Annotated in this window: 47 protein-coding genes (1 of these 47 cut by a window edge); 24 read left to right on the forward strand and 23 right to left on the reverse strand. The window is 69.7% G+C overall.

Annotation, left to right across the window (positions count from 1 at the left end):
* The 3 genes in view from ACTHK2_RS12230 to ACTHK2_RS12240 are tightly spaced (each overlapping or abutting the next) and all read left to right on the forward strand, a layout consistent with a single transcriptional unit that may run on beyond the window.
* Positions 1-236: the 3' portion of an RNA polymerase sigma factor gene (locus ACTHK2_RS12230; RefSeq protein WP_440245994.1), read on the forward strand. The gene continues 358 nt to the left of window position 1, outside the view; the window shows 236 of its 594 coding nt (coding positions 359-594); the start codon falls outside the window, past its left edge; its stop codon occupies positions 234-236.
* Positions 233-601: a hypothetical protein gene (locus tag ACTHK2_RS12235; protein ID WP_440245995.1), complete on the forward strand. Its 369-nt coding sequence runs from the start codon at positions 233-235 to the stop codon at positions 599-601. The genes ACTHK2_RS12230 and ACTHK2_RS12235 overlap by 4 nt, the downstream gene beginning before the upstream one ends.
* Positions 573-1,307, forward strand: coding sequence for a DUF3106 domain-containing protein (locus ACTHK2_RS12240; protein WP_440245996.1), 735 nt, complete (start codon positions 573-575; stop codon positions 1,305-1,307). Before ACTHK2_RS12235 ends, ACTHK2_RS12240 begins: the two co-directional genes overlap by 29 nt.
* A 236-nt stretch (positions 1,308-1,543) precedes the next feature.
* Here ACTHK2_RS12240 and ACTHK2_RS12245 read toward each other — a convergent pair whose 3' ends face one another.
* Positions 1,544-2,761, reverse strand: a complete 1,218-nt coding sequence (locus ACTHK2_RS12245; RefSeq protein WP_440245997.1) for a DUF3667 domain-containing protein — start codon at positions 2,759-2,761, stop codon at positions 1,544-1,546.
* A 97-nt stretch (positions 2,762-2,858) separates the two neighbouring features.
* On the opposite strand from ACTHK2_RS12245, the gene ACTHK2_RS12250 reads away from it, so the two are divergent.
* Together ACTHK2_RS12250 and sppA are read left to right on the forward strand one after the other, a co-directional pair.
* Complete coding sequence (locus ACTHK2_RS12250) at positions 2,859-4,259, forward strand: MATE family efflux transporter (RefSeq protein ID WP_440245998.1); 1,401 nt, start codon at positions 2,859-2,861, stop codon at positions 4,257-4,259.
* A 149-nt stretch (positions 4,260-4,408) separates the two neighbouring features.
* Positions 4,409-6,253 carry a signal peptide peptidase SppA gene (gene sppA / locus ACTHK2_RS12255; protein ID WP_440245999.1) on the forward strand — a complete coding sequence of 615 codons (1,845 nt, stop codon included), beginning with the start codon at positions 4,409-4,411 and terminating at the stop codon, positions 6,251-6,253.
* A gap of 180 nt (positions 6,254-6,433) precedes the next feature.
* Here the strand turns inward: sppA and ACTHK2_RS12260 are convergent, their stop codons facing one another.
* The 8 genes from ACTHK2_RS12260 to ACTHK2_RS12295 all read right to left on the reverse strand — a co-directional run bounded on the left by ACTHK2_RS12260 (position 6,434) and on the right by ACTHK2_RS12295 (position 13,208).
* Positions 6,434-6,736, reverse strand: coding sequence for a hypothetical protein (locus ACTHK2_RS12260; protein WP_440246000.1), 303 nt, complete (start codon positions 6,734-6,736; stop codon positions 6,434-6,436).
* A 3-nt stretch (positions 6,737-6,739) separates the two neighbouring features.
* Positions 6,740-7,795, reverse strand: coding sequence for a 2-oxoacid:ferredoxin oxidoreductase subunit beta (locus ACTHK2_RS12265; protein ID WP_440246002.1), 1,056 nt, complete (start codon positions 7,793-7,795; stop codon positions 6,740-6,742).
* Positions 7,792-8,295, reverse strand: coding sequence for a hypothetical protein (locus tag ACTHK2_RS12270; RefSeq protein ID WP_440246003.1), 504 nt, complete (start codon positions 8,293-8,295; stop codon positions 7,792-7,794). The genes ACTHK2_RS12265 and ACTHK2_RS12270 overlap by 4 nt, the downstream gene beginning before the upstream one ends.
* The gene (locus ACTHK2_RS12275; RefSeq protein ID WP_440246004.1) at positions 8,288-8,797 is read right to left on the reverse strand and encodes a hypothetical protein; all 510 of its coding nucleotides are present in this window, start codon (positions 8,795-8,797) and stop codon (positions 8,288-8,290) included. Before ACTHK2_RS12275 ends, ACTHK2_RS12270 begins: the two co-directional genes overlap by 8 nt.
* A gap of 2 nt (positions 8,798-8,799) precedes the next feature.
* Positions 8,800-9,078 carry a hypothetical protein gene (locus ACTHK2_RS12280; protein ID WP_440246005.1) on the reverse strand — a complete coding sequence of 93 codons (279 nt, stop codon included), beginning with the start codon at positions 9,076-9,078 and terminating at the stop codon, positions 8,800-8,802.
* Positions 9,079-11,025: a 2-oxoacid:acceptor oxidoreductase subunit alpha gene (locus ACTHK2_RS12285; RefSeq protein ID WP_440246006.1), complete on the reverse strand. Its 1,947-nt coding sequence runs from the start codon at positions 11,023-11,025 to the stop codon at positions 9,079-9,081.
* Positions 11,022-12,851 carry an FAD-dependent oxidoreductase gene (locus ACTHK2_RS12290; RefSeq protein WP_440246007.1) on the reverse strand — a complete coding sequence of 610 codons (1,830 nt, stop codon included), beginning with the start codon at positions 12,849-12,851 and terminating at the stop codon, positions 11,022-11,024. Before ACTHK2_RS12290 ends, ACTHK2_RS12285 begins: the two co-directional genes overlap by 4 nt.
* A gap of 129 nt (positions 12,852-12,980) precedes the next feature.
* On the reverse strand, positions 12,981-13,208 hold the full coding sequence (locus ACTHK2_RS12295; protein ID WP_440246008.1) for a hypothetical protein: 228 nt from the start codon (positions 13,206-13,208) through the stop codon (positions 12,981-12,983).
* Between the two features lie 75 nt (positions 13,209-13,283).
* Between ACTHK2_RS12295 and ACTHK2_RS12300 the strand changes: the two genes are divergently transcribed.
* The 3 genes from ACTHK2_RS12300 (at position 13,284) to ACTHK2_RS12310 (ending at position 16,414) form a co-directional block, all read left to right on the forward strand.
* The gene (locus tag ACTHK2_RS12300; RefSeq protein ID WP_440246009.1) at positions 13,284-14,063 is read left to right on the forward strand and encodes an SDR family oxidoreductase; all 780 of its coding nucleotides are present in this window, start codon (positions 13,284-13,286) and stop codon (positions 14,061-14,063) included.
* A gap of 184 nt (positions 14,064-14,247) precedes the next feature.
* Complete coding sequence (locus tag ACTHK2_RS12305; protein WP_440246010.1) at positions 14,248-15,708, forward strand: AlkA N-terminal domain-containing protein; 1,461 nt, start codon at positions 14,248-14,250, stop codon at positions 15,706-15,708.
* 202 nt (positions 15,709-15,910) lie between these two features.
* Positions 15,911-16,414, forward strand: coding sequence for a methylated-DNA--[protein]-cysteine S-methyltransferase (locus tag ACTHK2_RS12310; protein WP_440246011.1), 504 nt, complete (start codon positions 15,911-15,913; stop codon positions 16,412-16,414).
* 170 nt (positions 16,415-16,584) lie between these two features.
* On the opposite strand, the gene ACTHK2_RS12315 is transcribed toward ACTHK2_RS12310, so the two are convergent.
* Positions 16,585-17,214, reverse strand: coding sequence for a DUF4124 domain-containing protein (locus ACTHK2_RS12315; protein WP_440246012.1), 630 nt, complete (start codon positions 17,212-17,214; stop codon positions 16,585-16,587).
* A 101-nt stretch (positions 17,215-17,315) separates the two neighbouring features.
* Between ACTHK2_RS12315 and ACTHK2_RS12320 the strand changes: the two genes are divergently transcribed.
* Both ACTHK2_RS12320 and ACTHK2_RS12325 read left to right on the forward strand, forming a co-directional pair.
* Positions 17,316-18,362, forward strand: coding sequence for a threonine aldolase family protein (locus ACTHK2_RS12320; protein WP_440246013.1), 1,047 nt, complete (start codon positions 17,316-17,318; stop codon positions 18,360-18,362).
* A 111-nt stretch (positions 18,363-18,473) separates the two neighbouring features.
* On the forward strand, positions 18,474-20,165 hold the full coding sequence (locus ACTHK2_RS12325) for a sensor domain-containing diguanylate cyclase (RefSeq protein ID WP_440246014.1): 1,692 nt from the start codon (positions 18,474-18,476) through the stop codon (positions 20,163-20,165).
* A gap of 53 nt (positions 20,166-20,218) precedes the next feature.
* Here ACTHK2_RS12325 and ACTHK2_RS12330 read toward each other — a convergent pair whose 3' ends face one another.
* Positions 20,219-20,884, reverse strand: a complete 666-nt coding sequence (locus tag ACTHK2_RS12330; protein WP_440246015.1) for a 2-hydroxychromene-2-carboxylate isomerase — start codon at positions 20,882-20,884, stop codon at positions 20,219-20,221.
* Position 20,885: 1 nt separating this feature from the next.
* A complete protein-coding gene (locus ACTHK2_RS12335; protein WP_440246016.1) occupies positions 20,886-23,306 on the reverse strand; it encodes an acyl-CoA dehydrogenase in 2,421 nt (806 codons plus the stop codon).
* A 98-nt stretch (positions 23,307-23,404) separates the two neighbouring features.
* Between ACTHK2_RS12335 and ACTHK2_RS12340 the strand changes: the two genes are divergently transcribed.
* The 4 genes from ACTHK2_RS12340 (at position 23,405) to ACTHK2_RS12355 (ending at position 26,463) form a co-directional block, all read left to right on the forward strand.
* Positions 23,405-24,040 carry a hypothetical protein gene (locus ACTHK2_RS12340; protein WP_440246017.1) on the forward strand — a complete coding sequence of 212 codons (636 nt, stop codon included), beginning with the start codon at positions 23,405-23,407 and terminating at the stop codon, positions 24,038-24,040.
* 207 nt (positions 24,041-24,247) lie between these two features.
* The gene (locus tag ACTHK2_RS12345) at positions 24,248-24,772 is read left to right on the forward strand and encodes a hypothetical protein (RefSeq protein ID WP_440246018.1); all 525 of its coding nucleotides are present in this window, start codon (positions 24,248-24,250) and stop codon (positions 24,770-24,772) included.
* Positions 24,773-24,920: 148 nt separating this feature from the next.
* On the forward strand, positions 24,921-25,709 hold the full coding sequence (locus ACTHK2_RS12350) for an AMP nucleosidase (protein WP_440246019.1): 789 nt from the start codon (positions 24,921-24,923) through the stop codon (positions 25,707-25,709).
* A 43-nt stretch (positions 25,710-25,752) separates the two neighbouring features.
* Entirely contained in the window at positions 25,753-26,463 is a 711-nt protein-coding gene (locus ACTHK2_RS12355) for a VIT1/CCC1 transporter family protein (RefSeq protein ID WP_440246020.1), read from the forward strand.
* A gap of 200 nt (positions 26,464-26,663) precedes the next feature.
* On the opposite strand, the gene ACTHK2_RS12360 is transcribed toward ACTHK2_RS12355, so the two are convergent.
* On the reverse strand, positions 26,664-27,182 hold the full coding sequence (locus tag ACTHK2_RS12360; RefSeq protein WP_440246021.1) for an adenine phosphoribosyltransferase: 519 nt from the start codon (positions 27,180-27,182) through the stop codon (positions 26,664-26,666).
* Between the two features lie 119 nt (positions 27,183-27,301).
* A complete protein-coding gene (grxD, locus tag ACTHK2_RS12365; protein WP_440246022.1) occupies positions 27,302-28,225 on the reverse strand; it encodes a Grx4 family monothiol glutaredoxin in 924 nt (307 codons plus the stop codon).
* A gap of 248 nt (positions 28,226-28,473) precedes the next feature.
* On the opposite strand from grxD, the gene ACTHK2_RS12370 reads away from it, so the two are divergent.
* Positions 28,474-30,510 carry an Ig-like domain-containing protein gene (locus tag ACTHK2_RS12370; RefSeq protein WP_440246023.1) on the forward strand — a complete coding sequence of 679 codons (2,037 nt, stop codon included), beginning with the start codon at positions 28,474-28,476 and terminating at the stop codon, positions 30,508-30,510.
* 97 nt (positions 30,511-30,607) lie between these two features.
* Here the strand turns inward: ACTHK2_RS12370 and ACTHK2_RS12375 are convergent, their stop codons facing one another.
* On the reverse strand, positions 30,608-31,408 hold the full coding sequence (locus ACTHK2_RS12375; protein WP_440246025.1) for a UDP-2,3-diacylglucosamine diphosphatase: 801 nt from the start codon (positions 31,406-31,408) through the stop codon (positions 30,608-30,610).
* A gap of 173 nt (positions 31,409-31,581) precedes the next feature.
* On the opposite strand from ACTHK2_RS12375, the gene ACTHK2_RS12380 reads away from it, so the two are divergent.
* Both ACTHK2_RS12380 and ACTHK2_RS12385 read left to right on the forward strand, forming a co-directional pair.
* On the forward strand, positions 31,582-32,775 hold the full coding sequence (locus ACTHK2_RS12380) for a DUF3419 family protein (protein WP_440246026.1): 1,194 nt from the start codon (positions 31,582-31,584) through the stop codon (positions 32,773-32,775).
* Positions 32,762-33,523 (forward strand): class I SAM-dependent methyltransferase, encoded by a 762-nt coding sequence (locus ACTHK2_RS12385; RefSeq protein ID WP_440246027.1) that lies wholly within the window; start codon positions 32,762-32,764, stop codon positions 33,521-33,523. The genes ACTHK2_RS12380 and ACTHK2_RS12385 overlap by 14 nt, the downstream gene beginning before the upstream one ends.
* Positions 33,524-33,532: 9 nt before the next feature.
* On the opposite strand, the gene ACTHK2_RS12390 is transcribed toward ACTHK2_RS12385, so the two are convergent.
* The 4 genes from ACTHK2_RS12390 to ACTHK2_RS12405 form a co-directional block, all read right to left on the reverse strand.
* Entirely contained in the window at positions 33,533-34,474 is a 942-nt protein-coding gene (locus tag ACTHK2_RS12390) for an aldo/keto reductase (protein ID WP_440246028.1), read from the reverse strand.
* A 116-nt stretch (positions 34,475-34,590) separates the two neighbouring features.
* The gene (locus ACTHK2_RS12395; RefSeq protein ID WP_440246029.1) at positions 34,591-35,205 is read right to left on the reverse strand and encodes a C40 family peptidase; all 615 of its coding nucleotides are present in this window, start codon (positions 35,203-35,205) and stop codon (positions 34,591-34,593) included.
* 180 nt (positions 35,206-35,385) lie between these two features.
* Positions 35,386-36,021, reverse strand: coding sequence for an SGNH/GDSL hydrolase family protein (locus ACTHK2_RS12400; protein WP_440246030.1), 636 nt, complete (start codon positions 36,019-36,021; stop codon positions 35,386-35,388).
* A 159-nt stretch (positions 36,022-36,180) separates the two neighbouring features.
* Positions 36,181-37,419 (reverse strand): aminotransferase class I/II-fold pyridoxal phosphate-dependent enzyme, encoded by a 1,239-nt coding sequence (locus ACTHK2_RS12405; RefSeq protein WP_440246031.1) that lies wholly within the window; start codon positions 37,417-37,419, stop codon positions 36,181-36,183.
* Positions 37,420-37,585: 166 nt separating this feature from the next.
* On the opposite strand from ACTHK2_RS12405, the gene rsgA reads away from it, so the two are divergent.
* Positions 37,586-38,656: a ribosome small subunit-dependent GTPase A gene (rsgA, locus tag ACTHK2_RS12410; protein ID WP_440246032.1), complete on the forward strand. Its 1,071-nt coding sequence runs from the start codon at positions 37,586-37,588 to the stop codon at positions 38,654-38,656.
* 206 nt (positions 38,657-38,862) lie between these two features.
* On the opposite strand, the gene ACTHK2_RS12415 is transcribed toward rsgA, so the two are convergent.
* On the reverse strand, positions 38,863-41,019 hold the full coding sequence (locus tag ACTHK2_RS12415; RefSeq protein ID WP_440246033.1) for a choice-of-anchor Q domain-containing protein: 2,157 nt from the start codon (positions 41,017-41,019) through the stop codon (positions 38,863-38,865).
* Positions 41,020-41,116: 97 nt separating this feature from the next.
* On the opposite strand from ACTHK2_RS12415, the gene ACTHK2_RS12420 reads away from it, so the two are divergent.
* The 5 genes from ACTHK2_RS12420 to ACTHK2_RS12440 all read left to right on the forward strand — a co-directional run bounded on the left by ACTHK2_RS12420 (position 41,117) and on the right by ACTHK2_RS12440 (position 48,078).
* A complete protein-coding gene (locus ACTHK2_RS12420) occupies positions 41,117-42,373 on the forward strand; it encodes a flavohemoglobin expression-modulating QEGLA motif protein (RefSeq protein ID WP_440246034.1) in 1,257 nt (418 codons plus the stop codon).
* Positions 42,374-42,448: 75 nt separating this feature from the next.
* Entirely contained in the window at positions 42,449-43,762 is a 1,314-nt protein-coding gene (locus tag ACTHK2_RS12425; RefSeq protein ID WP_440246035.1) for an amidohydrolase, read from the forward strand.
* A 128-nt stretch (positions 43,763-43,890) separates the two neighbouring features.
* A complete protein-coding gene (locus ACTHK2_RS12430; RefSeq protein WP_440246036.1) occupies positions 43,891-46,182 on the forward strand; it encodes an NADP-dependent malic enzyme in 2,292 nt (763 codons plus the stop codon).
* Between the two features lie 279 nt (positions 46,183-46,461).
* Complete coding sequence (locus ACTHK2_RS12435) at positions 46,462-47,472, forward strand: choice-of-anchor Q domain-containing protein (RefSeq protein ID WP_440246037.1); 1,011 nt, start codon at positions 46,462-46,464, stop codon at positions 47,470-47,472.
* Between the two features lie 78 nt (positions 47,473-47,550).
* Entirely contained in the window at positions 47,551-48,078 is a 528-nt protein-coding gene (locus tag ACTHK2_RS12440) for an ECF-type sigma factor (RefSeq protein ID WP_440246038.1), read from the forward strand.
* Between the two features lie 15 nt (positions 48,079-48,093).
* Here ACTHK2_RS12440 and ACTHK2_RS12445 read toward each other — a convergent pair whose 3' ends face one another.
* The 3 genes from ACTHK2_RS12445 to ACTHK2_RS12455 form a co-directional block, all read right to left on the reverse strand.
* Positions 48,094-50,979, reverse strand: a complete 2,886-nt coding sequence (locus ACTHK2_RS12445; RefSeq protein WP_440246039.1) for a protein kinase domain-containing protein — start codon at positions 50,977-50,979, stop codon at positions 48,094-48,096.
* Positions 50,980-51,148: 169 nt separating this feature from the next.
* On the reverse strand, positions 51,149-52,087 hold the full coding sequence (locus ACTHK2_RS12450; RefSeq protein WP_440246040.1) for a glutaminase: 939 nt from the start codon (positions 52,085-52,087) through the stop codon (positions 51,149-51,151).
* 237 nt (positions 52,088-52,324) lie between these two features.
* Positions 52,325-53,503, reverse strand: a complete 1,179-nt coding sequence (locus tag ACTHK2_RS12455) for a glycoside hydrolase family 18 protein (protein ID WP_440246041.1) — start codon at positions 53,501-53,503, stop codon at positions 52,325-52,327.
* Between the two features lie 206 nt (positions 53,504-53,709).
* Here ACTHK2_RS12455 and aceE point away from each other — a divergent pair.
* The coding region (gene aceE, locus ACTHK2_RS12460; protein ID WP_440246042.1) for a pyruvate dehydrogenase (acetyl-transferring), homodimeric type at positions 53,710-56,109 on the forward strand (2,400 nt) is incomplete at its 3' end.

Here is a 56,109-nt window from a genome sequence, read left to right on the forward strand (position 1 = left end):
ATGCGCGCGAGCCTGGCCCGCTCGCCCGTCTGGCCGACGGCGAGGCGGCGCTCGCCCTAGCCGCCGCGTTGCAGGCGTTGCCGTTGCGCCAGCGCCAGGCGTTCCTGCTGCGCCTGTGGGAGGGGCTCGACGTCGCCGCCACCGCGAGCGCGATGCGCTGCAGCGAAGGCAGCGTCAAGACCCATCTGTCGCGCGCACTCGCCAACCTGCGCAACCGCCTGGAGCCGCACCGATGAACACACCGCCGCGCGACCCTTGGCTCGAGCGCTCGCTCGCCTTGCTCGACCAATCGGCCGAGTCGCTCGATGCGGCGACGCTGTCGCGTCTCAACCGTGCGCGCCACGCCGCGCTCGCGCAGCCGCATCGGCGCCACTGGCGCGTCGGTCTCGCGCTCGCCATCACGGGCGCGCTCGTACTCGCGCTCGGCGTCGGCCATCGCCGCGGCTCCGCGCCCGCACCGCAGCTGCCAGCGGAGCATGCCTCCGTGTCCGCTGGCGGTACGCTGGACGTGCTGGCCGCCGACGACGACAGTCTCGAACTCACCGAGGATCTGGACTTCTATGCCTGGCTCGATGCCCAGCAACACGACGTCGACGGCTGACGCGCGCCCGCTGCTGCGCCTGCTGCTCGCCGCGGTGCTCGCGTGCGGCAGCGTGAGCGCCGCCGAGCCGCCCGCGACGGTGCCGGCGGAGCCGGCGCGCACCGAGTGGTCGCAGCTCGACGCCACCGAGCAGCGCGTGCTCGCGCCGATGCAGGCGCAGTGGACCGCGCTGGCGCCACGCTCGCAGCAGCGTCTGCGCGACGTTGCCGCGCGCTGGCAGGCGGCTACGGCGCTCCGGCGCGCGGTGATCGAGCGGCGCATCGCGCGGTGGGCGTCGCTCACGCCCGAGCAGCGCAGCGATCTCGCCGAGCGCTACGAAAAATTCAAACGACTGCCGCCCGACCAGCAGCAGGAGCTGCGCGAGGCGTTTCGCCGCTTCCGCGCGCTGCCGCCGGAACGGCGTGCCGCGCTGCGCGAGCGCTACGAGGCGATGTCGCCGGCCGAGCGGAGTGCCTTCGTCGCCGGCGCGCAGGCCGAACGCCGCGCCGATGGCTGGCGCCGCCTGCTCGCCGACGTGCCGCCCGCACAGCGCCCGGCACTGCGCGCGATGTGGCAGTCGCTCACGCTCGACCAGCGCCATACCTTGCGGCGCCATGCGCAGTCGCTGTCGGTCGACGCGCGCGCCGACTTGCGCCGGCGCCTGCTCGCGATGACCCCGGCGCAACGCAGCGACTTCATCGCGGCGCTGCCGTCGTCACCGCCGTAAGGCGGGACGCAGGCGGGGCACACGACCGCGCGTCCCACCGCGCACCGCAGGCCGCTCCGCTCGAACCCGATGGGACTTGCGGTCGCGCGAATACGTGACGTGCATTCGCGCCGCTGCGTCCGACCCCTGCCGGTCCCCGCGGCGCGCGTGCGTGCAGGGCGATGCGCGCATCGCGCGCGCCGCGGCTCGGGCCGCGGTACTCCGGCGGGACTCGCCGCTGCGCGGCTCGACCCGCCCTATACGATCGTGAGGCTTGCGATCGCGGCGCCGGCGAGGCCGAAGCCGAGCAGGAACAGGTAGCAGAAGCCCACCAGGCAGAACTTGAAGGTCGTCATGAACCAACCCTGGTGGTAGACGCGCCTGGCCATCAGGAACAGGTAGATCGGCAGCCACGTCCACGCGGCAGCGCGCAGCAGGTTCAACACCGGCACCGCCCACGTCGCGCCGGTCGTGGCCCAGCCGCTCAGCAGGTGCAGCGTCACGATGACGAGCAGCGACATGAAGATGAAGGCGTGGCTGTGCAGCGCGACCATGAGGTGTTCCATGTACAGCCGCCGCTTGAAGATGTAAGCGATCTTCAGCAGCAACGCGAACAGCGGCATCAGCACGAACAGCGTCTGCGGCAGTACCGAAAACAGGCGCCCGACCGCCTCGCTCGGATGCTTGCGCGCGGCGTTGATGTTGTCCTTCGCGTGCTGCGCCATCGAGTTGAGCTTGGCGTTGGCGAACGCCGGCAGCCATCCGATCGCGATCGGATGTTCGACTGGATCCCACGGCGTGCCGTCGATCGACAGCGTGCCGATGTCCTCGTCATCCACGTCGGGGTCCGGCGGCGCTGCGCGGCCGGCGGCGACGGCGTCGTCGCGACGCTTGAGCCAGCTACGCCGCTGCTCGGCCTTGCGCCTGACGTCTGCTTCGGCCCGGTCGAGCTTGGCAACGGCCTTGGCGCGGTTGCCGGTGGCTGCCCGCGAGGTCGCGAGGCCCTCCAGCGCGGCCTGCAGGCGCGTGTCCACCTCGGCCGCCGACTGGGCGCGCTCGATGCCGCCGGTGGTGCCTTCGCCGACGAAATTGAACGTGCTGTCGTCGAGGTCGAGGCTGAACTGGATCGCGAAGAACGAAATCACGCAGAGGAAGAAGAATAGCCGGAACGGCGTCACGTAGCGCGTGCGCCGGCCCGCGAAATACTCGTTGGTGAGGAAGCCCGGCCGGAAGTACAGCGGCAGGATGCTGCGGAAGATGCGCGAATCGACGTTGAAGATCGTGTCTGCGACGTCGGCCATCACGCTCGCGAGGTGGCGGATCATGCCCTTCTCGGGCTGGCCACAGGCGTAGCAGAACGGGCCATGCATCGGCGCGCCGCAATTGCCGCAGTGCTTGGCCGGCGCGGCCGGCGTCGATGGCGTGCTGACGGCCGGCTGCGCGGCGGCCGTCGGGGTGGCTTCTTCCTCGTTCATGCGTCGCGCGGGCTCCGTCGTTCGAAGGGGCGGCGCCGCGTCGCGCGGCGGGCGGAGTCGCACGCGCTCGGCTAAGATGCCGCGCACAGGTTCCCCGATGCCGACCATTTTACATCGCCACCGGCCGCGTCTCGCGCGCGAGCTGAAAGATACGCTGCGCCTCGCGGTGCCGCTCGTGCTCGGCCAGTTGTCCGCGATCGGCATGAACCTCATCGACGCGCTGCTCGCCGGTCACCTCGACGCGCATACGCTCGGTTCGGTCGCGGTCGGCGCAAGCGTCTGGACACTCGCCATCGTCGCCGCGATCGGCGTGATGATGGCATTGCCGCCGTCGGTCGCGCAGCTCGCCGGCGCCGGCCGGCGCGAAGCGATCGGACCGCTGTTCCGCCAAGCGGTGTGGCTCGCGCTCGCGCTCGGCCTGGTCCTCGGCGTCGCCGTGCATGAGGGCGGCGCCGTGCTCGTCGCGCGCATCGGCATCGACGCCGAGCTCGTGCCCGACGTGATCCGTTTCCTGCACGCGGTCGCGTGGGGCGCGCCCGCGCTTGCCCTGTTCTTCACCTTGCGCGGGCTCGGCGAAGGCATCGGCCTGACCCGTCCGACGATGTATTTCAGTGGCCTCGGCCTGCTCCTGCTCGGGCCGATCGGGTACGTCCTGATGTACGGCCGCCTGGGCGTGCCTTCGCTCGGCGCGCAGGGCAGCGACATGGCGACCGCGCTCGTGCTCTGGCTCGAGATGCTCGCGTTCGCCACCTACGTCATGCGCAGCCGCCATTACCGAGATCTGCAACTATTCGCGCGCTGGGAACCGCCGAACCGCTGCGCCCTCGCCGAATTGCTGCGCATCGGCGTGCCGATGGGCGTGTCCCTGTTCATGGAGGCGAGCCTGTTCGTCGCAGTCGCCCTCGTGATCGGCACGCTCGGCACCGAGGTCGTCGCCGGCCATCAGGTCGCGCTGAACGTCGCTTCGGTGACCTTCATGGTGCCGCTCGGGCTTGCGATGGCGACGACCGTGCGCGTCGGCCACGCGGTCGGCCGCGGCGACGCGCAGGGCGTGCGCGATGCCGGCCTCGTCGGCATCGGCCTCACCCTGGTCGCGCAAACCGTGTCGGCCGGCGCGATGCTGCTGCTGCCGCGCCCGATCGCGATGCTCTACACCGAGGACGCCGCGGTGATCGCGCTCGCCGCGCAACTGCTCGTGCTGGCCGGCCTGTTCCAGTTTTCCGACGGCATCCAGGTCGCGGCGAACGGCGCGCTGCGAGGGCTCAAGGATACGCGCATCCCGATGTTCATCACGACATTCGCCTATTGGGGTGTCGGCATGCCGGTCGGCTGGTGGCTCGCATTCCCGCACGGACTCGGCGCGCGCGGCATGTGGATGGGCCTGATCGCGGGACTCAGCATGGCCGCGCTGCTGTTGTCGTGGCGCTTCTGGAAACTCGCGCGCGGACCGCTGCCCGGGATGTCCGGCGGCACGTCACTGCCGCGGGCGTTCCACTGACCAGCGGCGCGGGCTACGCATCGCCATGCGCCGCGGCGACGCTGCCGGGCGCCGATCCGCCCATGCGGCAGTGACGCAGGCGCCATGCCGCAGCGGATGCGGTAGGCTGGCGCCATGCCTGTCGAGTCGCTCGACATCGAGGAATCGCAATGCCCAGCCAGCCCGGCGTGATCCGCCGCTTCTTCCGCGGACTCTGGGACGCGCTCAACTTCACGCGCCGTCTCGTCTTCAACCTGATCTTCCTCGCCCTGCTGCTCGCGTTCTTCGGCGCGTTCTTCGCATCGCGCCCGCTGCTCGCGCCGCGCACCGCGCTCGTGCTCGACCCGAGCGGCGCGATCGTCGAGCAGTATTCGACCGATCCGACCCAGCGCGCGCTGTCGAGCATCGCCGGCAACGAGTCGCCCGAGGTGCAACTGCGCGACCTGCTGCGCGCAATCGACGCCGCGGCGAAGGACGCGCGCATCGAACGCATCGTGCTCATCCCGGACGAGATCACCGGGCTCGGCCTCGCCACCGCGCGCGAACTCGGCGCCGCGCTCGATCGCTTCAAGGCGAGCGGCAAGGAGGTCATCGCGGTGTCCGGCGGCATGGGGCAGAACGAATACCTGCTTGCCGCGCACGCGAACCGCATCCTGCTCGATCCGGAAGGCGCGGTGCTGCTCGAAGGTTTCGCGAACTACCGCAGCTACTACAAGGACGCACTCGACAAGCTCGGCGTCGAGGTGCACCTGATCAAGGTCGGCACGTTCAAGTCGGCAGCCGAACCGTACGTGATGAACCAGGCGTCCGACGCGGCGAAGGAGGCCGATGCGTACTGGATGGGCGGCATCTGGCAGGAGTACCTCGACGAGGTCGCCGCGCTGCGCAAGATCGACGCGGCGGCGATCGCGGACGACATCGCGCACTACGACGCGCGCGTCGCCGCGAGCGGGGGCGACCTCGCCAGGCTCGCGCTCGAGCAGAAGCTCGTCGACCAGCTCGCGACGCGTGCCGAAGCGCGCGAACAGTTGCGTTCGCTCGGCGCCGCCGAAGGTGAGGAGGGATTCCGCCAGGTCGGCTTCCGCCAGTATCTGGCGACGCTCGCGCCGTCGAACCTGCCGCACGTCGCCAGCGACGTCGCGGTCATCGTCGCGCAGGGCGAGATCGTCCCGGGCGAACGGCCGCCGGGCATGGTCGGCGGCAAGTCGACCGCGCAGCTCGTGCGCGCGGCGCGCGAGGACGACGGCGTCAAGGCGATCGTGCTGCGCGTGAACTCGCCGGGAGGCGATGCCTATTCGTCCGAGCTGATCCGGCGCGAACTCGCGCAGGCGCGCGAAGCCGGCAAGCCGGTCGTCGTGTCGATGGGCGACGTCGCCGCGAGCGGCGGTTACTGGATCTCGATGGCGAGCGACGAGATCTGGGCCGAGCCGAACACGATCACGGGTTCGATCGGCATCTTCGGCCTCGTCGTGACCGTACCGGACACGCTCGCCAAGCTCGGCATCCACACGGACGGCGTCGGCACGACGCCGCTGGCGGGGACGCTCGACATCCGCCGGCCGCTGTCGCCGCAGCTCGAAGCGATCATCACGAGCGTGATCCGGCGCGGCTACGGCGAATTCATCGGCAAGGTCGCGCAGGCGCGCGGCAAGACGCCCGAAGAGATCGATGCGATCGCGCAGGGGCGCGTGTGGAGCGGCGCGCAGGCGAAGGAACGCGGCCTCGTCGACAAGCTCGGCGGCCTCGACGACGCGATCGCGGCGGCGGCATCGCGCGCGAAGCTCGGCAGCAATTACCAGGTGCGTTACATCGAGCGCCAAATGAGCACGTGGGAGCGTCTCGCGCTGAGTTTCAGCGACAGCGAAGCGATGGTGCGCGTCGCGCGCTGGACCGGCGTCCGCCTGCCCGTCGGCATGTTCGACCGCACTGAACTCCAGCAGGCCGCGGCGACGATCGAGTCGCTGCGTGGCAAGCGATATGGCGCGTTCGCGCACTGCTTCTGTGAATTGCGCTGAGCACATGCGTCGCGCGCATTGGCTGTTGGAGAGGGTGGCCGTACGCCGGATCGACCGTGCCGTGGCAGATGACGGAGCACCCTGTCCTGCGCCCCTCCGGGCCTGGCTTGGCCATTCGCGCCGCTCCTGCGGCGCAGTCGGCGCGGTGCGCCTTGATCCGCCCTGCTTGCGGCCGGCCGCCTACCACGGATCTTCGTCCGCCAGCGCAACCACTTCATCGGGACGCACGCTGAACCAGGGTGCGCCATCGCCGAAGCATACGTGCCCATACGCATCGAAGCCGAGAATGGGTAGTGGCTTGCCCTCGAGCGCGCGAAGACGTGCGACGTCGTCCTCCGGCAGGTCCTTCAGCAGGCCGGCCGGCATCATCTCGATGCGAACGCGTTGGCCTGCACGCAGCGCGCGACCGTTCGCGTCGATCGCCTCCAGCGGGTAACCATCGGGCCAGTACGCCGGCGCGGCGAAGTACGCCGAGAGGTCCATCGCTCAGCGCAGCGAAGCGTTGATCTTGTCGAGCGTAATCACGCCGGGACACAGCGCCTTCGCGTCGAGCGTGTTGAACGGCGTCGCGACGGTATTGAGGTGTCCGTGCAGGTCGTGCGCGGTGCTGTCGACGTACAGCAGGCCGGTCACCACTTCACCCTTCGCCTGGTGCGCATTGATGTAGTCCATCGCGGCGACGCGGTCGGTCGGGTCGTGGCTCGCGTCGAGCTTGCGCAGGCGCAGCACGCTGCCGTCGTGCTGCTCGACTTCGACGACGTCGCCGGGCGCGACCGCAGTGACGATCTCGGCGCGCGGTTCGATGAAGTCGAGGCGGTTGACCGCGTCGTTGTGCTCTCGCACGTACTCGTAGCTCTTGGTGCTGCCCGCGTGGTTGTTGAACGCGACGCACGGGCTGATCACGTCGATGAAGGCGGCGCCGCGGTGTGCGATCGCGGCCTTGATGATCGGCACGAGCTGCTGCTTGTCGCCGGAGAAGCCGCGCGCGACGAAGCTCGCGCCGAGCTGCATCGCGAGGCCGACGAGATCGATCGGTGAATCGGTGTTGGCAACGCCCTTCTTCGACACCGAACCCTGGTCCGCGGTCGCCGAGAACTGGCCCTTGGTGAGGCCGTACACGCCGTTGTTCTCGACGATGTACACCATGTTCACGCCGCGGCGGATCGCGTGCACGAACTGGCCCATGCCGATCGAGGCGGAGTCGCCGTCGCCGGACACGCCGAGGTAGATGAGGTCGCGGTTGGCGAGGTTCGCGCCGGTCAGCACCGACGGCATGCGCCCGTGCACGGTGTTGAAACCGTGCGACTGGCCGAGGAAATAGTCGGGCGTCTTAGAGCTGCAGCCGATGCCGCTGAGCTTGGCCACGCGATGCGGTTCGATCGCGAGTTCCCAGCATGCATGGATGATCGCGGCCGAGATCGAGTCGTGGCCGCAGCCCGCGCACAGGGTCGAGATCTTGCCTTCGTAGTCGCGGCGCGTGAAGCCGATCGCATTGCAGCCGAGGGCGGGGTGGTGCAGCGTGGGTTTGGCGATCCAGGTCACGGCGTCTTCCTCGGCGACGTCGCGTGAGCGGCGTCGCGGTGCAGGCGATAGATCACGTTGTCGAGTGCGAACAGCAGTTCGTCGTCGCCGGTCGCATGGAAATCGATCGCGCCGTCGCAACCGGTATCGAGCGTGGCGATCGGTCGGCCCGCGAAACCGATCTGCGTCGCGAGCGCGTCGGCGCCGAGCGCCGGATCGCCGTACTCGGCGAGCCCGCCCTGGAACAGTCCCTCGGTGGGCACGTGCTTCACGACGTAGTGCGGCGCCGTGCAGCCGAGTGGAACGGGGCCGCGGATGCGTTTTGCCTCGAACGTCACGTGCTGGCCGACGAGGCGTTTCACTTCGGCGGGATCGACCGCGCCTTCGGCGCCGACCCATGGTGCAGGATCGCCGCGTGCGATCGTCCAGCGGCCCGCGTAGCGGTCCTGCGCGAATGCGCACGTCGCGAGCAGGCCCGCGACGAGGAGCCATGCCGAAGCCGGACGTCGACGTTCACTCACAATCGTCCTCCGGGGCGGCATAGCCGTCGACGAAGCGCTGGCCGTAACCGATCTCGAACGAGCGCGTGTCACGCTTGTAGTCGAGGCCGTCGACGTCGTGGTTCACGGCGCGGAACGCGTAAGCCTGGCCCGGCCTGCCGTCCACGGGCTTCTCGAAATACACCTCGATGCTCGCCGCGTGTTGCGGATCCTTCTTCGGCACGATCGTCGCGCCGCCGCACCAGTTCGAGCCTGCGTCGATGGGGTTGTCCGGGTTGGCGAGCACGCAGGCACCGCCGCGCCAGGTGATCCTTGCGCTGTCGCCGACCGCATCGTCGAGCCAGCCCTCGACGGTGCGCTCGTCGCCGCATTGGCCTCGCGCGTAGTCGACGTCGGCGATGCGTGCCGAGCGCGCGGCGGCGGCGAGCGCCGCGTCGGTGACGCCGCGCTTCGTCGCGGCGAACGCCACGGGTGCAAGCAGCGCGATCGTCAGGCCGACAGAAGCGGGGCGAAGGCGAGGCATGCTCAGCGCTTCCCGTTCACTTCGATCGCATAGCCGAGCAGGCCGATCGCGAACACGAGGGCCGACAGGGTCCACGCCGAGAACATCAGCGGTGCGGACTGCATGAGCTCGGGCAGCACGATCAGCGCGACGCGGAACAGCAGGCCGACCACTTCAGCGCCGATCGCGACGATCAGCCAGCCCGAGCGGTCGCGCCGCCAGAGCAGCACGAGTGCGGCGAGCACCAGGACCGGGATGACGACGGAGAACAACGACTGCAACGACGGCGACAGGGTATTCACTCAGGCCACCTTGTCCGCCTCGCGCGGCCGCTGCGCGCCGATCTGCCGTTCGATCGCGCGCGGGATGAAGCGTGCGGTGATCGGCGTGCCGTCGTAGTGCAGTACCGGCACGAGCCGCGCGGGATCAATGCCGAATTCGTTGACGAGCATCGAACGCAGCTGCGCATCGCGGTTCTGCTCGACGACGAACACGCGCTCGTGGGCCGCGACGAACTCGGCGACCGCGTCGGCGAACGGGAACGCGCGCACGCGCAGCGTGTCGAGGTGCACGCCGTTGCGCTCGAGCGCGACGATCGCCTCGTCCATCGCCGGCGCGGTCGAACCGAAATGGATCGCACCAAGCGTGGTCGGCCGCGCCGCCTTGCGCAGCACGGGCTGCGGCACGAGCGACTTCGCGGTCTCGAACTTCTTCAGCAGGCGCTCCATGTTGTACACGTAGTCGGGGCCGCGCTCGGAATAGCGCGCGTACGGGTCGCGCGACGTGCCGCGGGTGAAATACGCGCCCTTGTCGGGGTGCGTGCCCGGGTATGTGCGGTACGGAATACCGTCGCCGTCGACGTCCTTGTAGCGGCCGAAGTCCTTGCCCGACTCGAGTTCGGCCGCGGTCATCACCTTGCCGCGGTCGTAACTGCGCGCATCGTCCCAGGCGAATGGCGCGCACAACCGCTGGTTCATGCCGATGTCGAGATCGGTCATCACGAACACCGGCGTCTGCAGGCGGTCGGCGAAGTCGAGCGCGTCGGCGCTGAACGCGAAGCACTCGGTCGGGTCGCACGGGAACAGCAGCACGTGCTTGGTATCGCCATGCGAAGCGTACGCGCAGGCAAGGATGTCGGCCTGTTGCGTTCGCGTCGGCATGCCCGTGGACGGCCCGCCGCGCTGCACGTCGATGATCGTGACCGGGATTTCGGCGAAGTAGGCGAGGCCGATGAACTCGGTCATCAGCGAGACGCCGGGGCCCGAGGTCGCGGTGAACGCGCGCGCGCCATTCCAGCCCGCGCCGACGACCATGCCGATCGAGGCGATCTCGTCTTCGGCCTGCACGATCGCGAAGCGGTTCGCGCCGGTGTCGGGATCGACGCGGTACTTCATGCAGTACTTCTGGAACGCCTCGGCGAGCGAGGACGACGGCGTGATCGGATACCACGCGCAGACGGTCGCGCCGCCGTACACGCAGCCGAGCGCGGCGGCGCTGTTGCCGTCGATGAAGATGCGGTCGCCGACGCCGTCCGCGTGCTGCACGCGCAACCCGAACTGAGCCCTGTTGAAAAGTCCGGCCATGGATGGCCGGTTCCTCGCGGAGGGATCCGCATGAGAATCCACTGGTCCGGCCATGGATGGCCGGTCTGTCGCGGACGGATCCGCAGGAAGGAAATAATCGCGGCCGAGGTGAAGCGCCTGCCTGTTCGCGTCGAGCAGCTTCTCCTTGCCCTTGTACTGCTCGCCGAGCAGGCGCTCGATGATCGCGACGTCGATGTCGAGCAGCACCGACAGCGCACCGACGTACATGATGTTCTTGAACAGCTGGCGCTGGCGCGGATCGGTCCAGGCGCGGTTGCAGATGTCGGTGAGCGGGATTCCGATCACATGGACGTCGTCGCGGAACTTCGACTTCGGCAGCGCGCGCGTCGAGTCGTAGAGGAGATAGCCGCCCGGTTCGATCTCCCTGACGTCGGCGTCCCAGGTCTGCGGGTTCATCGCGACCATGAGGTCGACACCGCCGCGCCGGCCGAGCCAGCCGTCGCCGCTCACGCGCACCTCGTACCAGGTCGGCAGGCCCTGGATGTTGGACGGGAAGATGTTGCGCGGGCTGACCGGCACGCCCATGCGCAGGATCGCCTTCGCGAACAGTTCGTTGGCGGATGCGGAACCGGAGCCGTTGACGTTGGCGAACTTGACGACGAAGTCGTTGACCGCAGTCATCGGGTCAGGAGGCCGTGGCGTCATGCCGCCTTCTCCTTCGGCGCACCGGAGCGGCAACCCTCGCCCGCGTGCGTGATGCCGAGCAGGAACTTCTGCATGTCCCACGCTCCCGTCGGGCAGCGCTCGGCGCACAGGCCGCAGTGCAGGCAGACGTCCTCGTCCTTGACCATCACGCGGCCGGTCTTGAGCGGCGTCGACACGTAGAGGTCCTGCGACGTGTTGAGCGCGGGCGCGGACAGGCGCCTGCGCAGTTCGTCCTCGACGCCATCCTGCGTGAACGTGATGCAGTCCATCGGGCAGATGTCGACGCAGGCGTCGCATTCGATGCAGACGCGCTCGCTGAACACGGTCTGCACGTCGCAGTTGAGGCAGCGCTGCGTCTCCTTCCACGCGGTTTCGGCATCGAAGCCGAGTTCGACCTCGAGCTGGATGCTCTTGAGCGTACGGTCCGCGTCAGCCCACGGCACCTTGTAGCGCTCGTCCGGCGAAACGTCGTTGTCGTAGCTCCACTCGTGGATGCCCATCTTCTGCGAGATCATCTCGACCGCGGGCGCGGGTCGCTCGCGCACGTCCTCGCCCGACAGCAGCTTGTCGATGGACACTGCCGCCTCGTGGCCGTGCGCGACCGCCCAGATGATGTTCTTCGGGCCGAATGCGGCATCGCCGCCGAAGAATACGTGCGGCAGGCTCGATTGCATCGTCGCGGCGTCGACGACCGGCATGTCCCAACGCGGGTCGAACGCGATGCCGATGTCGCGCTCGATCCACGGGAATGCGTTCTCCTGGCCGACTGCGATCAGCACTTCGTCGCATTCGAACAGCTCGTCGGGGTCCCCGGTCGGCACGAGTGTGCGGCGGCCGTTCGTGTCGCGCTCCGCGCGCACCTTTTCGAACGTCATCCCGGTGAGGCGGTCGCCGTCGTGCACGAACGCCTTCGGCACGCGGTAGTCGAGGATCGGGATGCCTTCGTGCATCGCGTCCTCCTTCTCCCACGGGCTCGCCTTCATCTCGTCGAAGCCCGAACGCACGATCACCTTGACGTCGTCGCCGCCGAGTCGGCGCGCCGAGCGGCAGCAATCCATCGCGGTGTTGCCGCCGCCGAGCACGATCACGCGCCGGCCGACCTTCTCGACGTGGCCGAAGTAGACCGAGGCGAGCCAGTCGATGCCGACATGGATGTGCGCGGCCGCTTCGCGCCGGCCGGGCAGGTCGAGGTCGCGCCCGCGTGGTGCGCCGCAGCCGACGAACACCGCGTCGTGGCCTTCGGCGAGCAGGGCCTTGAGCGATTCGATGCGCCGGCTGCCGACGAAGTCGACGCCGAGGTCGAGGATGTAGCCGGTCTCTTCGTCGATGACGCGTTCGGGCAAGCGGAAGCGCGGCACCTGCGTGCGCATGAAGCCACCCGCCTTCGCGTCGGCCTCGAACACGGTCACGTGGTAGCCGAGCGGCGCGAGATCCCGCGCGACGGTGAGCGAGGCGGGGCCTGCGCCGATGCAGGCGACGCGCTTGCCGTTGCGGCGAGCGGCGGGTTTGGGCAAGCGTGCGCGGATGTCGTCCTTGAAGTCGGCCGCGACGCGCTTGAGGCGGCAGATGGCGACCGGCTCCGGCGTGCCGCCCGCGCTCGCCTCGACGCGGCCGCGCCGGCAAGCGGGCTCGCAGGGCCGGTCGCAGGTGCGCCCGAGGATCCCGGGGAACACGTTCGACTTCCAGTTGACGAGGTAGGCGTCGGAGTAGCGTCCGGCCGCGATCAGGCGGATGTACTCGGGGACCGGCGTATGGGCCGGGCAGGCCCACTGGCAATCGACGACCTTGTGGAAATAGGCAGGGTCACGCGTATCGGTCGGCTGCACTACGGTCCCCTCTGGAAACGCACAGTGTTGCTGTCGCCGAGACTAGACCTTGTGCCGGCGTGGTGCAAAGCGCAGCGCACCAAACGCGCGATGGGGAGCGCGCGTACGAGGCGAGGCGGGCCCCGACGCTCAGCCGCCGTTCGCCTCGATGTCCTTGTCGTGCTGTTCCTTTTCGTCCTGCAGTTGCTGCTCGACGGCCTTCGCCTTCTCCAGCGCCTTGAGCTGGTCGTCGAGCACGGTCTTCTGCTTCGCCGCGGCGGGCGCCGCCGACTCGGCCTTCGGCGCCTCCGGATCGGTCTTGCCGCCGCAGGCGCAGAGGGCGAGCATCAGGCTCGCGAGCAGGACGGTGCGGTTCATGGCGGACTCCCGGCAGCGGTATCCGCTAGAGTCTGCATCGCGGCCGGCGCCGGCCACAAGAAGGAGGACCCACGCATGACGACGGCGTCACGCTGGCGGCTCGACGGCCGCACCGCGCTCGTGACCGGCGCGAGCCAGGGCATCGGCTTTGCGTGCGCGCGCGAACTCGCCGCGCTCGGCGCGGACGTGCTGCTCGTCGCGCGCGACGAAGTGCGCCTCGAACAGGCGCGCGCGGACCTCGCCGAGGAATTCGTGGACAGTGAATTCTTCGCGTGCGACGCCGATGTCGCCGTCGAGGAGCAGCGCCTCGAGGTATTCGACTGGATCGCCGACCTCGACGTCGAGCTGTCGCTGCTCGTCAACAACGTCGGCGGCAACGAATCGAAGCCCGCGCTCGATTACACGCTCGACGAGGTGCGCGCGCTGGTCGACCTCAACGTGCTCAGCGCGTTCGAACTGTGTCGCCTCGCGCACCCGCACCTCGCCGAACACGGCAATGCTGCGATCGTCAATGTCGGTTCCGTATCGGGCCTCGTGCATGTGCGCACGGGTGCGCCGTACGGCCTGACCAAGGCTGCGCTGCACCAGCTCACGCGCAACCTCGCCTGCGAATGGGCCGAGGACGGCATCCGCGTCAACGCTGTCGCCCCGTGGTACATCCGCACGCGCCGCACCGAGGGCAAGCTCGCCGATCCCGACTATCTCGACGACGTGCTGCTGCGCACGCCGATGGGTCGTATCGGCGAACCGGAGGAGGTTGCGGGGGCAGTCGCGTTCCTGTGCCTGCCGGCGTCGAGTTACGTGACCGGCGAGTGCATCGCGGTGGATGGAGGGTTCCTGCGATACGGGTTTTGAGCGCACCCTGTGCGCGACCGAGGCGCGCCGGCGCATTGCGACGCTGCGGTCGGCCACAAGGTGGATTCCATATCAGTTCGCCCTGAGCGCAGGCCGCAGGCCGGAGTCGAAGGACCATTCGGGTGACGGCAACCACAGCCGAAAACGGCGAGTCGGATCCGACCGCCTGCGTTAGCATCGTCGCATGCAAGCCGCCGCCGTCCCCACCACCTCCCTCGATCAGCGCGTCTGCGACCAGGCGCGCCTCACGCGCGATGCGCGTTTCGATGGCCTGTTCTACATCGCGGTGACATCGACGGGCATCTATTGTCGGCCGGTCTGCCCGGCGCCGTCGCCCCGTGCGCGAAACATCCGCTACTACGACAGCGCGGCGGCCGCGTCCGCGGCGGGCTTCCGCCCATGCCTGCGCTGCCGGCCGGAAGCAGCGCCAGGTTCGCCGTTGCACCGTGCGAAGAGCGAACTCGTCGCGGGTGCGCTGCGGTTGATCGAGCAGGGTGCACTCGACGAGGGTTCGCTGCCCGAACTCGCCGCCCGCGTCGGCGTCGGCGAGCGCCATCTGCGCCGCGTGTTCGCCGAGGAGCTCGGCGCGAGCCCGCTCGACGTCGCGGCGACGCGCCGCCTGCTGTTCGCCAAGCAACTGCTCACCGAAACCGCGATGCCGATCGCGCGCATCGCCGAAGCATCCGGCTATGCGAGTCTGCGTCGTTTCAATGCGGCGTTCGTCGCGACGTACGGCAAGCCGCCACGAGACTTCCGCCGCGGCCGCGCGCCCGCGGGCGCGGACGAGCTCGTGCTGCGCCTGCCGTATCGCGCGCCGTACGATGTCGAACACCTGCTCGGCTTCTACGGTCGCCGCACGATTCCCGGCGTCGAGGCGGTCGACGAACGCAGCTATCGTCGCAGCGTCGTCATCGACGGTGTACCCGGCTGGTTCGACGTCTCCGCACTCCCCGGCGACGACGCGCTCGCGTTGCGCGTGCACCATCCATCGAGCAGCGCGGTCGGCACGATCGTCGCGCGCGTCAAGCGCATGTTCGACATCGATGCCGACCCGCGCGCGCTCGAACTCGCGCTGCGCGGCAGCGCGCTGCTGAAGCCGTTGGTCCGGTGCTGGCCCGGCCAACGCCTGCCGGGCGCATGGGACGGCTTCGAACTCGCCGTACGCGCCGTGCTCGGCCAGCAGGTGAGCGTCGCCGCCGCGCGCACGTTCGCGGCGCGCGTCGCGGCGACGTACGGCTCGCCGTACACGGACGGCGAGGCGCACGGCGTCGGCGTGCTGTTCCCGACACCGGATCGCCTCGTCGATGCGCCGCTCGAAGAACAAGGTATCATCCGCGCGCGCGCGTCGACGATCCGCGGCATCGCACGCGCGGTACTGGATGGCCGACTCGCGTTCCGCGCCGAGCAGCCGCTCGCCGCGTTCGAACGCGACCTCGTCGCCTTGCCCGGCATCGGCGCGTGGACCGCGCACTACATCGCGATGCGCGCGCTCGCTCAGCCGGATGCATTCCCTGCCGCCGACCTCATCCTGCGCCGTGCGGCGGGGCAGGGCCGCACGTTGTCGACGCGCGAACTCGAGCGCCTCAGCGAGGAATGGCGGCCGTGGCGCGCGTATGCGGTGATGCTGTTGTGGCGCAGCAGCTAGCAGGCTGTTGAAAACAGCCTGCGGACGCGATCCAGGGATGGATCGCTCGCGAGTCGACGACGCACGGCGTTGAATCGCGGAACCGAGTCCGGACGTGCGCCGGACTCGCTGAGTTGAAAAAAAGCGCTGGATAGCGCCTTTTTCAACATCCTGCCAGCGCTCTTGCGCGCGGAAAGCGATCGAATCCTCGGAGTCGAATGCAATGTCCATCAGTTACGACTATCTCGACACGCCCATCGGCCGCCTCCTGCTCGCCGCCGACGACGCCGGCCTGCGCTGCATCCAGTTCGAACGTGCGGGCCAGGGCGATCGCATCGCACCGTCATGGCGGCGCGGCCGCCACGGCCTCGAAAACGCGATCGCGCAACTCGACGCGTACTTCGCCGGCGAGCTGCATGCATTCGATTTGCCGCTCGCCGCCGAAGGCACGCGCTTCCGCCAGTCGGTCTGGAATGCACTCGCGCGCATCCCGTATGGCGAAACGATCAGCTACGGCGAACTCGCACGCCGCATCGGCGACCCGTCCGCGAGCCGAGCGGTGGGCGCCGCCAACGGGGCCAACCCGTTGCCGATCGTCGTGCCGTGCCACCGCGTGATCGGCGCGAACGGCAAGCTCACCGGTTTCGGTGGCGGCCTCCCCGTCAAGCATTGGCTGCTCGAACACGAACGCCGCCACGCACCACGCGCGCCGTTCGCGCTGTCGTAGATCGCGGCTGAGCCGGGTCGATAGCGAAGCCTGTGGAGCAAGACAGAAGACTCAAAGCTTGAAACACGGAGTACACGGAGCACACGAAGAAGCAGGACGAAGTGAAAAGCTTTTCCTTGGTGTGCTCTGTGTGCTTCCTGTTTCAGGCTTTGTCACTGCTTGTGGTCGTCTCAGCACCCGCGCAGGCGTTCGCGCAGTTGCGCCTGTTCCTGCTCGAGTTGCGCTTCGGTGTCGCTGAAGGCGCGGCGCAGTTGACCGGTGACCTTGTCGAGTTCATTGCGCAGGTAGGCGCAGGCCTCGACCCGATCCGCGTGGTGGCATTCGTCGACGACCCAGACATAACCCGCGTCGAGCGGATCCGCGCGCGCCGGTGTCGACGGCGGATGCTGCAGTTCCGGAGCGGAAACGCCGGCACCGCCCGGGCCGTAGGTCTGCGCAAGGCTCTTGCCCGATCCCGCGACCATCGCGTACGGCACCCAGCTGCGCCGGCCGACGCCGTCTTCGCTCACGTAGCGACTGCCGTCGGTCGCGGTGCACAGGTAGAGCGTGGGCGGCGCTACCGCGGGCGGTGGCGGTGCCGGCGCTTCCACCGCGGGTGCTGCGACCTCGACCGCGACCGGTGCCGGTGTTTCGGCCGTGGGCGGCGGCCGTGGGTCGGCGAGATGGAGGACCGACTGTTCGGTGGCGTCAGCGCACGGCTTGTCCTGGAAACTCACGCCCTCGACGCCCGCGCAGCGGTACACCTCGGTCGCGGCGGCGGTGAGCGGCAGGAGGGCGAGCAGGGCGATCGCGCGAATCATGCGCGCATCGTAAACCCGTGCGCCGGCGCGGGACGAATGACGCGTGCGCCTGCCCGCGGAAACGGACTACGATGCGCGCCTGCGTCCTGTCGGAGCCCTGGATGACCGCCGATTTCATCGATCTGGCCAGCGACACGAAAACGCGGCCGACCGCGGCGATGCGCGCCGCGATGGCCGCGGCCGAGGTCGGCGACGAGCGCGCGCACGAGGACCCGAGCGTCAACCGCCCGCTTGCGCGGTGCGCCGCGTTGCTCGGCAAGGAGTCGGCGGTGTTCCTGCCGTCGGGCACGATGGCGAACGAGATCGCGCTCGCGGTGCACTGCCGGCCCGGCGACGCAGTGCTGTGCGATGCGACGTCGCACCTGATCGGCTTCGAGGGCGGCGGTCCGGCGGCGCTCGCGGGCGTGATGATCGAGCCGAGCGGCGGCCGTCGCGGCATCTTCGACGCGGCCGCGCTGCGCGCGGCGACCCGCGCCGACACGCCCTATGCGCCACGCCAGCGGCTCGTCGTGGTCGAGCAGACGTCGAACCTCGGCGGCGGTGCGATATGGCCGCAGGCGACACTCGACGACGTCGCCGCGACGGCGCGCGCGGCGGGGCTCGCGACGCACATGGACGGTGCGCGCCTGCTCAATGCCTGCATCGCGAGCCGCGCCGACGCCGCGCGGCAGGCGTGCGGATACGACTCGGTCTGGATCGATTTCAGCAAAGGCCTCGGCGCGCCCGGCGGTGCGGTGCTCGCCGGCAGCCGCGCGTTCTGCGACGAGGCATTCCGCATCAAGCTGCGCTGGGGCGGCGCGATGCGGCAGAGCGGCATCATCGCCGCCGCGTGCGAATACGCGCTCGACCATCACGTCGAGCGCCTCGCCGAAGACCACGCGAATGCGCGCCGCTTCGCCGACGCACTCGCCGGCGCGCCGGGCATCGCGATCACGCCGGCCGAGGTCGAGACGAACCTCGTCTACTTCGACGTCGCGGCGGCCGGCGGCGCGCGCGCGTTCGTCGCAGCGCTCGAGGCGCGCGGCGTGCGCATGGTCGCGATGGGCGCCTCGCGCGTGCGCGCGGTAACCCACCTGGACGTCGATTCGGTGGCGGTCGATCGCGCCGCGGCCCTCGTCCGGGAATTCTGCGGGGAAATGCGCCGGTAGAAGGCATACAAGGACTGGATTGGCCCGCGACTTGCTTGCCTGGGAGAGACGGCGAAGAAGGGGCATTTCTTGGACGATCGAGCGCGAGGACGGCGGTGGCTCGGGCGGGCAATGGCGCTCGTGCTGCTGTGCTCGGGCATCGGCGCCGCGGCGCACGAGGCGCCGATGCATGTCGAACGGCGCGAGCCGGACCTGCCGCGCAGCAGCGCCGCGCGCATCGTCGCCGGCGCAGAAGAGGCCCGTTTCGTCGCTGAATCGTACGCGGCGATTACGCCGTCGCGCGAACATGGACAGTGGTACCGGATCCGCCTCGCGAGCGACTGGATGGACGCGCGCCCGCCGGTGCTGACGATCTCCGACCCGCAAGGCCTCGCCGTCGTCGCCTACCTGCCGCCGGCCTACGCGGGGGTCGAACGCAGCGTCTATCGTGCCGACGGAGGCGGGGAATTCACGCGCCACGCGATTTCGATCGTGCTGCCCGACGACCTGCGCGCCGACCAACCGGTCTACCTCTGGATCGATCCGGCGAGCAGCGTGCCGCGCCGGCTCATGATCAGCGACATGGCGCAGGCGCGCACGCGCGACATCGTCAATGCGCGGCTCGACATCCTGTTCCCGGCGATCCAGCTCGCGACCCTGCTGGTCATGCTGAGCTTCTTCATCGTGCTGCGCGAGCGCATGTATGCGTACTTCGTCGGCCAGATGCTGTTCATCGTGCTGTTCGAGTTCTACGAGTTCGGCGTGGGCTTCGAGTATCCGCCGCTCGCTTGGCTCGCGCCGTTCGGCATCCGCGCGACCTGGCTCATGTCCCTGCTCGCCGCGATGCTGTCGATCGACTTCACGCGCCAGTTCCTCGATCTTGCGCATGCGGCGCCGCGCATCGACCGCGTGCTCGCGCGCGCGAGCTGGCCGCTGCTCGCGTTGGCGCTGATCGTGCTCGCGCCCTGGACGGGACCGGCCGGTTGGCTCGAAGACGTGCTCGCGTTCGCCTTCCTGCTGCTCGCGCCGCTGCTGCTCGTCTCGGGCCTCGCCGCCTGGCAGCAGGGCGGCCACCGTGGCGGCTATTACCTCTGCGCGTGGGTGCCGGGCCTCTTGTTCGTCATCGTGCGCTCGCTGCAGCTCGCGCTGCACTGGCCGGAACCGGTCTGGCTCGAGTTCGCGCTGCCGGCCGCGTTTGCATTCGCGGGGATCGTGCTCGCGTTCGGCCTCGCGGACCACATCGTGTCGATCCGCGACGAACGCGACCTCGCCCACCGGCTCGCCGAGCACGACATGCTCACCGGCGTGCTCAACCGCCGCGCGATCCTCGCGCGACTGCGCAGCGCATTCCTCGCCGCGCGCGAGAAGGAGCGGCCGCTCGCGGTGCTGTTCCTCGACCTCGACCACTTCAAGCGCGTCAACGACAGCTACGGCCATCGCGCCGGCGACCAGTGCCTGCGCGCGGTGATCGCGCCGATCGCGACCGAGCTGCGCCAGGGCGATGCGCTCGGCCGCTACGGCGGCGAGGAGTTCCTCGTCGTGCTGCCGGGCGCGACGGTCGCGAACGCCGAGGGCGTCGCCGAGCGCATTCGCCGGCGCGTCGAGGAGATGCCGATGCTGATCTCCGGCACGCGTGTCGGCCTCACCCTCAGCATCGGCGTGGCCGTACTCGAGCCGGAAGTGCTGACGCCCGACGACCTCATCGAGCGCGCCGATGCCGCGCTGTATCTGTCCAAGAGTGGCGGCCGCAACCTCGTCAGCACCCATCGTGGGGCGCTGGCGCCGCTCGCCGAAACCGCGCACGACGTCGGCCAGGGCGAGTGACGCGCGCGACGGCCCTGCGGCAGCGCATGCCGGCGGGACTCGCCGCCGTGCGGCTACGCGGATGCGCTGCCACCGCCGGCACGCGTGGTGCGCGCGCGCTCGACGCCGATCGGCAGCACGGCGATGCGCCGGTACTCCTCGCCGTCGAACGCGCACGGATCGGCGAGCCAGTCCTCGAGCATCGGGGTCGCGTCGTTGCCCCAGAAGAGTTCGCCCGCGACCGCGAGCGTCGGCACGCCGAACACGCCTGCCGCGAGCGCGGCGTCGGTGTTCTCGCGCAGGCGCGCCTTGACCGGTTCCGCGGCGATCGCGGCGGCGGCATCGTCGATGCCGAGCGAGCGGGCGACCTCGGCGAGTTCGCCCGCGCTCGTTCCCGCGCACCCGTCACGCCAGAGGTGATCGAAAATCGCCGTCACGGCGTCGAAGCCGCCGCCAGCGGCGATGCACAGGCGCAGCGCGGCGAGCGAGTTGAACGGATGCGCGGGCGGAAAGCGAAGGCGCACGCCCGCGCGGTCGGCCTGCCACTGCACGAATCGGTAGGTGAACTCGCGCTTGCCGGCGATCTCCGCCGGGCCGAGCTGGCCATGCCGCGCGAGCACCGCGCCGAACACGATCGGCACCGGCTCGATCGCGAGACGCTCGCTCAGCGCGCGCAATGCGGGCAGTTGCAGGTAGGCGAACGGTGAAACGAAATCGAAATACCAGGTGGCTGTGCGCATGTCAGTGCAGTGTCTTGTAGACCTCGGGATCGAACGCGTCGACCGCGATCACCTCGTCGCGTGCGTCGCGAGCCTCGTTGAGCAGGTCGTACTCGGCGCCGCTGATGACGCCCGCGGCGACGCCGAGGTCATCGAGCAGGTAACCCGGCGCGCGATCGAGCGCGCCGGCGCGCACCGCGTCGCGCAGCTTCGTCTCGATCGGGATCGCGCGCACCGCCTTGTCGAGCGCGGCTTCGAGCGAACCGAGGCCGGGTTCCTCCGGTGGTGGCACGAAAACGTCGGCGGTGAGCGTGCGGCGCGCCTCGCGGTTCTCGAGGATGTCGCGCGCGACTTCGCTGCCGAGCCGGTCGGACGGCGGGCGGAAGCGCGCACCGAGCGGGAAGATGGCGAGCTTGAGCAACACGGCGGCCCACCGCACGGGCAGGTTGTCGAGCACGCCGAGCAGCGCTTCCTGGATGCGGTACAGGCACAGTTCCGCCGACCAGCAGGCGAGCGCATGGTTCGGCCGCGTCTTCGGTTCGTCGTGGTAGCGCTTGAGCGCCGCGCTCGCGAGGTAGAGGTAGGCGAGCGCGTCAGCGAGGCGGCCGGACAGCTTCTCGCGCCGCTTGAGCGAGCCGCCGAGCGTGCCCATCGCGGTGTCCGAGACGATCGTGAAAGCCGCCGAGAAGCGTGAAAGGTGCTGGTAGTAGCGGTGCGTGTCCTCGGTGCGCGGCACGCCGGCGAGGCGCGAGCCGCTCCAGGCGAGCAGCTTCGCGCGCACGGCGCGCGTCACGAACAGGTTGACGTGGCCGAAGATCGCGCGATCGAACGCGGCGAGGTCGTTCTTCGCGACCGCGTCGATCTCCTTCTGCACGAACGGATGGCAGCGGATCGCGCCCTGGCCGTAGACGATCATCGACCGCGTGAGGATGTTCGCGCCCTCGACCGTGATGCCGATCGGCACCGCGTCCCAGGCGCGCGCGAGCGCGTTGCGCGGCCCGCGCTGGATCGCGCTGCCGGCGCGGATGTCCATCGCGTCGGCGACGACCTGGCGCATGCTGTCGGTGAGATAGGCCTTGCAGATGTTGCCGATCACCGCCGGCTTCTCGCCCGCGTCGAGCGCGCCGCAGGTGAGCGTGCGCGCGGCAGTCATGAGGTAGGTGAGCCCGGCGATGCGCGCGAGCGGCTCCTCGATGCCTTCGAAGCGGCCGATCGGCGTGTCGAACTGTTCGCGCACGGTGGCGTACGCGCCGCAGATGCGCGTGGCGAGCTGCGCTGCGCCGATCGACAGTGCCGGCAGGGAAATCGAGCGGCCCGCGGCGAGCGAGTCCAGGAGCATGCGCCAGCCGTGGCCGATCTGTTCGCGCCCGCCGATCACCGCTTCGTCGAGCGGCACGAACACGTCCTTGCCGACGATCGGGCCGTTCATGAACGGCACGCCCATCGGGTCGTGGCGCAGGCCGATCTCGATGCCTGGCGTCGCGCGAGGGATCAGCGCACAGGTGATGCCACGATCTTCCCGGTCGCCGATGAGCCGGTTCGGATCCTTGAGGCGGAACGCGAGGCCGATCAGCGTCGCGACCGGCGCGAGCGTGATGTAGCGCTTCTTCCACTCGAGGCGGAGGCCGAGCACCTCGACGCCGTCGACGACGCGCTTCTCGACGATGCCGACCGACTGCGTCGCGGCCGCATCCGAGCCGGCTTCCGGGCCGGTCAGGGCGAAGCATGGAATTTCCTCGCCGCGCGCGAGCCGCGCGAGGTACTTCTGCTTCTGCGCGGCGGTGCCATAGTGAAGCAGCAGTTCGCCCGGCCCGAGCGAGTTCGGCACCATGACGGTCACGGCCGCGGTGACCGAACGGCTCGCGATGCGCGTAACGACGCGCGAATGGCCGACCGCCGAGAAACCGAGGCCGTCGTGCTCCTTCGGAATGATCATGCCGAGGAAGCGCTGTTCGCGGATGTAGCGCCAGATTTCGGGTGGCAGGTCGCGCTGCTGGTAAACCTCCCAATCGCTGAGGCGTCGGCACAATTCCTCGACCGGGCCATCCATGAACGCCTGTTCCTCCGCGCTCAGCGGTGCCGGTGCGAAGTCGAGCAGCTTCTGCCAGTCGGGCATGCCGCCGAACAGGTCGCCGTCCCACCACACCGTGCCCGCTTCGAGTGCGATGCGCTCGGTATCGCCGAGCCGCGGCAGCACCTTCGCGAACACCGGCATCACGAAGCGCGATACGAGTGCGCGCCGCAGCGGCGGCAGGCCGAACACGAGCGCGAGCACGACCGCGACGACGGTGCAGGTGGCGAACAGCACCGGGTGGGCGACGCCGTCGATGCGCCAGCCGAGCAGCCAGGTCGCCGTCGCGGCGACCCAGGCGAGGAAACCGAGACCGCGGAACGCGAGCGCCCCGAACAGCGCGAGCGCGAGGAGCAGAACGATCCAGATCATGTCGCCACCTCCGGTCGTGGAACACCGATTATGCCTGTTGCGCGCGCCCGCCGCGGCCACGGCCCTGCGTAGAATGCGCGCTCGATCGGGGGAATCGCATGCGCATCATCGCCCTGCTGCTGCTCGGCCTGGCGCTCTATTTCGCCGCGGGACTGTTCTGGCCCGCGCGCTACGAGGGGGCGCGCTACGTGCCGCCGGCGGCGCCCGACAGCCCGGCGCTGCGTGCGCTGCGCGCGCGCCCGCTGCCGATCGACGACGCCGCGCGCGACGACGCATTCGTCGAACTGGCGGCGTTGCAGCAGAACGATGACGCAACAGCCTATGCGCGCTGGATGCAGGCGCGCGCATGGCGTGCATTCCTCGGTCGGCCCGAGCCGGCGCTCGCCCACGTCGGCGCGGCGATCGACGCGGGTCGCGACGGCGAGGCGGAGCTCGCCGCGCTGCGCGCCGACGTGCTCGCCGCGATCGTCGCGGTGCGGATCGAAACCGCACTCGCGCCGGCCCTGCTCGACCTGTATGTCGCCGGCGAGGACATGTCGCGTGGGCGCGTGCTCACGGTGGTCGCGCCCGGGCTGTGGAGCATCGACATCGGACGCTTCCATGCCTATCGCGTCGCGGTGAAGGTGCGCAATCTTTCGCGAGCGCCGATCGACGGCACGCCGGTCGCCCCGTTCCGTCTCGTGATGTCGTGGGACGGCGAGCGCGACAAGAGCGTGCGTTGCCGCGCCGACTGACGTATCTACTTAGTCCTGATCATCGCACGGCGAGGCGCGCCTGGAGCCAGGCATCGAAGTCACGTTCTGGTGCAGGAGCATGGCCGATCTCGGCTGGAAGACCGCGGCGGAGCCGATCGACTGGCTGCGCAGCGGCGCCGCCGTCGACGATCACCGCCTCGAGCTCGTCGCGGGCGAATCGTAGCGGCGATTCCCTCGCTCGGTGTCGTGTTGCGCCGCGGCGGCAACGACTACCGCACGCCCGAGCTCGACCGCGCGGCCGACCTCGCGCGCCATCGCGCGGGCGCGCGTGGCTGCTTCGAGCGCGGCACCTGCCTGCGCGAGATGTTCAGCAGCGCAGGCCAATGGCGCGCGACGCTCGCGTGGGCGCTCGCCGCGCTCGCCGTGTGCGTGACCGCGGCAACGCTCGCCCGGTCGCTTGCGACCGCGCTGCTGCTCGCGCTGTTCACGACGATCAGCGCCGCCATGCGCGCCCTCGTCGCCGGCGACGGCGACCTGCATCCGCTCCAGCCGCTGCACGCCACCGCCTGGATCGCCGCGGGCGCAGGGCTTGCCGCGCTCGCGTGGTCGTTGCGCGCGCCGCTGTCGGACTGGCGCGCGATGCGCGCGCGCCCGCGACCCGGCGTCATCTACGCGCGATGGGCGGCGGCCGCGGGCACGCTATGGGCGATCAGCGCGGTCGCGTACGGCGCGCTCGCGCTGTGGACGCTATGGTCCGCGTTTCGCCGCTAGCGAAGCGGGCCATTCCGTGGCGCTGGCGCAACGGCGGCAGGGGAATGGCTGCATGCGTGGCAACGATGAGGCTTCGGCCCGCCCGGCCCTGTCCGGCCACGCCGCGCGATCGTTGCGACGCGCCGCGGGAAGCTGCGAAGATCCGTCGATGAAGAACAAGACCGACATCGTCAACAACTGGCTGCCGCGCTACACGGGTTCGGCGCTCGACCGCTTCGGCGAACATGTGCTGCTCACCAATTTCGGCCACTACGTCGAGCTGTTCGCGCAGTGGCACGGCGTCGACGTGCAGGGGCGCGACCGACCGATGCCGAATGCGACCGCCGACGGCATCACGATGATCAACTTCGGCATGGGCAGTCCCAATGCCGCGACCGTGATGGACCTCCTGTCGGCGATCGGCCCGAAGGCGGCGCTGTTCCTCGGCAAGTGCGGCGGGCTCAAGAAGAAGAACCAGCTCGGCGACCTCGTGCTGCCGATCGCCGCGATCCGCGGCGAGGGCACGTCGAACGACTACCTGTTGCCGGAAGTGCCGGCGCTGCCCGCGTTCCAGCTGCAGCGCGCGGTGTCGACGATGATCCGCGACCTCGGCCACGACTACTGGACCGGCACGGTCTACACGACCAACCGCCGCGTGTGGGAGCACGACGTCGCGTTCAAGGACTACCTGCGCAAGACGCGCTGCATGGCGATCGACATGGAAACCGCGACCGTGTTCGCGGCCGGCTTCGCCAACCACATCCCGACCGGCGCGCTGCTGCTCGTGTCCGACCAGCCGATGATCCCCGAAGGCGTGAAGACCGAGGCGAGCGACAAGCTGATCACCGCGAATTTCGTCGAGGCGCACATCACGGTCGGCATCGAGGCGCTCAAGCTGGTGCGCCGCAACGGACGCAGCGTGAAGCACCTGCGCTTCGAGGACGACAACGACACCTGATCGACCGCGACGACGCATGTCACGCTGAACCGGAGTCCTGCACATGCCCAGACACAAGCGCACGAACCGCCACAGCGAGCGTCATCGCAGCGAACACATCGGTTGGCTGCGCGCCGCCGTGCTCGGCGCGAACGACGGCATCCTCTCCACCGCGGGCCTCGTCGTCGGCGTGGCCAGCGCCCAGGCTTCGAAAAGTGCCGTGATGCTGGCCGGATTCGCCGGCCTCGTTGCGGGCGGGTTCTCGATGGCGGCGGGTGAATACGTCTCGGTAAGTTCGCAGACGGATACCGAGACCGCCGACCGCACGCGCGAGCAGCAGGAACTGGCGACCGATCCCGCGGGCGAACGCGAGGAACTCGTCAACATCTACGTCGGGCGCGGTCTCGACCGCGAACTTGCCGGGAGAGTCGCCGACCAGATGATGGCGCACGACGCGCTCGGCGCCCACCTGCGCGACGAGCTCGGTCTCAGCGAGACGCTGCGCGCCCGCCCGATCCAGGCTGCATTGACGTCGGCGGCGACGTTCGTCGCGGGCTCGTCACTGCCATTGCTCGCGGTCATTCCCGCGCCGAACGACCATGTCGCGACGGTCGTTGCCGGTGTAGCGCTGGTCGCCCTCGGCGTGCTCGGCGCGGTCGCCGCACGCACGGGCGGCGCGCCGGCGATCACGGGTGCCGTGCGCGTGCTGTTCTGGGGCGCGCTCGCGATGGCCGCCACCGCCGCGACCGGCAAGCTGTTCGGCGTCGCGGTGTGAACGGGTCTTGCGCGGCGCTTGGAGCCGAAGCCTGAAACACGAAGGACGCGAAGAACACGAAGAAGAAAAATGAACGGACAGGATGTGGGCGAGCAGCTCAGGCCTTTCGCGAGTGCGCCCCAAAAAGCCTGATTTCGACAATGCGCCGTTCCTACGTGTACTTCGTGTTTCAGCTTTTTCGCGGTACCCGGCCGACCGGGTCAGTACGACAATAGCGCGTGCAGCGGCGGTATGTCGCCCCAGCGGGCGCGGCCGTGCAGGGCGGCGAGTTCGATGAGGACGCTCGCGCCGACCACGGTCGCACCGAGGCGCTCGACGACCGCGCGCGCCGCGCAGAGCGTGCCACCGGTCGCGAGCACGTCGTCGGCAATTAGGACGCGCTCGCCCGCGCGCAGCGCGTCGTCGCGGGCCTCGAGGCGATCGCGCGCGTATTCGAGTTCGTAGTCGACCGCGACCACCGGAGGCGGCAGCTTGCCGGGCTTGCGCAGCGGCACGAAGCCGGCGCCGAGCGTGGTCGCGAGCGCTGCGCCGAAGATGAAGCCGCGCGCCTCGATCGCGCACACGGCCTGGACCTGCGCCTCGCGCCATGGCTCGGCGAGCAGCGCGATGCAGCGCGCGAACTCGCCCGCGTCGGCGAGCAGCGGGGTGACGTCACGGAACACGATGCCCGGCGTCGGGAAATCCGGCACCGCGCGGATCAGGCTGGCGAGCTTCTGCATGGGTTCGTCAGGACGGGCGAAGAATGGCGAGCAGGGCGGGTCGAGCCGCGTAGCGGCGAGTCCCGCCATCAACGAAGCGGCGGCACGCGCGATGCGCGTACCGCCCTACGTGCGGGCGATCAATAACGCGGGATCGACGGATCGATCTCGACCGACCAGGCGTCGATGCCGCCTTCGACGTTCCACAAGTTGGTGAAGCCGTGCTCGCGGAAATGCTCGGCCGCATTGCGGCTCGAGTTGCCGTGGTGGCAGATGAAGGCGAGGGCGGCGTCCTTCGGTAGCGCGGTGAGGCGTGCATGCGTTTCCGGCGTGAACGGCTCGGCACCGGCGAAAGGCGCGATCGCGCGGTCCTGTTCAGGCCGCACGTCGACGACGGTGATGTCGCCGGCCTGCATGCGTTCCTTGAGCTGGTGCACGTCGAGCGAGCGGATCGCCTGCGGTGCCTGCGGCAGGAAGATCGCGAGGCCTTCGCCGTGCGGCGTGCGCGTCCAGTCGATGCTCGCGCCACGCGCGCGCTGCGCGCTCGCCGCGTCGAAACGGATCTCCAGGCCGTTGGCGACGGCGACGATGTCGTTCTCGCCCGGCTCGCGCAGCTGGAACTGCGGCTGGAAGCGGCCGTCGACGACGAGGAACAGCTTGGCGTCGCCCGCGTCGGCGAGCGCGGCGCGCACCTTCTCGACGGCGGCGTCGGAAATCGTCAGCTGCGGCGGTGTGCGGTCAGGTGCGGCGACGCCGAGCACGCGATGGAGTTCGCCCGAGTCGAACATCGACTGCACGATGTCCGCGCCGCCGACGAGTTCGCCGCCGATGTACAGCTGCGGGATCGTCGGCCACTGGCCGAATTCCTTGATGCCTGCGCGGATCTCCTCGTCGGCGAGCACGTCGACACTGTGGTAGTCCTCGAGCAGCGCGTTGAGGCGGTCGGCCGCGGCCGCCGAGAAGCCGCACTGCGGCGCGTGGCGCGTGCCCTTCATGAACAGCACGACGTGATGGTCGGCGAGCAGCGATTCGATGCGCGCGCGCGTGGCGGGAGAGAGCGACATGGCGGGTTCCGTGGGGCGGGTCGGTGATGATACGCCCGTGCGGGATGTGGGGCGGGCGGGACGGGCGGGAATTTATGGGCGATAATCATGCGATGCAAGACGCCGCGCCGGACGCGTGGCGGCCAGGGCAGGGGCAGGGCCGCGAGGCCTTCGAATGCAGCACAGGCTCGGAATCCATTCGTCGCGAGGCGATCGCCGGCGGCGCCCGGGATTCCGCATGGATCGGCACAAAGCTCGGGAGGGGTGTCATGGTTCGTCGCAAGTCGCTCGCGGTCGCGATCGGGGCCGCGTTGTCCACGGTCACATTGTCGGTCGTCTCCATTGCCGGATCGGCGCGAGCGCAACCCGCGCCGCCCGCGGAAGGCGTCGTGCCCATTACCTACGTCGGTGCCAACGCGCGCGTGTCGCTCGGCATCGACGACGACGGCGACGTGCTCGGCGAGATCCTCGGCATCCTCGGCAAGACCGACGACCATGCCTGGCTCGCGCAACTGTGGCTCGGACAGGGCGGCGCCGGCGGCGCGCAGGTCGACTACCACTGGCTGCGCGGCGATCCCGGCGCGCAAGGCGCCGGCGGCACGAGCGTGCTCAAGGCATTCGGCGCGTTCGACCAGAACGCGTGGAAGGATCGCAAGGCGACGCTCGGCGTCGGCTGGGAGCGGAACGATTTCTCGATCGACGCATACCTCAGCCACGCGACCTCCGGATCGCGTCTGGCCGGAACGACGCTCGCCACCGACGTGACCCAGCTGGCGGGCACGGACGAACACGGCGACTACACGCAGACGCAGACGATCGAGACGCTCACCGAAGCGTTCGAGCATCCGTACGACGACGGCGTCGGCGTGCGTTTCGGCCGGTATTTCGACGAGCCGCTGCTGCGCGTGCGCGGCGGCCTCGATTACGAGCGCGGCAAGTACGACTCCGACCAGTGGACGTTGTCGCTCGGCCTCGACAAGTATTTCGCGAACACCGGTTTCAGCGTGTCGCTGCTCGGCGAGAGCCTGCACAAGGGCGGCGAGTTCGAGCGCGACAGGAGCGACACGCGTGGCTGGCTGCTGCTGCGCTACGACATCGGCCAGAACTACCGCGCACGCGAGCCGTACCGCATGGTTCAGGTCGAGCGTCCCGCCCCGGCCGCCGCGGCGACGGCGCCGCAGGTGGTGCGCAACGAGGTCAAGCTCGACGGCGATGCGTTCTTCGACTTCGACCATTCGGACCTGCGCGCCGACGCGCGCGCCGCGCTCGACGCACTCATCGACAAGCTGAAATCCACCTCGCGCGTGAGCCGCGTCGCCGTCGTCGGCCACACCGACTCGGTCGGTACGGTCGCCTACAACCAGAAGCTGTCGGAACGACGCGCAGCGAGTGCCAAGCGTTACCTCGTCGCGCATGGCGTCGACGCCGCCGAGATCGACGCGCGCGGCGAAGGCGAGCTCAACCCGTCGTACCCGAACGACACGCCGGCCGATCGCCAGAAGAACCGCCGCGTCGACGTCGAGTTCCTCACGATCGAGGAGACGATCGAACCGGCGCCGCCCGCGCCCACCCCCGAGGTCGAATGGGTGAGGGAGCCCGTCGCCGCGCCGCCGGCCTGGATCGAGCGTGCGTTGCGCAATCCGGCCGAGCACAAGCGCACGGTCGACGTGTACCGCTTCGAGAAGACGACGAAGACGACGACACTCGGCCCGCGCAATTACACCAACCATCCGCCCGTCGCGCAGGACGACGCGATCGCGCTCGAGCAGGATGCGCCCGCGACGCCGATCGCGGTGCTCGCCAACGACAGCGACCCCGATGGCGACACGCTGGCCGTGACGAGCGTCGGCGCACCGTCGCACGGCAGTGCGGTCGCGACGCCCGCGGGCGTCGACTACACGCCCGCCGCCGGCTACGTCGGCGACGACAGCTTCACCTACACGATCAGCGACGGCCGTGGCGGCAGCGCGAGCGCGACGGTGCACGTGACCGTCACGACGCCGAACCATCCGCCGGTGGCGGGGCCGCTGTCGGTGCGCGTGCTCAAGGGCGCATCGATCGACATCCCCGTCCTGCAGGCGGCGTCGGATCCCGATGGCGACCCGCTCACGGTGATCGCGGTGAACCACACCGGGCCGTTGCCGGACAACACGGTCACGATCAACCCGGACTTCACCGTGCACTACACGTCGATCCACGGCTGGTTCGGCCAGGACTACTTCGAGTACACCGTGTCCGACGGCAAGGGCGGCACGGCGACCGGCACGATCGCGGTGCACGTGTACGAGATTCCGCCGCCGATATGAGGCGCTCATGCGGATGACCGGGCATCCTGCCCGGGATCCGTTCGCCGCGCCCGGTACAGGCCCGGCGCGGCTCCGCGGTGTTGGCTGTCGCGTCCCGCTAGGCCGCGGCGGGCAACGGCCATGGCTCGGCGGCCGTGCCACTGCGCGCCAGGCTGAGCCGGCGGTCGCTCCAGTGCAGCAGTTCGAAAGAGCCGTCGTGGTGCTCGACGAGGCCGGTGCAATGTTCGACCCAGTCGCCGTCATTGATGTAGAGCGCGCCGGCATGATCGTGCATGTTCGCGTAGTGGATGTGGCCGCAGATGTGGCCGTCGAACCCGTCGGCGCCGGCCTGGGCGGCGACGCGGCGTTCGAAATCGGCGATGAAGCGGCGGGCGGCGCCGATGCGCATCTTCAGCAGGATCGACAGCGGGCGATAGCCGAGGCCAAGCAGCCGCAACAACGCATTCGCGCGCCGGTTCGAGGCGCACACGACATCCTGCAGCACGTCGCCGAGCGCGAGCAGCCAGCGTGGCGCATCGCGATGACGGTCGTACTCGTCGCCGTGGCTGACCCGGTAACGTCGGCCGTCGGTGCCGACGTGCACCGCGTCGAGGCTGATCTCCACGCCGGCGACACGCATGCCCGCGAAGCGGCGCAGGGCCGCGTCGTGATTGCCCGGGATGTAGACGACGCGCGTGCCTAGCGCGGCGATCGCCAGCAGCTCGCGGATCACTGCGGCGTGACTCGCATGCCAGTACGGCCGCTTCGCCATGTTCTCGAAGTCGACGATGTCGCCGACGAGGTAGAGCCGCTCGCAGCGCAGCGTGCGCAGGAAGTCGAGCAGGTAGCGGGCCTTGCAGCCGGCGTAGCCCAGGTGCACGTCGGAGATGAACACGCTGCGGAACGAGAGTCGCGACATCGCGCATCCTCGCGGGAAGCCGGATGCAGTGTCGGCTCCGTACGTCTCGCGCGGGTTGCGCCGCGGTTGCACGACGGTGACAGTGAATGCGCGGCGCAGCCCGCATCGCAACACGTGCGTGTCACATCGCCGGCTTAGCATCCGTGCGCAGTCCCCCGCCACCGCGAACGCCGATGCCGATCCCGAACCTGCGCGACAAGTTCGACCAGGCCATCTTCGATGCGATCTATACGCGCAGCCTCGTCTACAACACCTGCTGGGAAGACCCCGCGGTCGATCGCCGCGCCCTCGCGCTCGGTCCCGACGATCGCGTGCTCGTGATCACCAGCGCGGGCTGCAATGCGCTCGATTACGCGCTGCAGGCGCCGCACAGCATCCATGCGGTCGACGCCAATCCGCGCCAGACTGCACTGCTCGAACTCAAGCTCGCCGGCATCCGCAGGCTGGAATTCGACGACTACTTCTCGATCTTCGGCGAGGGGCGGAGCGCGCGGTTCGCCGAGATCTATCGCGCCGTGTTGCGCGACGAACTTTCGATGTTCGCGCGCGCCTGGTGGGATCGCCATGCGGGCTGGTTCACGAGCCGTCACGGCAGCTTCTATTTCCACGGCCTTTCCGGCTGCGTGGCACGTGGCGTGCGCGCGTACTTCGCGACGCGACCGCGGCTGCGGCGCGCGATGGAAGACCTGTTCCTCGCGCGCGACGTCGACGAGCAACGCGCGATCTACGATGGTCGCGTTGCGCCCCAGCTGTGGAGCGCGCCCGTCAACTGGGTGATCTCGCGCCAGTTCGTGATGAGCCTGCTCGGCGTACCGTACCCGCAGCGCCGCCTTGTCGAGGCGCAGCACGAGCGCGGCGTGGCGGGGTTCATCCGCAGCGCGGTGCAATACGTGTTCCGTCAACTGCCGCTCGCGGACAACTATTTCTGGCACGTATACATGACCGGTCGCTATCGCCCCGACTGCTGTCCCGAGTACCTCAAGCGGGACAACTTCGAGCGCCTCAAGGGCGGGTTGGTCGAGCGCATCGTGCCGCACACGACGACGGTGACGACCTTCCTGCGAACGCACGATGCGCCGATCACGCGTTTCGTGCTGCTCGACCACATGGACTGGATGAGTTCGTACCATCCTGCCGCGCTGATCGAGGAATGGGAGGCGATCCGCGAACGCGCCGCGCCGAATGCGCGCATCCTGCTGCGCAGCGCGCAGGCGCGTCCCGCCTACCTCGACGCAATCCGCATCGGCCCGGCACGCGAGCGCTTGCGCGATGCATTCCGCTTCTTGGATTCGGAAGCCGATGCACTGCAGCGGTACGACCGCGTCCACACCTACGCCGGCTTCATGATCGCCGATGTTCCGGCTTGAAGCGTTGCAGGGTGACCTCGCCGTGCTCGCGCGCCTCGTGCGCGGCATGCCGCGCGCCGGGTCGCACGCGCAGGCACTCGGCGCGTTCTACGGCCCGCAGTCGGCACACTACGACCACTTCCGCGAGCGGCTGCTGCAGGGTCGCGCGGAGCTCGTTGCCGACATCGAGCTGGGCGACGGCGCGCACGTCGTCGAACTCGGCGGCGGAACCGGCCGCAATCTCGAGTTCTTCGGCGCGCGTGCGGCGCGCATCGCGCGCTACGACGTGGTCGACCTCTGCGCACCGCTGCTCGCGCGCGCGTGCGAGCGCCGCCGCGTGTTCCCGCAGCTGAGCGCGATTGAGGCCGACGCAACGACGTGGCGGCCGTGCAAGCCGGTCGACGCCGTGATCCTGTCGTACGCGCTCACGATGATCCCGGACTGGCGCGCGGCGCTCGCCAATGCAGTCGACATGCTCAAGCCGCGAGGCGTTCTCGCGGTCGTGGATTTCCACGTGTCGCCCGCGCGCAGTGCGGAGGGGTGCGCCCAGCACGGCCCGCTCGAACGCCGATTCTGGCCGTCCTGGTTCAGCCACGACGGCGTGCGCCTCGACCCCGCGCATCTCCCGACGCTGCTCGCGATGCTGCCGTCGCATTCCCTTGTCGAGGCTCGCGCACGCGTGCCGTACCTGCCGTTCGCGCGCGTCCCGTACTTCCGCTTCATCGGCCGCACGATGCCCGGCGAAGACGCGGGCGGGCATGGACGTTGATGGGTTCGGTCAGGCGCCGACGTCGAGGCGTTGCATGTCCTCGTCGGACAGGCGCAGGCGCACGGCGCCGGCGAGTTCGGCGACCTGCGCGGGAGTCGTCGCGCTCGCGATCGGCGCGGTGATGCCGGGGCGGGCGATGAGCCAGGCGAGCGCGACCTGCGCCGGGGTCGCATCGTGCCGACGCGCGACGTCGTCGAGCGCGGCCAGCACGCGCAGGCCGTAGCCGTTGAGATATTTGCCCACGGCGCCGCCGCGCGCGGCGCTCTTGCCGAGGTCTGCTTCGCTTCGGTACTTGCCGGTGCGGAATCCGCTCGCCAGCGCGTAGTAGCAGACGACGCCGACGCCGCTGTCGAGGACGAGCGGCGCGAGATTCGTCTCGTAGTACTTGCGCGCGACGAGGTTGTACTCGGGCTGAAGCACTTCGTAGCGTGGCAGGCCGAGCCGTTCGCTCGTCGCGAGCGCTTCGGCGAAGCGGGCCGCGGTGTAGTTCGATGCACCGATCGCGCGCACCTTGCCGCGCTCGATCAGCCGCGCGAACGCGCCGAGCGTATCGGCGAGCGGCACGCTCGCATCGTCCTCGTGCGCGAAATACAGGTCGATCGTGTCGACGCGGAGGCGCTGCAGCGATTCGTCGGCGGCCGCTTCGATGTTCGCGGGCGAGAGCCCGCGATGGCGCGACCACTTGGCGACCTTGGTCGCGACGACGACGCGCTCGCGCTTGCCGCTGCGCGCGAGCCAGCGGCCGATCATGGTTTCCGATTCGCCGCCCTGGTTACCCGGCACCCAGGCCGGATACGCGTCGGCGGTGTCGAGGAGGTCGAGACCGGCATCCACGAACGCGTCGAGCACGGCGAACGCGCCGGCTTCATCGACGCTCCACCCGAACACGTTGGTGCCGAGTGCGAGCGGGGAGACGGAAAGACCGGAGCGGCCGAGCGGACGTGGATTCATCGCACGGGACTCCTGGGCGGTGGACGGGATTCGCGCCGAGGCGCGCATCGCAGTGGATGGGATTCGCGCCAGGGGCGCGCATCCGTGTCGCCGCGCCGGACGCCGGCGAGCCGTGATCAGGACAGGACTTCGGGGCGCTTCGCGCCGGCGTAGCGACGCGTCCAGTAGCTCTCGTCGAGGCGGCTGATGCTGACCGACTTGCCGCTCGAAGGCGAGTGGATGAAACGGCCCTCGCCGAGGTAGATGCCGACGTGCGAGACGCGCTTGCCGCGGGTCTTGAAGAACACGAGGTCGCCGACCTTGAGGTCGGCGCGCGCGACATTGATGCCGGCGCGGTACTGGCTGGCCGAGTCGACCGGCAGGTCGACGCCGGCGCCGTGGCGGAACACGTAACGCACGAAGCCGCTGCAGTCGAAGCCGGTCTTGGGGTCTCGGCCGCCGCGGCGATACCGGATGTTCTGCAGCGTCAGTGAGAAGTCGGCCAGCAGCTTGCGCAGGCCGCCGACCGGGCCGGTGGCCTCCGGCTTCTCCGGCACGACCGCCTCGGCTACCGGTGCGATGGGGCTGACGAGGAACTCGCCCGACGTCGGCCAGGCGGTCGAGGCGATCGCGGAGGCGGACTCGAGCTGCCAGGGCCGCACATCGACGGCCGACGGAGCGGCCACGGCGTCGACACCCTGCGTCGCGACAAAAGCGAGCAAAAACAAGGCCGTCATTCGCTGGAATGGCATCGGTACGCTCCGGATACGGACAGGGAGGCGATACCGCATGTGCAGTCCGGCCCACCCCCGTGGAGGGGTGAAAGTAGCAAAGGCTTTTTGCGGAGTTGTTTGGCTCGCGTTAAGCGAGCGGCGATTTCGACGGATTTTTGTGACGCGGTTCCGCTTCGGGCTGCCAACCGGGTAGCGGAATCAGGCGCCGGAGGGCGCCCCGGCGCCGGCCCGGAGCAGCGCGCGTGCGACCGGGACGATCTCCTCGGTCCACAGCGCATACTGCGCGGCCGATGGGTGCAGGCCGTCGGCGACGAGCATCGCCTCGCCGCCGCCGGCGTCGCGGGACGCCGTGGTGACGTCGACGAATGCGACGCCGGCGTCCGCGGCGATCGTGCGCGCGGCAGCGTTGAACGCGTCGATCTGTGCACCGACGTGCGCGGCGTCGCGCCCCTGCTCTCGCGCGAAGCGCGTCACGCCCCAATCGGGAATCGACACGACGAACACGCGTGCGGGCGACCCCGCGAGCGCGATGGCGCGCGCAAGCAGGGCGTGGAACTCCTCGCGATAGTCGTCGAGCGCGCGGCCGCGATACTGGTTGTTGACGCCGATGAGCAGGCTGACCAGTGCATACGACGGCGCGAGCGGTGCCGCATCCATCGCCGCGGAGAGTTCGTCGGTGGTCCAGCCCGTGGTCGCCACGATCTCGGGATCGCCGAGCGCGACGCCGAGTGCGCGCAGCCGGCGTGCGAGCTGCGCCGGCCAGCGCTCGTCGGCTTCGACGCCCTCGCCGATCGTGTAGGAGTCGCCGAGGGCGAGATAGGTCGCGGTGTTCATCGGGCTCCTTGCAAGGACGACGGCGACGGCAAAGATCGAAGTACCAAGCACACCGCGCAGCGAAGCGTACGCGATCGCGGCACGGTCATGTAGGGCGGGTCGAGCGCGAAGCGCGAGTCCCGACGTCGACACGGCGGCACGCGCGTCGCGCGTACCGCCCTACGCGACGCGGCGGGCGGAGGCCTGCGCCTGGCGTGCGAGTTCGCGCTCGCTGCGCGCGAGCGCATCGGCGAGCACGGCGGGTTCGGGCAGCAGGGTCAGGCGGAAATGGTTGCGCGCGGCAAGGTTGAAGCTCGATCCGGGCACGAGGATGATCTGTTCGTGCTCGAGCAGGTCGAGCGCGAACGCGGCATCGTCGAAGCCGGGCAGCCGCTCGGCATCGACGCCCGGGAACGCGTACAGCGCCCCGTCGGGCGCGACCATGCGCAGGAATTCGCTGCGCTCGACCGCGTCGACGACCGCCGCGCGCGCCGAGTGCAGGCGGCCGCCCGGGCGCGTGAGCGCGCCGATTTCATTCGGCCCTTCGAGCGCGGGCTTGATCGCCCATTGCGCGGTCACGTTGCTGCACAGGCGCAGGCTTGCGAGCAGGTCGAGTGCGCGCACGAGGTCGTGCACGCGGCGCTCGTTGCCGGTGACGGAGAGCCAGCCGACGCGGTAGCCGCAGGCGAGGTGCACCTTCGACAGGCCGCCGTAGCTGATGCACGGCGCGTCGCCCGCGAGCGGCGCGAGCGGCGTGAACGCGGCGCCGTCGTAGAGCACGCTGTCGTAGATCTCGTCGCAGAGAAGGACGAGCCGGTGGCGGCGCGCGACGTCGACGAGCGCGACGAGCAGTTCGCGCGGATAGACCGCGCCGGTCGGATTGTTCGGGTTGATGATCACGAGCGCGCGCGTGCGCGGCGTGACCATCGCCTCGACCTCGGCCGGGTCGGGCAGGTGTGCGCGCTCGGGCGGGCACGGGTAGTGCAGCGGCACGCCGCCGTTGAGGCGTGTCGCCGCGGTCCACAGCGGATAATCCGGCGCGGGCACGAGCACCTCGTCGCCCGCGTCGAGCAGCGCGCGCAGGCTGAGGTCGATCAGTTCGCTGACGCCGTTGCCGATGAAGACCTGCTCGGCCTTCGCTTCGGCACCGTTGCGGCAATGCTGCGCGGCGACCGCCTCGCGTGCCTCGAGCAGGCCCTGCTGGTGGCAGTACGCCTCGCTCCTGGGCAGCGCGGTCGCGATCGCGTCGCGCAGATGCTGCGGCACGCGGAAGCCGAACAGGCCGGGATTGCCGATGTTGAGGCGCAGGATCGCCTTGCCTTCGGCCTCCAGCTCGTGCGCGCGCCGGCTGAGCGGTCCGCGGATGTCGTAACGCACGTCTTCGAGGCGGCGGCTGGTCGCGACCGTTGGATGCGGCATGTCCCTTTCCCGGCATGGTGTACGTCGACCGATCCTAGCAGCGCGTTTGCTGCACCGCACGCGAGGCGCGCCCGATTCGGGTACCTGCGCGCCGTCGTCCGCGCATCCACGCCGGCTGCCCGGCGGGCGCACGGGCGGGGATGTGGCCTTTGCTAGAATCCGGCCGATGCCGATCGATGATCCCCAACAGCGCCTCGCCCGCATCGGCTGGCGTACGCAGGTGCTGCCGGAGGACGTCGATGCCGCCGCGATCGCGCGCGTCGTCGCGCAGCACCGGACCGGCTACCAGCTGCACGACGGCGACGAGACCTTCAACGCGCAGCCGGCCGCGCGCTTCCTCAAGCGCGATTTCGCCCCGACCGGGCGGCCCGCGGTCGGCGATTTCGTCGTCGTCGCCGCGGGCACGCCGCCGACGATCGAACGCGTGCTGCCGCGGCGCACCGAACTCAAGCGCGGCGCGGCCGGCGAGAGCCACCAGCGCCAGCTCATCGCGACCAATGTCGATGCGGTGTTCGTGCTGAGTGGCCTCGACCATGACTTCAACCCTGCGCGCATCGAGCGCTACCTGGTGCTGATCCAGGGCAGCGGCGCGACGCCGGTGCTCGTGCTCACCAAGGCCGATCGCGCCGACGGAGTCGACCTTGTCGCCGACGACCTGCGGCGGCGCGTGCCCGGCGTCGAAGTGCACGCGATCAATGCGAAGTCGGCCGGGAGCGTGGCACCGCTGCTCGCCCATCTCGGGCCGGGGCACACCGCGGTGCTCGTCGGCTCGTCCGGCGCGGGCAAGTCGACCTTGACCAACACGCTGCTCGGCGAGTCGCGCCAGGCGACCGGCAGCGTGCGCGAGCACGACAGCCGCGGTCGCCACACGACGACGCACCGCGCGCTGATCCTGCTGCCGAGTGGCGGTTGCCTCATCGATACGCCCGGCATGCGCGAACTCAAACTCACGGGCGAGGAGCAGATCGACCAGGGCCAGTTCGCCGACATCGACGAACTCGCGCAGGCTTGCCGCTTCGGCGACTGCATGCATGCGAGCGAGCCCGGCTGCGCGGTGCAGGCCGCGCTCGCCGATGGCCGCCTCGATCCGGATCGCTGGCGCAACTACTTGAAGCTCCGCGACGAACTCGCCGCGACCGCCGATGCGCTCGAGGCGCAGATGCGTCGCCGCAGCGAGGCGAAGGTGCTGACGAAAGCGCTCGGCAAGCGCCTCAACGAGAAGTACGGCCGCCACTGAGCCGCCTTCCGCGCGCCGGCTTTTCGTAGAGCGGCCAGCCGCGATGCCCTTCGTCCGCACGAACGAACGCATCACGGCTGAAGCCGCTCCCACAGAAGAAAATTCCCGAGTAGGGCGGATCAAGGCGCGTCAGCGCCGGATCGCCGCTTCGCGCATCGATCCAGCCCTGGCGGAAGCCGATGCTGTCTCGGCCCTAGGCCCTCACCTCATGGCACCGTCGTCCCGTGGGCCCGCACCATGAACGCGCCCGGCAGCACGACGTATTGCGGGTCGTCGTTGCGCGTGCCGAACGGTGCGGAGGCGAGGTCGTCGATGGTCGCGGCGATGTCGGGCGCGTAGAAGAACCATGAGTCGTGGCCGGAAGCGCCGGTGTCGACGCGTGCCGGCCTGTCGGCGCCGCCGTCGAGCTTCGCACTCGCGCCGACGAAGAAGCCTCCCTGCACGTACGTCGGTGGCAGGTCGACGACGAAGAACGTGTCGTTGAATACGTCCGGCGTCGCGGTCGCGCTAGCCACCGCATGTGCATTGCGCGGGTCGCCGTCGCCGTCGTCGTCCTCGAGCAGCCAGAACGTGACCGAGCCGTTCGCGAGCGAGGGGAACGTCGGGCCGAACGCGACCGAGATGCGCGTGACGATCTCGCCGCCGGGTGCCGCAGCGAAATAGTTGCCCCAGAGCATGTCCGGATCGAACGTCGACGGCGGTCCCTGGTTGGTATCGCCATCGCCGTCGTCGTAGGCGTGGTCGATCGCGATCGGCACGATGGGGCCGTCGAAGCCGTCGGCGAAGATCGTGTCGGCCGGAGGTTGCTGGGTTTCGAACGCGCCGATGTCGGCGGCGGCGCCCGATACGCGCGCGAACACGCCGCCGCGCTGATCGGTCACGAGCGCGGCGGGGTTGCCGCCGGCGTCGAGCGCGGGGCTGCCGGCGCCGAGCGCACGCGTGCGCGTCGGGCCGCCGTTCCAGGCGAGCGGGAACAGCAGCGGGTCGGCGTCGATCGTGTCGCTCGGCAGCGACACGTTCGCGGCGGCCGCCTGGACGAGGTTGTTCGAACCGGTCACGGCGAGCGGCGACTGGATGTCGAACGTCGCGATGTCACTCGGCTCGGGCGGCGAGCAGGTCTCGCAGACGGTGTTCGCCGCGAAGATCGTGCTCATGATCGACAACGGCTGGGACGCGTCGGCGAACAGCAGGCCGGCGCCGCTCGTGACGGTGCTGAAATTGGATGTCACCGTGCTGTTGGAGATCGTCACGGGCCGCACGGAGTACACGCCCGCGCCGCCGTCGGCCGTATTGCCGTCGATCGTGCTGTTGATGATGGCGAGCGCGGTGTCCTGCGGCGGCGGCGGTTCGCCGTAGACGCTGAACAGCGCCTTGTGCAGGCCGCCGCCGTGGCCGTCGGCGACGTTGCCGTCGATGGTCGAGCCGCTGATCGTCGCGGTGCCGCGCACGTAGATGCCACCGCCGTTGGCGTTTTCGCCGTCCAGCGTCGCCGTGATCGTGTTGCCGGAGATCGTGCTGTCGACGAGCGACAGCTCGCCGCGCGAATAGAGCCCGCCGCCGACGCTCGCGTAGCCGTCGTAGGACGCGTACGGCGCGGTCACCGAATTGCCCGAGATCGTGCTGCGCACGAGCGTCGCACCGTCGCTCGCGTACGCACCGCCACCCGCGCCGGTGCCGTGTGTGCCGGTCGCGGTCAGGGTCGAGTTCGTGATCGAGCTGTCGGTCATCACGAGGGTCGTCACGTCGACCGCGCCGCCTAAGACGAGCGAGTAGGTTCCGCTCGCGTGGCAGTTCGTGACGGTGACGCGATTGAGCGCGAGCGTGCCGCCGAAGCCTTCGATGCAGGCCGCGAGGCTGCCCGCGTAGCTGCCGTTGGCGATCGTGAGGTCGTTGACGGTGAACGTGCCGGTGTTGCTCGAGAATCCGCCGATCACGAGCACCTGCGACTGGCCGCCCGCTTCGATCGTGAGCGCATGGCGCCCCGGGCCCTGCAACGTCACGTCGTAGAGGTGATGCTCGCCGAGCACGCTCGTGTCGAGTGGGCCCTGGGTCAAGGTGATCGTGCTGCAGGTGAGCGCGGAAAGGTCGACCACGTCGCCTTCGGCTGCGCTGGCGAGGACGCTGCGCAGGCTGCCCGGGCTGTCGTCGTCGAGGCAGTGGGTCACCGGCAGCGTCGCGCCGCGCGGGGCCGGCGCATGCGGGGCGCGCGCGTGCGGCGGGCGACGCCGGGCTTCGAGGCGCAGCGCATGGCGCGCCGAAACGCCCTTCGTCGGCGTGGCCGGTACGGCGGCGTCGACCGGCAGGGCGCAGGCGAGCGCCGCGGCGAGCGGGACGGGACGGAGCAGGCGAAGGTGGCGCGTCATGTCGATCTCCCTGTGGCGTGACGCGGACCCCCCCGGTCACCACGGCCCATCGTGCAAGAGGTCTGCTAAGGTTGCGCTGAACGAAGCATGGGTGGACATGGCTGCCGTTGCCGCGGATCTGCATGCGACGCTGGACGCGCGCCTCGTCGAGGCGACGCGCGGCATCCGCCTGCTCGATTCGGTGAGCTGGCCGGCATCGATCGAACTCGGCTTCATCGCGGCGTGGAAGGCCGGGCGCGCGAAGCTGCCCGAGGTGGCCTACCCACGCCTCGACTTCGGGGATACGCGCGCGAAACTCGACGCGATCTCCGCCGCCGCCGACGCCGCGCACCCGGTCGGCGACTACATCCGTCGCACCGCCGAATCGTGGCGCGTCGCCACCGACCTGCTCGAGGCGATGGGCACGCCGGCGGTCACCGCGCACTCGGCCAAGCTGTACGGTCTGCCCGGCGACCGCGTGCCCGGCGCGACCCTCACCAACGTCGACGCGGCGCGCCACTTCATCGCGATCGCCGACGAGTACAACAGCGGTGCGCCGCTCGACGAGATCGAGACGCGGATTCCCGCCGAGTTGCTGCGCATCGAACTCAAGCAGCGGCTCGACGGCTTCTTCGGCGTCGATGCGATCCGCGTCGAGGTCGACCCCGAGCTCATCGCCAAGGCGGCTGCCGGCGCGACCCGCATCCGCCTGCGCTCGGCGACGACGTTCTCCAACTACGACCGCGACCAGCTGCTCGCGCACGAGGCGTTCGTGCATTCGCTCACCGCCTTGAACGGCCGCGCGCAGCCGCATCTCAAATCGCTCGCACGCTCGTCGCCGCGCATCACCGCGACGCAGGAGGGGCTCGCCGTGTTCGCCGAGCTCATGTCCGGTTCGATCGACATCTCGCGCATGAAGCGCATCAGCCTGCGCATCCTCGGCATCGACATGGCGATCCGCGGCGCCGATTTCATCGAGGTGTTCCGTTTCTTCATGGATGCGGGACAGAGCGAGATCGACAGCTTCACCTCGGCGCAGCGCGTGTTCCGCGGCGCGCCGGTCGGCGGCGGTGCGGCGTTCACCAAGGACGCGGTGTACCTGCGCGGCCTGCTCTCGGTGCACACGTTCTTCCGTTGGGCGCTGAAGAACCAGCGCATGGCGCTGTGCCGCAACCTGTTCGCGGGGAAGTTCGCGCTGCACGACGTGATCGCGCTGGAACCGCACTTCGCCGACGGCTACATCGCGCAGCCGCGCTACCTGCCGCCGTGGGTGCAGCACGCGCACGGCCTCGCCGGCATGCTCGCGTTCTCGCTGTTCGCCAACCGCATCCGCGTCGACCGCGTCGAGGCGGACGATCTCGTGCTTGGCCTTTGAACGCGCGCCGGATATTTTGCATCGCTCATCCGCCGCCGCTTCGCGGCGACACGCCACCTCGAGGAAAATCCGAACGTGAAAAACCCGCTGCTCGCCGCCGCCTTCGCGACCGCCTTCGCGGCGGCGCCCGCCCACGCCGCCGACGACGCGCGCGCGCAGGTCGAACCGCTGCTGCCGCGGATCACCGCGTGGCGGCGCGACCTGCACCAGCATCCGGAACTCAGCAATCGCGAGGTGCGCACGTCGAAGCTCGTCGCCGCCGAACTGAAGAAGCTCGGCCTCGAGGTGCGCACCGGCATCGCGAAGACCGGCGTGGTCGGCATCCTCAAGGGCGGCAGGCCCGGGCCGAAGCTCGCGATCCGCGCCGACATGGACGCGCTGCCGGTCACCGAGGAAGTCGACCTGCCGTTCGCGTCGAAGGCGAAGGGCGAGTACATGGGCAAGACCGTCGGCGTCATGCACGCATGCGGCCACGACGCGCACACGGCGATGACGCTCGGTGTCGCCTCCGTGCTCGCCAGGCAGCGCAAGGACCTCGCGGGCGAAGTCATGTTCGTGTTCCAGCCGGCCGAGGAAGGCGCGCCCGCGGGTGAGGAGGGTGGCGCGCCGCTGATGGTCAAGGACGGCGTGTTCAACGACTTCAAGCCGGACGCGGTGTTCGGCATGCACGTCGTCAGCGCCTACCCGGTCGGCGACGTCGCCGTTCGCGCGGGCGGCGCGATGGCGAGTTCGGACACGTTCCGCATCACCGTGCACGGCCGCCAGGCGCATGGCGCGACGCCGTGGAAGGGCGTCGACGCGGTCGTCACCGCGGCCCAGATCGTGACCCACGCGCAGACGATCGTGAGCCGCCGGCTCGACATCAACAAGGATCCGGCGGTCGTCACGTTCGGCGTGTTCAACGGCGGCCAGCGTTTCAACATCGTCTCCGACACCGCGCACCTCGAAGGCACGGTGCGCGCGTTCGACGAGGACATGCGCCAGCAGGCCCTCGCCGCACTCAAGGACATCACCGAGCACGTCGCCGCCGCGAACGGTGCGACTGTCGATGCGGAGATTCCCGCGCCGGGCAGCAACCCGGTCAACTACAACGATCCCGCGCTGACCGCGCGCGTGTGCGCGAGCCTCGAGGCGGCGGTCGGCCGCGAGCACGTGCTCGAGGCGCAGCGCTGGACGGCGTCGGAGGACTTCCCGCAGCTCGGCCAGGGGGCGCGCGCGCCGAGCGTCTACTTCTTCGTCGGCGCGACGCCGGTGGGACAGGACCCGGCTGCCGCGCCGACCAACCATTCGCCGAAGTTCTTCCTCGACGAGGGTGCGCTCGGCGTCGGCACGAGCGCGATGCTGCAGGCGGCGCTCGACTTCCTCGGCAGCGATACGGCGCGCCCGTAGCGCGGTCCGCGAGCCCGTTCGGTGCGGCCCCGTGCCGCGCCGATCGGCGCCAGGCCGGCGTCGGCGCGATGCTATAGTCCGGTGATCCCATTCCATCCGCGCGGACATCGGCGCGCGCCGCCCGACCCATGTCGACCATCGAAGAACTCAAGAAGGCAGCCCTCGATTACCACCGCAAGGCGCCGGCCGGAAAGATCAAGGTCACCCCGACCAAGCCCGTCGTCACCCAGCGCGAACTCTCGCTCGCCTATTCGCACTGCGTCGCAGCCGCGTGCGAGGAAATCGTGCGTGACCCGTCCGAAGTCGCCTCGCTCACCGCGCGCGGCAACCTCGTCGCGGTCATCACCAACGGCACCGCGGTGCTCGGCCTCGGCAACATCGGCCCCCTCGCGGCCAAGCCCGTGATGGAAGGCAAGGGCGTGCTGTTCCAGAAGTTCGCCGGCGTCGACGTGTTCGACCTCGAGATCGCCGAGAACGATCCGGACAAGCTGGTCGCGATCATCGCGAGCCTCGAGCCGAGCTTCGGCGGCATCAACCTCGAGGACATCAAGGCGCCCGAGTGCTTCGAGGTCGAAAAGAAGCTGCGCGAGCGGATGAAGATCCCGGTCTTCCACGACGACCAGCACGGCACCGCGATCATCGTCGGCGCCGCGCTGGTCAATGCGCTGCACGTCGCCGGCAAGGACATCGGCAAGATCAAGCTCGTTTCGACCGGCGCCGGCGCGGCGGGCATCGCCTGCCTCGACATGCTGGTCAGCCTCGGCGTGAAGATGGAGAACGTGTGGGTCGCCGATCGCCTCGGCGTGGTCTGGAAGGGCCGCAAGGAGGAGATGGACCCGAACAAGTGCCGCTATGCGCGCGACACCGACGCGCGCACGCTCGACGAGATCATCGACGGCGCCGACGTGTTCCTCGGTCTCTCCGCGCCGGGCGTGCTCGAGCCCGCGATGGTCGCGCGCATGGGCGAGCGGCCGATCATCCTCGCGCTCGCCAACCCGACGCCGGAGATCCTGCCCGAGGAAGCACGCGCGGTGCGCCCGGACGCGATCATCGCGACCGGCCGCTCGGACTACCCCAACCAGGTCAACAACGCGCTTTGCTTCCCGTACATCTTCCGCGGCGCGCTCGACGTCGGCGCGACCACGATCAACGAGGCGATGAAGATCGCCTGCGTGCACGCGATCGCCGCGCTCGCGCGGCGCGAGGCGAGCGACGTCGCCGCCCGCGCCTACGGCGGCCGCACGATGTGCTTCGGCCCGGACTACATCATCCCGCAGCCGTTCGACCCGCGCCTGATCGTCGAGCTCGCGCCCGCGGTCGCGCGCGCGGCGATGGAATCGGGCGTGGCGACGCGGCCGATCGCCGACCTGCGCGCGTACACCGAGAAGCTCAACGAATTCGTGTTCCGCACGACGTTGCTGATGAAGCCGGTGTTCGCGCGCGCGAAGGCCGAACCACGGCGCATCGCCTACGCCGAGGGCGAAGAGGAGACGGTGCTGCGCGCGGTGCAGCATGTCGTCGATGAAGGCATCGCGCGACCGATCCTCATCGGCCGCCCTTCGGTGATCGAGTCGCGCATCGAGCGGCTCAGCCTGCGCATCCGCCCCGGCGTCGACTTCGACCTGTGCAACATCGAAAGCGACCCGCGCTTCAAGGACTACTGGACGCTCTACCACGAACTCATGCAGCGCAACGGCGTGACGCCGGAAAGCGCCAAGCAGATCGTGCGTTCGCGCGCGACCGTGATCGGCGCGCTCATGCTCCGCCGCAACGAGGCGGACGGCCTCATCTGCGGCATCGTCGGCCGCTTCCACAAGAAACTCGGCTACCTGCGCGGGATCATCCCGCTCGACCCCGGCGTCGCCTCCATGTCGGCGATGAGCGCGGTGTTCAACGAGCGCGGCGTGTTCTTCTTCCTCGACACGCACGTGGCGATCGACCCCGATGCCGAGCGCATCGCCGAGGCGACCGCGCAGGCGACCTTGCGCCTCAAGTATTTCGGCATCGTACCGAAGGTCGCGATCCTGTCGCACTCCAACTTCGGCAGCCACGAGGACGCGAGCGCGCTGAAGATGCGCCGCGTGGTCGAGCTGCTGCGCGAGCGGCTGCCCCGGGTCGAGATCGAAGGCGAGATGCACGCCGACACCGCGCTCAACGCGGAGGTGCGCGAACGCCTGTTCCCGCACTCGCGCCTGTCCGGCGGCGCGAACGTGTTCGTCTGCCCGAACCTCGATGCGGCCAACATCGCGTTCAACATGACGCGCGTGATGACCGACGGCGTCGTGATCGGCCCGATCCTCATGGGGCCATCCAAGCCCGTGCACGTGCTGACGCCCGCGGCCACCGTGCGGCGCGTGTTCAACATGACCGCGCTCGCGGTGGTCGAAGCGCAGATCCGCGCCCAAGCGACGGGCCGCTAGCAGGCTGTCGAAAAACAGCCTGCGGACGCGATCCAGTTGTTGAATCGCGGAAGCGAGTTCGGACTCGCTGAGTTGAAAAAGCGCTGGATCGCGCCTTTTTCAACATCCTGCTAGCCCGTGGCCCCGCGCGCCGCCTTCCCCCGTGGACGAGCGAGGAACGGCGACACGGCGGCGGGCGACATGGCGGACAGGCGACGCGGCAACGCCGGATGGGCGGCAAGGCTCGGTGCGTGCGCGGCGCTCGCTGGCGCAGCGCCGGCGCACGCGCTCGTGCATTGCGTGGACACGGCCGCTGAACTCCAGTCCGCGCTCAACGCGGCGGCGGCGAGCAGCGCCGATGACGCGATCCACGTCGTCATGGGCGTCTACGCGCCGACCTCGGTGAACGGCTTCTTCGCCGAGCTTGATGCGCCCGGTGACCTCGACATCAGCGGTGGCTGGTATCCCGGCTGCATCGCGCGCCTGCGCGGCGCGCGCAGCACGATCGACGGCCAGGGCCTGCGGCCGGGCATGGTCCTCCTCGGCACCAGCACGTCCGAAGGCCACCTGTCGGTCAGCCACCTCAACTTCGTCGACGGACTCGGCGACGGCATCCATGCCGGCGGCCTCACCGCCAATCCCTACGTGGCCGTGCATCTGGACGTGACGATCGACGCGAACCGCTTCGCCGGCAATGAAGCCGTCGACAGCATCAACGGCGGTGGCGGGGGCTTGCGCACGGTGGCGGATGGCACGCTGGTCATCAGCAACAACGTGTTCGTCGACAACTACGCACGCAACTGGGGCGGCGCCGCACTGCTGCACTGCGAGGGGCTGCTCGCGCGCATCGTCGGCAACACCGTGACCCGAAACGAGGCGTCGACCGGCAGCGCGACCGACGCCTCGGGCGTGTACATCGGCGGCGACTGCCTGGTCGAGGTGGCGAACGACATCCTCTGGAGCAATACGGGGCTCGATCTCGCGCTGTACGCCGAGGGCGCGCGCCTCCATCACAACGACCTCGCCGGCCTCGGCGGCGGCGAGGCGCCGGCCATCAGCGTCGGCAATGTGCAGGTGAATCCGCAGTTCGTCTCAGCCACCAACCTTCGCCTGCGTCGGAGTTCGCCGTTGATCGACGCCGGCTACGACACGCCGATCGACGGGCTCACCGCCTTGGACGCCGACGGCGGCCCGCGCCTCGCCGGTCCGCACGTCGACATCGGCGCCTGCGAGCTCGACCGGTTGTTCGATGACGGCTTCGACCCGTTGTTCAGCCCGGCAGCAGCGTCGGGCGGCCTCCTGTTCCCGTAGTCGGGCCGATCGCCTGGCCGTGTGGGACGAGGGATCGCCGCCGTCCCCGGCTGCGGCGAATTCCTGCACAATCGGCGCATGTCCGAGCCACCGACAACGACGCACGACCAAGCCGTCGAACTGCTGGTCGAAGTGTTCTACGCGGACCTGCAGCGCCTCGCGCAGCGCGAGCGCGGCCGCGTCGCCGCGCCGGCCGAAACGCTCGGCACCACCGCGCTCGTGCACGAGGCCTACCTCAAGCTCGCGCGTCGCAGCGTGTTCACCGACCAGGCGCATTTCCTCAATACGGCGGCGCTGGCGATGCGGCAGGCGCTGGTCTCGCACGCGCGTTCGCGCATGCGCGTCAAGCGTGGCGAGGGCCGCGGCACGGTCGACATCGATTCGGTCGACATCCTCGCCGAGAGCGACGAGCGCGTAGTGGCGCTCGACGAAGCGCTCGGCACGCTCGAACGCGTGTCGCCGCGACTCGCGCGCGTCGTCGAGTGCCGCTATTTCGCCGGCTACTCGGAGAAGGAAACCGCGCTCGCGCTCGGCATCGCCGAGCGCACCGTGCAACGCGACTGGGTGATGGCCAAGGCGTTGCTGTACGAGGCGCTCGGGGTCTGATTCCCCGGTATCCGCTCAGCCGCGCGCGAGGCGTGCCCGCAGGCGTTGCAACGGTGTCGTGTAGCGCGCCGACAGGGCCGTGTGCGCGGCTTCGATCGCCGCAGCCTGCTCGACGTAACTGACGGCCTGTGCCCGCCGGCCGCGAGCGAGTTCGCATTCGGCGAGGGCGAGCTGTGCCTCGGCTATCTTCGGGCTCGCGGCCGGGTACAGGTCGTTGCGCGTCGCGAGCGCTCGTTCGAGCAACGGCTGCGCCGCCGTCGCATCGCCGCCGCGCAACCGCGCCAGGCCTTCGATCAGGTCGCCATCGGCGGCGAGCGAACGCAGGTAGGGCGCGAGATCGCCGCTGCCCGCGCGCGCGCTCGCAGCGCCGGCAAGGCGGACCGCGTCGTCCATGCGGCCGGCTCGCAGCTCGAGTTCGGCCCGGTAGAGATCGCGCTGCAGGCTCGCGACCACGATGGCGGCGGAGCCCGCACCCGTCGCCGCGAAGGCGTCGAGCAGCGACCGTGCATGGTCCAGATCGTCCTCGTCGAGTGCGAGGCGGATGCGCAGCAGCGCATTCCTTCCGTTCGGCGGCTGCTGCAGCCTTTGCCGCTCGGCGGCTGCCTCGTCGAGACGCTGCAGTGCCTGTGCCGTCCGCCCTGTTTCGATCGACACCTCCGCAGCGCGATCGAGCGCGGCGGCCAGGTTGCCGACCATCGGCGCGAACGCATGCGCCTGCGCGAGGTTCGCGTCCGTGTCGGCCGCCGCGATGTCGAGTTCGCCCGCGCGCAGCTCCGCGTAGATGCACGACTGCATCGCGACCATGCCATGCACCGCGTCCTTGTCTCCCAGCACGCGCTGGACCGCGAGCCGGGTCTGCCGCGCCTGCGACAGCCCTTCCTTGATGCGGTCCGATTCGGCCAGGACCAGCGTGAGCATCGAACGCGCACGGATCGCATCGGCATGGTCTTCGCCATTGATCGCCATCGAAACTTCTAGCGCCTGTCGCGCGGACGCCTCCGCCCGCGTGTAATCGAGCAGGTCGCGTTGCGCGGAAGCCAGCAGGTAGTAATAGGTCGGCAGGTTCGCGTTCGGCACGCCCTCTGTGGCGCGCGACATCGCGATCGCGCGATCGAGCGACAGGACCGCCTCGTCCGCCCGGTGCATGCGGTATTCGTTCATGCCTTGCGCATACAGCGCTTCGGCGAGGCTGGCGGACGGCGGGAACGCGCCGAGGATGCGCACCGCACGCACCGCCTCGTCGTGCGCGCGCGTGAGATCGGATCGGTGCGCGAACGCCGCGTTCATCAGCAACCGCCCGCGCTGGACCGAGCGGGCATCCCCGCGCCGGTCGAGGATCGAGCCGATGTCCTGCAGGACCGGCTCGACGTCCTTGAACGCGCCTGCGGCGAACATCGAGGTGGCCAGGTCCAGCAGGTCGTCGACGTGCTCGTGCGAATCGCCGCCGAAGATCGATGCGCTCAGTGCCGCCGCCTGCCCGCGGAACCGCCGTGCCTGGTCGTGCAAGGCGAGATCCTCATGCAGGCTGCCGAACGTGCGCAGCAGCGCGAGTTTCGCCTCGGGCGCATCGGCAAGACCAGCATCGATGCGGCCGGCACCGATCTCGAGCAGCTCGCGCGCGGTGGTCTGGCGCGCCTTGACGGGATCCTTCTGCCGGCTCGAATTGGTCTTGAACAGGTCGATCATGAAGCCCTGCACGGCCTCGGCCTGCTTCGCCGCCGCGCGCGCCTGCCCGGCCTGCCAGGCGACCGCGAGCGCAGCCAAGGCCAGCGCGACGAACAATACGGCTGCACTCGCCAGCGGCAACCAGTGGCGGCGCAGGAAGCGGCGCGCCACGTAGGCGCGCGCACCGGATCGTGCGAGCACCGGCTGGTGCGCGCGATGGCGGCGGATGTCGTCGGCGAGCGCGCGCGCATCCGGGTAGCGCTGGTCGGCCTCACGCCGCAGCGCCTTGGCGACGATCGCATCAAGGTCGCCGCGCAAGAGGCGCTTCGGCACGGGCGAACCCGCATCCGCGATGCGGCTCGGCCGGGGCAATGGTTCGTCCAGCAGGCGCTTGACCGCCGCCGGCATCGGAGCCTCGTCGCCGGCCCATGGCCGCCGCCCGGTCAGCATCTCGAACAGGATCACGCCGAGTGCATACACGTCGGTTGCCGTGCTGATCGCGCCGCTGGCGAGCTGCTCGGGCGCCGCATACGACGGCGACAGGTATACCGTGCGAGTGTGCTCGGGCCCGTCGTGCGAATCGATCAGCCTCGCGATCCCGAAGTCGAGCAGCATCGCCTGGCCCGCTGCCGTGACGAGGATATTCGATGGCTTGAGATCCCGATGCACGACGAGGTGCATGTGCGCATAAGCGACCGCGTCGCAGATCTGCATGAAGAGGTCGAGGCGCTCGGCGAGCGTCAACGCGTGCGCCTGCACGTAGTCGACGAGATGCTCGCCTTCGACGTATTCCATGACCATGTACGCGGTGCCGTCCGCGGCGACACCGCCGTCGTGGAGTCGCGCGATATGCGGATGCACGAGCGCCGCAAGGATGTCGCGTTCACCCGCGAAGCGCTCGCCGAGCGCGCCGTGAGCGTGCGCGATCAGTTTCAGCGCGGCCTGCTGGCGGAACCCGCCTTCGCTGCGCTCGGCCAGCCACACCTCGGCCATGCCGCCACGGCCGAGCGGCCGCAGCAGCCGGTACGCGGCGATGGATTGGCCCGGGGCATAGGCGCTCGCGAGCGGATCGGGCGGCGAACGTTCGATCGCGCCGCGATCCAGGAAACCCGTATCGCACGCGGCCAGGTGCAGCAGGTGTTCGACACGTTCGCGCAGCGCGGGCCGGTCGGCGCAGGCATGATCGAGGAACGCGTCGCGACGGTCCGCGGCTTCGGCCAGCGCTCGCTCCAGCAAATCGTGAACTTCGTTTGCCCGTGGCGTGGACGGCATCGCGTACCCCCTGCTCGGCCCGTCCAGCATAGCGGCGACGGCGCTCGTGGCGTGTGCCGCCTGCTATACGCCGGAACGTGCATGCGCCCGCCATGGCGCCGCGCCATGCCGGTCGCAGCACGCCTCGCGCCTGTCAGCTGCGAGGCGTGTCGGCAGCGAAGATCGACGCGCCGATCGCGGCGGCGAAACGTTCGATCGCCGCGGCTGCGGCGATGGAGTTGCCGTTCGCATCGAGCCCAGGGGCCCACGCGCATACGCAAAGGCGGCCGGGCACGATCGCAACGATGCCGCCGCCGACGCCGGTCTTGACCGGCAGGCCGATGCGGCAGGCAAGGTCGCCGGCGGCGTCGTAGGCGCCACAGGTGAGCATCAGCGCGGCAATGCGTCGTGCGGCGAGCGCGTCGACGACGCGCTCGCCTGGTGGCTGCACGCCGTCGGCGGCGAGGAACAGGCTCGCGCGCGCGAGCTCGCGGCACGACATCGCGATCGCGCATTGCGCGCAGTACGCGTCGAGCACCGCGCCGACGTCGCCGTGCAGGTTGCCGAAGCTGCGCATGAAATGCGCGATCGCCGCGTTGCGGTCGCTGTGCTCGCGTTCGGAGCGCGCGACCTCGCCGTCGATCGCGACGTTCGCCTCGCCGAGCAGGCGATGCACGAACTCGAGCACCGCGCGCTCGGGCTGCAGGTAACGCCGGCACAGCACGTCGGTGACGACGAGCGCGCCGGCGTTGACGAACGGGTTGCGCGGCACGCCGCGTTCGCGCTCGAGCTGCACGAGCGAGTTGAACGGCGTGCCCGACGGTTCCCGGCCGACGCGTTGCCACAGCGCGTCGCCTTCGCGCTGCAACGCGAGCGCGAGCGCGAACATCTTCGACAGGCTCTGGATCGAGAAGCGCTGCTCGCTCCCGCCGGCGCCGTGCACGTGGCCGTCGACCGTCGCGACCGCGATGCCGAATTGCGCGCGCGGCACGCGCGACAGCGCCGGGATGTACGAGGCGACGTCGCCTTCGTCGAGCAGCGGGCGCACGTCGGCGGCGATGTCCTGCAGCAGGGTCGGAAGGTCGAGGGTCATGGCGAGCCGTTCGCGGGAGCGCGCAGGCTACGCGATCGGGGGCAAGTCTTGCAGCCGTCAGGATGGTGCGCAGTGGCGCCGGACATGCCGGCGTGCGACAAGGCCGGCGCGCGGCGCGGCGGGTAGGGTGGGACGCAGCGGTGCGAGGCACACCGGCCTGCAGCGACGCGCGGCCGCGAGTCCCACCGTGAGCCACCACACGCCACGCCCCCATCCCCCGGCGAGCCAAAGCCCCGCCTATTGCAGATAGCTCCCCCGCAACGCATCGAGCAGCGGGTCACGCGAACCCGGCGGATTGGCGGCGACATGGCCCTGGCCGATCGTCCAGATGATCACGCCGCCGATGCCGTGCGCTTTCGCGTATGCGCCCTTGTCGGCGACCGATTGCGCGTCGTCGTAGCTCAAGAAGTTGCAGGCCTGCGGGCCGACGCCCGCGACCGACGAGAGATAGGGCACGTGTGCGGTCGCGTCCCACTGGCGCGTCGTCGCCACCGGATACTGGGTCGCGATCGTCGCGTAGCTCATCGTGCCGTCGCTCGACGAGATGCTGCCGCCATCCTGGTGAGGACCGGTCACGCCCTGCCAGCAGTAGCCGTAGAACGCGAGGCCGATGCCGAGCTTCGATGCCGGCACGCCGGTCGGCAGGAAGCCGAGGCGGACGCTGACGTCGACCGCCGAGGGCGCGCTCGCGGTCGGCGGGTCGGTGTTGTAGAGCGCCGAGTTGTGCCAGCTCTGCCAGCCGTCCCAGCCCTGCGAAGCGGCGCCCGCCATGTCGTAGGTCATGATGTCGATGCGGTCGAACAGCGGCGCGATCTCGGCCCAGAACGGATCGGGTTCCATGTAGTTCGGGTTGAACCAGCCGACCGGCACGGTCAGCAGCATGTGCGGGCGCGCGCTGCGGAGCGCCGCGGCGAGCGCCTGGAAAGCGGGCTTGTCGCCGTCTTCGAGCGGCTCCCAGTCGAGGTCGAGCCCGTCGAGACCGTACTGGTCCATGCGCCCGAGCAGGTTCGCGACGAACGCCGGACGGTGCGCAGCATTCGCCGCATCCCGCCAGCCGTCGACTTCGCCGGCACCGCCGACCATGAGGATCGCCTTGCGCCCCGCGGCGTGCGCTGCTTCGACCGCCGCGTGGGCGAAGGCCGGCCCGTTCACGTCGTCGATGTCGAAGTCGTTGCTGACCACGCCGCCCGCGAGCGGGCGCACGCGGCCGACCATGAGGTGCGTGACCGCATCGAACGGGATGTCCGCGGGCGCGAGCAGCGCGCGTTCGTATCCGACGTAGTAGCCGAGTACCCAGCGTGCCGGTTCGAAACCGTCGGCGAAGATCGCGTCCGCGGCGCATGCGCGCGGCGGGGCGGCGAAGCCGGCGATGGCCGCGATGACGATCGCGGCGAGAGCGGGGTTCGCGTTGCGCATGGCCGTTCTCCTCGTGGGTGCAACTCCCGGTACGCCGGATCGCGACGATACCAGCCAGTGACCGCGATCCATGCGCCCGTGCGCCACCGCACGGCTGCGCAGCATGCAAGCGGCGCGCCGGACGACTAAACTGGACAGCCCGCGGCGTCGTCGGCGCCGCCCGCGGTCACAGCGCAGCGCGCCCGCACGCTGCATCGAGAGTACGCATGAACCAGCTCAACGACATCCTCGACCAGGACCTCGACCCGCGCGAGACGCGCGAGTGGACCGAGGCGCTGCACGGCGTGATCAGGGCGGACGGCACCGACCGTGCGCACTACCTGCTCGAGCGCATGGTCGAAGAAACGCGTCGCGCCGGCGGCCACCTGCCGTTCGCGCCGACGACCGAATACATCAACACGATCCCCCCCGAGCGCGAAGCGCACATGTCGGGCGATCCGAACATGGAATGGCGCATCCGCTGCCTGATCCGCTGGAATGCGATGGCGATGGTCGTGCGCGCGAACCGCAAGCCGGGCGAACTCGGCGGCCACATCGCGAGCTTCGCCTCGAGCGCGACGCTGTACGACGTCGGCTTCAACCACTTCTGGCGCGCGCCGGGCGCCGAGCACCCGGGTGACCTCGTGTTCCACCAGGGCCATTCGAGCCCGGGCATCTATGCGCGTTCGTTCCTCGAGGGACGCATCGGCGAGGAGCAGCTCGACCTGTTCCGCATGGAGGTCGAAGGCCGCGGGCGCGGGCTGTCCTCGTACCCGCATCCTTGGCTGATGCCCGAATACTGGCAGGTACCGACCGTCTCGATGGGCCTGGGCCCGCTGCAGGCGATCTACCAGGCGCATTTCATGAAATACCTCGAGCACCGCGGCCTGATCGCGCCGAGCGACCGCAAGGTCTGGTGCTTCATCGGCGACGGCGAATCGGACGAGCCGGAGACGCTCGGCGCGATCTCGCTCGCCGGGCGCGAAGGGCTCGACAACCTCATCTTCGTCGTCAACTGCAACCTGCAGCGCCTCGACGGCCCGGTGCGCGGCAACGGCAAGATCATCCAGGAACTGGAAGGCGTGTTCCGCGGCGCCGGCTGGAACGTGATCAAGACGATCTGGGGCAGCTACTGGGACCCGCTGCTCGCGCGCGACACGACCGGCAAGCTGCGCCAGCTCATGATGGAAACGGTCGACGGCGAATACCAGAACTGCAAGGCGTTCGGCGGCAAGTACACGCGCGAGCATTTCTTCGGGAAGTACCCGGAAACCGCCGCGCTCGTCGCGAACCTTTCCGACGACGACATCTGGCGCCTCAACCGCGGCGGCCATGACCCGCACAAGGTGTACGCCGCCTACCACGAAGCGACGAACACCAAGGGCATGCCGAGCGTGATCCTCGCCAAGACGGTCAAGGGCTACGGCATGGGCTCGGCCGGCGAGTCGCAGAACCCGACCCACCAGCAGAAGAAGCTCGACGACGATTCGGTGCGCCACTTCCGCGATCGTTTCCAGATCCCGAGTCCCGACGACAAGCTCAAGGACGTGCCGTACTACCACCCCGGCAAGGACTCGCCGGAGGTGCAGTACATGCTCGAGCGGCGCCGCGCGCTCGGCGGCTTCCTGCCGCAGCGGCGCACGAAGAGCTCGTCGATCGCCGTGCCGGAACTCGGCGCTTTCGAGCAGATCACCAAGGGCACGGGCGAGCGCGAGATCTCCACGACGATGGCGTTCGTGCGCGGCATGAACCTCATGCTGCGCGACAAGGCGCTCGCGCCGCACGTCGTGCCGATCGTCGCCGACGAGGCGCGCACGTTCGGCATGGAAGGCATGTTCCGCCAGATCGGCATCTACGCGCCGTTCGGCCAGAAGTACAAGCCGGTCGATTCCGACCAGCTCATGTACTACCGCGAGGACCAGAAGGGCCAGGTGCTGCAGGAGGGCATCAGCGAACCGGGTGCGATGAGCGCGTGGATCGCCGCGGGCACGAGCTACTCGGTCAGCGACGTGCCGATGCTGCCGTTCTACATCTACTATTCGATGTTCGGCTTCCAGCGCATCGGTGACCTCGCCTGGGCCGCGGGCGACATGCGCACGCGCGGCTTCCTCGTCGGCGGCACCGCCGGGCGCACCACGCTCAACGGCGAAGGCCTGCAGCACGAGGACGGCCATTCGCACCTGCTCGCCGGCGCGATCCCGAACTGCCGCGCGTACGACCCGACCTTCTCCTACGAGGTCGCGGTGATCCTGCAGGACGGCGCGCGCCGCATGCTGCAGGAGCAGGAGGACGTCTACTACTACGTCACCGTGATGAACGAGAACTACGTGCATCCGGACATGCCGGCCGGCGTCGAGGCCGACATCGTCAAGGGCATGTACCTGTTCAAGGACGGCGGCAAGCCGAAGAAGAACGAGCCGCGCGTGCAGCTGCTCGGTTCCGGCACGATCCTGCGCGAGGTGATCGCCGCGGCCGAACTGCTCGAGAAGGACTTCGGCGTCGCGAGCGACATCTGGTCGTGCCCGAGTTTCTCGGAACTTCGCAAGGACGGTTTCGACGCCGAGCGCTGGAACCGCCTGCATCCGATGGACAAGAAGCCGCGCAAGGCGCACGTGACCGCGTGCCTC

Origin of the sequence: Dokdonella sp. (genome assembly GCF_051958935.1) — a bacterium.
In the GTDB taxonomy this organism is placed as follows: domain Bacteria; phylum Pseudomonadota; class Gammaproteobacteria; order Xanthomonadales; family Rhodanobacteraceae; genus Dokdonella_A.

Coding starts and splice junctions, on each gene's coding strand:
- ACTHK2_RS12385 (WP_440246027.1), top strand. CDS start 32,762: ATGTTCCGGCTTGAAGCGTTGCAGGGTGACCTCGCCGTGCTCGCGCGC.
- ACTHK2_RS12350 (WP_440246019.1), top strand. CDS start 24,921: ATGAAGAACAAGACCGACATCGTCAACAACTGGCTGCCGCGCTACACG.
- ACTHK2_RS12370 (WP_440246023.1), top strand. CDS start 28,474: ATGGTTCGTCGCAAGTCGCTCGCGGTCGCGATCGGGGCCGCGTTGTCC.
- ACTHK2_RS12260 (WP_440246000.1), bottom strand. CDS start 6,736: ATGGACCTCTCGGCGTACTTCGCCGCGCCGGCGTACTGGCCCGATGGT.
- ACTHK2_RS12440 (WP_440246038.1), top strand. CDS start 47,551: ATGTCCGAGCCACCGACAACGACGCACGACCAAGCCGTCGAACTGCTG.
- ACTHK2_RS12375 (WP_440246025.1), bottom strand. CDS start 31,408: ATGTCGCGACTCTCGTTCCGCAGCGTGTTCATCTCCGACGTGCACCTG.
- ACTHK2_RS12415 (WP_440246033.1), bottom strand. CDS start 41,019: ATGACGCGCCACCTTCGCCTGCTCCGTCCCGTCCCGCTCGCCGCGGCG.
- ACTHK2_RS12430 (WP_440246036.1), top strand. CDS start 43,891: ATGTCGACCATCGAAGAACTCAAGAAGGCAGCCCTCGATTACCACCGC.
- ACTHK2_RS12400 (WP_440246030.1), bottom strand. CDS start 36,021: ATGAACACCGCGACCTATCTCGCCCTCGGCGACTCCTACACGATCGGC.
- ACTHK2_RS12295 (WP_440246008.1), bottom strand. CDS start 13,208: ATGAACCGCACCGTCCTGCTCGCGAGCCTGATGCTCGCCCTCTGCGCC.
- sppA (WP_440245999.1), top strand. CDS start 4,409: ATGCCCAGCCAGCCCGGCGTGATCCGCCGCTTCTTCCGCGGACTCTGG.
- ACTHK2_RS12330 (WP_440246015.1), bottom strand. CDS start 20,884: ATGCGCACAGCCACCTGGTATTTCGATTTCGTTTCACCGTTCGCCTAC.
- ACTHK2_RS12380 (WP_440246026.1), top strand. CDS start 31,582: ATGCCGATCCCGAACCTGCGCGACAAGTTCGACCAGGCCATCTTCGAT.
- ACTHK2_RS12315 (WP_440246012.1), bottom strand. CDS start 17,214: ATGATTCGCGCGATCGCCCTGCTCGCCCTCCTGCCGCTCACCGCCGCC.
- ACTHK2_RS12285 (WP_440246006.1), bottom strand. CDS start 11,025: ATGACGCCACGGCCTCCTGACCCGATGACTGCGGTCAACGACTTCGTC.
- ACTHK2_RS12420 (WP_440246034.1), top strand. CDS start 41,117: ATGGCTGCCGTTGCCGCGGATCTGCATGCGACGCTGGACGCGCGCCTC.
- ACTHK2_RS12320 (WP_440246013.1), top strand. CDS start 17,316: ATGACCGCCGATTTCATCGATCTGGCCAGCGACACGAAAACGCGGCCG.
- ACTHK2_RS12340 (WP_440246017.1), top strand. CDS start 23,405: ATGCGCATCATCGCCCTGCTGCTGCTCGGCCTGGCGCTCTATTTCGCC.
- ACTHK2_RS12325 (WP_440246014.1), top strand. CDS start 18,474: ATGGCGCTCGTGCTGCTGTGCTCGGGCATCGGCGCCGCGGCGCACGAG.
- ACTHK2_RS12360 (WP_440246021.1), bottom strand. CDS start 27,182: ATGCAGAAGCTCGCCAGCCTGATCCGCGCGGTGCCGGATTTCCCGACG.
- ACTHK2_RS12235 (WP_440245995.1), top strand. CDS start 233: ATGAACACACCGCCGCGCGACCCTTGGCTCGAGCGCTCGCTCGCCTTG.
- grxD (WP_440246022.1), bottom strand. CDS start 28,225: ATGTCGCTCTCTCCCGCCACGCGCGCGCGCATCGAATCGCTGCTCGCC.
- ACTHK2_RS12275 (WP_440246004.1), bottom strand. CDS start 8,797: ATGCCTCGCCTTCGCCCCGCTTCTGTCGGCCTGACGATCGCGCTGCTT.
- ACTHK2_RS12310 (WP_440246011.1), top strand. CDS start 15,911: ATGTCCATCAGTTACGACTATCTCGACACGCCCATCGGCCGCCTCCTG.
- rsgA (WP_440246032.1), top strand. CDS start 37,586: ATGCCGATCGATGATCCCCAACAGCGCCTCGCCCGCATCGGCTGGCGT.
- ACTHK2_RS12335 (WP_440246016.1), bottom strand. CDS start 23,306: ATGATCTGGATCGTTCTGCTCCTCGCGCTCGCGCTGTTCGGGGCGCTC.
- ACTHK2_RS12240 (WP_440245996.1), top strand. CDS start 573: ATGCCCAGCAACACGACGTCGACGGCTGACGCGCGCCCGCTGCTGCGC.
- ACTHK2_RS12450 (WP_440246040.1), bottom strand. CDS start 52,087: ATGACCCTCGACCTTCCGACCCTGCTGCAGGACATCGCCGCCGACGTG.
- ACTHK2_RS12250 (WP_440245998.1), top strand. CDS start 2,859: ATGCCGACCATTTTACATCGCCACCGGCCGCGTCTCGCGCGCGAGCTG.
- ACTHK2_RS12455 (WP_440246041.1), bottom strand. CDS start 53,503: ATGCGCAACGCGAACCCCGCTCTCGCCGCGATCGTCATCGCGGCCATC.
- ACTHK2_RS12390 (WP_440246028.1), bottom strand. CDS start 34,474: ATGAATCCACGTCCGCTCGGCCGCTCCGGTCTTTCCGTCTCCCCGCTC.
- ACTHK2_RS12395 (WP_440246029.1), bottom strand. CDS start 35,205: ATGCCATTCCAGCGAATGACGGCCTTGTTTTTGCTCGCTTTTGTCGCG.
- ACTHK2_RS12300 (WP_440246009.1), top strand. CDS start 13,284: ATGACGACGGCGTCACGCTGGCGGCTCGACGGCCGCACCGCGCTCGTG.
- ACTHK2_RS12405 (WP_440246031.1), bottom strand. CDS start 37,419: ATGCCGCATCCAACGGTCGCGACCAGCCGCCGCCTCGAAGACGTGCGT.
- ACTHK2_RS12355 (WP_440246020.1), top strand. CDS start 25,753: ATGCCCAGACACAAGCGCACGAACCGCCACAGCGAGCGTCATCGCAGC.
- ACTHK2_RS12245 (WP_440245997.1), bottom strand. CDS start 2,761: ATGAACGAGGAAGAAGCCACCCCGACGGCCGCCGCGCAGCCGGCCGTC.
- ACTHK2_RS12305 (WP_440246010.1), top strand. CDS start 14,248: ATGCAAGCCGCCGCCGTCCCCACCACCTCCCTCGATCAGCGCGTCTGC.